Genomic DNA, 57671 nt, shown 5'->3' with positions numbered 1-57671 from the left:
CCAGTCCGCCTTCAGTGCCGCCAGCTCCAGAACCGCCAGATGGCGGGGGGCCTCTTGTAACAAGGAGCGACGGAAGGCCACCGGGTCCTGCCTGGCGTCTGAAGCCATCTCGTCCACGAAACTTTCCGAAAAGAACGCGTTGTGTGAGTGCCCGACCGATCGCCAATAGCCGACCGGCACGCCCGATCGTGTGGCCACGTGCGACATTGCCTGGCTCGCGAATTCGTAGGGGAGGTCAAACAAGCCTTCTGCGGCACTCTTATCGGGGGTTTCGAACGAGCTCGCGAGATTCGGCAGGTTGCGCTCCAGCCATCGGGGGGTAATGGCATCACCGGCGGACTTGATCGACAAACAAGTGACGCCCCCTTTGTCGTCCAGGCAAGCCCTCAACCGGGCCACTTGCATGGGCCGGTAGAAATCATGTGTGGTGTCTTCTTCCCGGGACCAGATGAGCTGCACAGGCCGGCCACCACATTCCAGGGCAATGCGCACGGCCTGAGCCACGCAGTCGACCTCCAGCCGGCGGCCAAAGCCACCGCCCAGCAAGGTTACGGTGATACTGACATCTTCCTCGGCCACCCCCGCCACACGCGCAGCCACGGCCACCGCCATCTGCGGCACCTGCGTTGGCGCCCACAGCCAGACCTTGCCATCCCTGACCTGCGCGGTGCAGTTCATGGGCTCAAGCGTGGCATGGGCCAGATAAGGGGCGTGGTACAGCGCTTCAATCTTGCGCGCAGCGGATGCCTCCGCCTGGGCGGGATCGCCTTTCTCGTAAAACATATGACCCTCCTGGCGCGCCAGGGCGGTTTCGAGCGACTTTTCAATCGCCCGGCTGTCCAGCGCACCGGCTGGGCGCTGTTGCCAGTCAACGCCAACCGTCAAGGCGGCTTGCTGGGCTTGCCACCAGGTTTTGCCCACAACGGCGAATCCGGCGGTCGATCCTGCATAGGCGGGCAGCCGCACCAGGCGCTCTACACCGGGCAAGGTCAGCCCCGCATTGACCTGAATGGCGCCCGCCGAGCCGCCCAGCATGGGGCAAAGGCGAACCGCCGCATACAACATGCCCGGCAGCCGGACATCCAGGCCAAAAACCGCCGTGCCATTGACTTTGGCGGGCACATCCAGGCGCAGCGCGCTGCGACCTATCAATTTCCAGTCGGCACGGCTTTTGAGCACCACATCGCCCGGCGGGGTCGCCGCGGCAAATTTCGCGAGTTCACCGTAATGCGCCTGCGGCCCGGAAGGGTGCGAGATTACCCCGTTGCGGATACTGAGCTCATCTACCGGCAGCTTCCAGTCCAGCGACGCCGCCCCCAGAAGGGAGGCCCGGGCGGTTGCAGCCGCCATACGCACCACCACCCACGCATCCGCCAGGCTGGAAGAGCCCCCCGTTGCATTGATGCCCAGTTCGCGGGCGATCTTGCCCACCAGCCATTCACCGATGCGGACCTTGGCGGGACGGACCCGGGGTGCGCCTTCTGCGGAATAGTCATCCGTTTCCAGCGGATGAAACGGCAGGCTCCCCACCAGCATGGCGACATTGCCGTAGATCGCGTCGGCGCCCGCTTGCTCGACGCTGACCCGCTGCAAGGGCAGGTCCAGCTCTTCAGCCACGAGCATGGCCAGTGCCGTGTGTACGCCCTGACCCATCTCACTGCGCGGCATGGCCACCACCACGCGGCCGTCCGCCTGAATCTTGATCCAGCCATTGAGCACCACACCTTCCACCGGGGGCGTGCTGACCGGCCAGGGGTTTGCCGCGCTGCCCAGCCGTGACCGGGGCGGCGAAAAGCTCCAGGCCACCAGCAGGGCGCCGGCCATACCGCTTGCGCTGAGCAGCCATGCCCTTCTTTTCATGCCCGGACCTTGTGCGCCGCGCCGCCCGTCGCCATGCCGGCCGCCCGCTTGATGGCCAGGCGAATCCGCTGGTATGTGCCGCAGCGGCAAATATTGGTCATCACGGCATCAATATCCAGGTCAGTGGGCCTCGGCGTTTTGTCGAGCAGCGCCGCAGCCGCCATCAACATGCCCGATTGGCAGTAGCCGCACTGGGGCACCTGCTCTGCAATCCAGGCCAGCTGCAGGGCGTGGGGTTTGTCGGGCGAGCCCAGGGCCTCGATCGTCTGGATGCGCTTGCCGGCCATCGCGGAAACCGGCACCACGCAGGAGCGCACGGCCTGGCCGTCCACCCGCACGGTGCAGGCACCGCAGGCAGCCACTCCGCAGCCGAACTTGGTGCCCGTCATATTCAGCACATCGCGCAACACCCACAACAACGGCATGCCGGGGTCGGCATCAACCTGCACGGTCCGGCCATTGAGGTCCAGCTTGATCGGTGACTCCACGCAACGCTCCCTGAAGGCCAAAGGAGAGGTCACTATAGCGATTTGGCGCTGCTTCAACCCCAAAACCGCGCGGCGCCAACCCGGTAAACCGTGGGGCCGCTGCGGCCACGGGATAATCAGTCACTTATATGGCACTTATTACCTTACTGGACGCCCAACTCGCTTTTGGGCACGTCGCACTGCTGGACCACGCAGATTTTTCCCTTGAAACCAACCAGCGCATCGGCCTGATCGGGCGCAACGGCACGGGCAAGTCGTCCTTGCTGAAAATCCTCGCCGGCCTGGAAAAGCCCGACGACGGCACGCTGCAACTGCAGAACAACCTGCGCATCGCCTACGTGCCGCAGGAGCCTAGCCTGGACCCTCATGCTACTGTTTTTATAGCTGCCAGCGCAGGACTGGCGAGGACCAGGCACGTAGTTGAACAATATCTGGCGGCCGACGAGAACACCGACCTGGACGCGCTTCAATCGGAAATCGAGGCGCTGGACGGCTGGACCTGGGAGCAACGCGTCGAAGAAACCCTGCACCGCCTGCACCTGGACAAGGACGCCATCGTCGGTTCGCTCTCGGGCGGCACCAAGAAGCGCGTGGCGCTGGCCCAGGCACTGGTCGCCAAGCCCGACGTGCTGCTGCTCGACGAGCCGACCAACCACCTGGACCTGGACTCGATTGCCTGGCTGGAGGAATTGCTGGTCAATTTCAACGGCAGCATCATCACCATCACCCACGACCGGGCCTTCCTCGACCAAGTCGCTACCGTGATCGTTGAGCTGGATCGCGGCAAGCTCAACAGCTACCCCGGCAACTTCGCCCAGTACCTGGTGCAAAAAGAAGAGCAGATGGCACAGGAAGCCGTCATCAACGCCAAGGCCGACAAGCTGCTGGCGCAAGAGGAAGTCTGGATCCGCAAGGGCGTGGAAGCGCGCCGCACCCGCAGCGTGGCCCGTATCGGCCGGCTTGAAGTGCTGCGCGACAACCGCTCGGCCCGGCGTGACGCCGTCGGCCGCGTCAATCTGGACATCTCGAGCGGCGAGAAAAGCGGCAAGATCGTCGCCGAACTCACCGACGTGAGCAAAAGCTTCGGCCACCCAGGCAGCGAAAAGCTCATCGTCAACAAATTCACCGGCACCTTGCTGCGCGGCGACAAGATCGGCCTGCTGGGCCCCAACGGCGCCGGCAAGACCACGCTGCTCAAGCTGATCCTGGGCGAGTTGCAGCCCGATGTGACCACGCCGCCCGGCAAGATCCGCCAGGGCGCCAACCTGCAGGTGGCCTACTTCGACCAGATGCGCGACAGCCTGGACCTGGACGCCACGCTGGAAGACTTCATCAGCCCCGGCAGCGAGTGGGTCGAAATCAACGGCCAGAAAAAGCACGTCAAGAGCTACCTGACCGACTTTCTGTTCTCGCCTGCACGCGCCAATTCACCCGTGCGAACGCTTTCGGGCGGCGAGCGCAACCGGCTGCTGCTGGCGCGCCTGTTTGCCCGCCCCGCCAACGTGCTGGTGCTGGACGAGCCGACCAACGACCTGGACATCGACACGCTCGAGTTGCTGGAAGACCTGCTGCAAAACTACGAAGGCACGGTTTTCCTGGTCAGCCACGACAGGCGCTTCCTCGACAACGTGGTCACCAGCACCATCGCCTACGAAGGCACACCCGAGAACCCAGGCTTCTGGCGCGAGTACGAAGGCGGCGTGACAGACTGGATCACCCAGTCCAAGCGCGCAGCGCAAATCACCGGCGCGAACAAACCCGCCGGCAATACGCCCAGCACCAAGAATTCAAGTAAAACAAGCCCGCAGCCCAATAAGGACGAGCGCGAGCAGCTATCAAAAAAGAAGCTAAGCTACAAAGAGCAACGCGAGCTTGAGGGTTTGCCGGCGCTGATCCAGCAGCTCGAATCGCAGCAAAAGGCCATCGAGCAGGAGCTTTATGACGGAACGCTCTACACCACCAATGCCAAACGGGCGGCCGAGCTCAACGCCCGCAACAGCAAGATCGAGGAAGAGCTGATGGCGGCGCTGCAGCGCTGGGAAACCTTGTCCTCGTAAGGCGCCGGCGCCCGCCCGGCGCGATGCAGCGCAGTCAAGCCGGGCGCCTACAAAAAGAATCGGCGCCAGCGCAGGGGGTTGTGACATCCCATACATCTCCTTACGCTACAGTGGCTGGCACCATGCAGACCACCTCCCGCGTACCTCCTGAAACTGGTTTTCTCCCGCCTGCGGGCTGGCGCACGCTGCAGCGGCTGGCCATTGCAGCCGTGGGTCTCTGGATGGCCGGCTGCGCCTCGCTGCCCAGCGAGGTTGACCGCCCGGTGTCCACAGCGCTGGCCAACCCGGCGGAAACGCGACTGGGCAGCCTGGTTGCCGCCCGTGCCGCCAAGGCGGGAACCCGCAACGACTCGGGTTTTGCACTGGTAGGTGACGCGGAGCTGGCCTTTACCAGCCGGATGACCTTGATCAAGGCGGCGCAAAAGACGCTGGACATCCAGTACTACGCCATCTTTGCCGACGAAACCACCGAACGCATGTTTGACGCGCTGCGCGAGGCAGCCGATCGCGGGGTGCGCATCCGCATCCTGCTCGACGACTTCAACACCTCTGGCAAGAACGCGCAGGTGCTGAAGCTGGCTTTTGAGAAAAACATCGAACTGCGGCTTTTCAACCCGCTGCCGGGTGGGCGTGGCTCGCTGATGTTCCGCATCCTCGGCAATCTCAAGGACGTGGCGCGCATGCAGCGGCGCATGCACAACAAGATTTTTGTGGCGGACAACGCCGTGGCGATTACAGGCGGGCGCAACCTGGGCGAGACCTACTTCGGCCAAAGCACGGGCACCAATTTCGTGGACATCGACGTGCTGGCGGCCGGCCGCATTGCGCAAGACCTGTCACGCAGCTTTGACCAGTACTGGAACAATCCGCTGGCCTATCCGGTTCAATCGCTGATGACCGAAAAGGAAATCGACGCACTCAAGCCCAAGCCAGCCCCCGCTGGCAGCCCGGCCGCACCCAAGGACATGGCACTGGCCGTGAATCTTCCGGCCGGTGACGGCGCCGCGCCCTCCTCCCCCAAGCCGGAGCGGCCCGGCCCCGCAGTGCCAACGCTGCCGGATTCAACCGACCTGCGGCTTTTGACCTGGACCTGGGCGCCTTCGGTGCTGCTGGTGGACAAGGCCTCCAAGATCGCGGCCGACGCCGACACGACCGAAGAATCTCAAGACACCACCGTCGACGGCCTGCTGCAGCTGATGTCGCAGGCAAAAAGCAACCTCCTGATCGTCTCGCCCTATTTCGTGCCCGGCGAACGCATGATGAAGCAGTTTGCCGATCTCCGCCAACGCGGCGTTCGTGTGCGCGTGCTGACCAACTCGCTGGCGTCCAATGACGCACCGGCCGCCCACGTCGGCTACGCCCGCTACCGCAAGGCCTTGCTGGCGCTGGGCATTGAGCTGTATGAAATGCGCGCCGAGCAGGAAGGCACTTTCAGCAGCTTTGGCTCAGCGGCCATTTCCGGCGGCTCGATTGGTGGATCGACGGGCGGCTCCACCGGTGGCTCACGTGCCAGCCTGCATTCCAAGGTCGTTGTCATGGACGACCGCCTGCTGGTCGTGGGTTCCATGAACCTTGATTTGCGCTCGCAGCTGCAAAACAGCGAAGTGGCCATCGTTATCCGCAACCGTGCCATCTCGGCCGAAGCCACGCGCCTGATCGAGCCGACGCTGGCTTCGGGCGCCTACCACGTCGAGCTGGAAAACCAGCAGCTCGTCTGGCGCGCGCCGCAGGGCTCACAACTCAAGGATTCCCTGGTTGAGCCGGATGCGGGCCTGGGACTGAAGCTGATGCTCAAGCTGATCGGGCCCTTCGCGCCCGACGAAATGCTGTAACCCGCCTCACGGGCGCTCAGGCCGCGGCGGCAGCCTTCTGAATGGCGTTGCGGTGATGCACCGCGTCATCGTGCAATCCTGATTGCTGGTTCACATGGCGGCCCTGCCGTTCGGCGCCCTGCCTGCCGGCGCGCAGTGGCGCAACTGACCGGGTTGCGCCCAGTACATCCGCCAGGCAATGCGGCCGGCCGCGTGCGCCGCTGGCCAGGTAATCCGACAGCAGCGCACTGCGCACCTCCGCGTCAGCCAGGCCACGCAAGTTCGTGAGGTGCTCAAACAGCAAGTCGACGAGCTTTTCGGGTGCGAACTCATGGATTTTAGCGGTAGAGGCCCAGAGCCAGTCGCTGAAATGCAGAAAATGACCAAACGCCGAGCCGGGCTCCAGCAGCAACTGCAGGGCTTTGGCAAAGCGCCCTGAATTGGCCAGCATTTCCCAGTACCGTGCAAAGCGGTTGATGCGCTGCATGGTGACGAAGTCAATCGTGGAGTTCTGCAAGATCGTGTACGGGGTCTGCGGGTCATAGGCCATGGCGAATTCCGCCGTATGCCGCGTGATCGGTGTGCCGCGCAGTCGCTTCAAAATACCGAACTGGATTTCGTGCGGCGCAAGCTCATACAGCCGGTCAAAGCCTTCGGCAAAGCTTTCCAGGGTTTCACCGGGCAGGCCGAAAATCAGGTCGGCATGCACATGCGCCTGGCTCTCGTTCACCAGCCAGCGCAGGTTGTCAGCGGTCCGGGCGTTGTCCTGTTTGCGCGAAATACGTTGCTGCACCTCGGGGTTAAAACTTTGAATGCCCACTTCGAACTGCAGCGACCCCGCCGGAAACTGCGCAATCAGCACTTTGAGCCGGTCGGGCAAGCTGTCGGGCACGACTTCAAAGTGAACGAACAGGTCAGGCGCCATCCGGTCCAGGAAAAATTGCAGGATCCGCACCGAATTTTCGACCTTCAGGTTAAACGTGCGGTCCACAAACTTGAAGTTGCGCGCACCGCGCTGATACAAGGTCTCCATCTCGGCCATAAAAACGTCCAGGTCGAAAGCCCAGGCGGTCTTGTCGAGCGAGCTCAGGCAGAACTCGCACTTGAACGGGCAGCCACGCGAGGCCTCGACATAGAGCAGTCGTTTGGCCAGGTCTTCGGCGGCGTATTCGCCGTAAGGCAGCGCCAGCGCTTCAAGCGCCGGCTGCTCACCGGCAATGATTTTCATCAGCGGCTGCGGGCCGTCCAGCAAGGCCCGGCAAAGTTTGGGAAAGCTCACGTCGCCCCAGCCGGTCACCACATGGTCGGCCAGGCGGCAAATCTCCTGCTCGCCGGTTTCAAAGCTCACCTCGGGTCCGCCCAGCACGATCTTGATGCCAGGCCTCAAAGTCTTCAAGAGGCGCACCACCTGGGTGGTTTCCACCACGTTCCAGATATAGATACCCAGGCCGATGACGTCAGGGTTGAGCGCCAAAAGCTCCTCGACGATCTGCATGGGGCGTTGCTGGATCACGAATTCCCGCAGTTGCGTCTGCGCGCGCAGGCCGGGACCGCCGTGCAGGTCCATATTGGCCAGCAGGTAACGAAGACCCAGCGAAGCGTGGATGTACTTCGCGTTGAGGGTAGCGAGGACAATGCGTGGCATGCCCCTATTATCTGGGCTGACTCTGAAAACGGCTGTAATAAGGTAGCGCGTAGAGAGACTAAGCGTCAGGGGCTGTTTTGCACCATAGGCTCCAGGAACTAATCTCTGCGTCACTTGCTCACACTTCCACAATGAATTCCAAACGCTTTCCGTTTGCCGCCCTGGCTGCTACTTTTTTGATAGCTGCTTGCGCAATCTCCATGCCGGCTAGCGCCCAAAAAGCATTTTCCGAGATTCTGGGCAAAGGCAAGCTGGGCACAACCGGGGCGGTTGTCACGACGGAACAGGTCCGTGCCGAGCTGCTGGCCTGGGCTCCGGAAGGGGTGGAGCCCGGCAAGCCAGTGTGGGTGGGCCTGCAGCTCACGCACCAACCCGAGTGGCACACCTACTGGAAAAACTCCGGCGACTCCGGCCTGCCGACGCAGCTTGACTGGCAGTTGCCCAGCGGCATCAGCGCAGGCGATATCGCCTGGCCGACACCCAAAAAAATTCCGATTGGTACGTTGGCCAATTACGGCTATGAAAAGGCCGTGCTGCTGCCTGTGCCCCTGACGGTGGCACCCGGCTTTAACGCCAGCCAACTGGAGGTAAAACTCAAGGCGGCCTGGCTGGTGTGCCGCAAGGAATGCATTCCGCAGGAGGGCGACTTTTCGTTAAGCATCCCTGTGCGAAGCTCGACCGCGGCCAGCGGCCAGCTGTTCCAGGACACATTCGCCGCCACACCCAAAGCCCTGGCGGCCGGGGCCAGCCAGGTGGAAGTCGAAGGCAAGGCCATCAATATCTCCCTGGCTGGCCTGCCCGCCGCCTTGCAAGGTAAAACACTGGCGCTGTACCCCGAAACCGGCAGCGTCATAGAGCCCGCCGCCCCCTGGCAACAGGCCTGGCAAGGCGCCGTGTGGACAGCCAAGGTGCCCTTATCGGGCCAACGCACCGAAAGCCCGGCCAGCATGCCCCTGGTGGTGGCCCTGGAAAACGCCGCCTACCGCATCGATGCGCCAGTCAAAGGCCCGTGGCCCGCGCAGGCAGCGGCCACCGTTGTGCCACCGGCGCTTGAAGCGGCCTTGCGCGCCAATGCGTCGGCCGGTGCGGCGCCCGTGCAAACCAGCACGCCACCAGTCGGCCTCATCGCCGCCCTGCTCGGCGCCTTGCTTGGCGGACTGGTCTTGAACCTTATGCCCTGCGTGTTTCCGGTGCTGGCCATCAAGGTGGTGGGCTTTGTGCATGTGAAGGACCAGGCCACGCGCCTGGCCACCGGCCTGGCCTACGCCGCGGGCGTGGTGATGTCTTTTCTTGCGCTGGGTGCGTTGCTGCTGGGTTTGCGTGCCGCGGGCGAACAACTGGGCTGGGGCTTTCAGCTGCAAAACCCGGCGGTGGTCGCGCTGCTGGCGGCGCTGTTCACCTTGCTGGGCCTGAACCTGGCAGGCCTGTTTGAATTCGGCAACGTCCTGCCAGGCCGGCTCGCGGGCTGGCAAGCGAAAAATCCCACCGTCAACGCATTTTTGTCGGGTGTACTGGCCACCGCCATTGCATCACCCTGCACCGCCCCCTTCATGGGCGCTTCATTAGGTTATGCAGTGGGTCTTCCGGCGCTTGAAGCCTTGTCCGTGTTTGCGGTCATCGGTATCGGCATGGCATTGCCTTATCTGGCGGCGAGCGCCATACCGGCTGTGGCACGGGTGTTGCCGCGTCCTGGCCCCTGGATGGTGACCTTCAGGCAGCTGATGGCATTCCCTATGTTTGCCACTGTGGCCTGGCTGGTCTGGGTATTGGGCCAGCAAAGCGGCATTGACGGCGCGGGCGCGCTGCTGGCGCTGCTGGTGTTGATGGCGTTGGCGATCTGGGCCTTTACCTTGCGCGGCACGGCGCGTACGTTGCTCGTGGCTTTTTCCGTGGCCCTGTGTGCCATCGGTCTGTGGTCCATAGGCCCCAACATCACCCGGCCGATGGCCGTCGCGTCCGCCGCACCGGCAGCGGGCGGCTGGCAGGCCTGGGAACCGGGCCGGGTTGACCAGCTCGCCGCGCAAGGGCAAAGTGTATTTGTGGATTTCACCGCCGCCTGGTGCGTAACCTGCCAGTACAACAAGAAGACCACGCTCGCCAATGCCGCGGTACTGGCCGATATCCAGTCGAAAAATGTGGCACTGCTGCGCGCCGACTGGACTCGGCGCGACCCGGCCGTCACGGCGGCGCTGACCCAGCTGGGCCGCAGCGGCGTGCCGGTATACGTGATCTATAAACCCGGCCGCGCGCCCGTGGTGCTGTCGGAGATTCTGTCGGTTGACGATGTGAGGGCCGAGCTGGCCAAGCTGTGATGTTGCCTGTTTCTTTCTTAAGGGAGTCAAGCCATGAATGATCAAGTACCCGTTGTCCGGCAACTCAACCGCCGCCATTTCTCCGGCGCCCTGGTGGCGGCACCCTGGCTGGCCTCGGCCGCATTTTCGGCACGGGCCGCTGCAGCCGTCGGCCAGGCGGCGCCCGACTTCTCTGCCGTCGACACCAGCGGCAAAACCCGCAACCTGAGTGACTACAAGGGCAAGCTGGTAGTGCTGGAGTGGACCAATCCAGGTTGTCCCTTTGTGCGCAAGCACTACAGCGGCAACATGCAAAGCCTGCAAAAAGAGTTCACCGCCAGGGGCGTGGTGTGGCTGGCCGTCAACTCCACCGAAACGGGCAGCGGCGACTACCTGACGCCGGCCAGGCTGGCCGGCTGGATGACCGAAAAGCAGGGCCAGCCCAGCGCCACGCTGATGGACGAATCGGGCAAGATCGGCCAGCTCTACAGTGCCAAGACCACGCCGCACATGTACATCATCAGCCCGCAAGGCCAGCTGGTCTATGCCGGCGGCATAGACAGCATTCCCTCGGCCCGCGTGGACGACATCAAGACCGCCACCAATTACGTGCGCCAGGGCCTGACAGAAGCGCTGGGCGGCAAGCCACTGAGCGTGGCCAGCAGCCGCGCCTACGGCTGCTCGGTCAAGTACAAGGACGCGGCGTAGATTCCCCGAAAAACACCTGGCCATGATGACCTCCCTGTCCCCCGCCAAGCGCATGCCGCACATCCTGAATCACTGCCGCACCATTGCGGTGGTGGGCTTGTCGCCCAAGCCGCATCGCGCCAGCTTTGATGTGGCGCGCTACATGCAGACCAATGGATACCGCATCGTTCCCGTTAACCCGAACGCCGCCGAGGTGCTCGGTGAAAAGGCGTATTCGACGCTGACGGAAGCCGCGCAGCACGAAAAGATCGACCTGGTGAATTGCTTTCGCAACAGCGAAGACATCCCGCCTGTTGTCGACGAAGCCATTGCCATAGGCGCCAAAGCCGTGTGGATGCAGCTCGGCATTTCCAACGCCGCAGCTGCCGCAAAGGCGGAAGCTGCCGGCTTGCTGGTGGTGCAGGACCACTGCATCAAGATTGACCACCGGGTGCTGCTGTCTCGCGGCCTGGTGCATCCGGCCGCCGACACGGGCGCGGCCTCCGCCTGAGACTTGCCGTTGCGGCCAGCGGTGGTCCGGGAAAGCCATGCTTGCGCGGGGCAGCGCAGCCGCTGAAAATGCCACATGTCCCTGCGCATGGCACTCACTTTCCCTCCCGCACCCGCCGTTCTGTTTTTCCACCTTTCGCCGTTCCATCTTCCCCTGCTGATGACCCTTGCCGTATTGGCCGGCTGCGCCGGCCAGGCACCTACGCACAGGGGCGAAGCGCAGGCCGCTCCCATGGCCGCCAGCGAGGTTGGCCAGTCGGACGTGAACCGCATGGCGACCCTGGGCATGCGCGATAACCTGGAGAGCCTGCTGCGCCTGGCCGACAAACTGTATCGGCGCAACCCGGCCGAGTGGCGAAAAACCAGCACGCTCGGCCGCGATGCGGCCCTGGCCCAGTTGCGCGTGGCCGTCGACACCCGCACGCCCTGGCCCGAGCTGCAGGGCAAGCGCGATATCGCCGCGCTGTCGCTGGCGCTGGGTCCCGACTTCAAGGGCGACCGTGTGGCGGCCTTCATTTATGCCAGTGCCGACATGGTGATCACGGCCCACGGCGGGAAAGCAGCGTATTACCTGACCGATAGCCTGGATCCGCAATACATCTACAACGCCGCCCGCAACATCGAAATTGCCGCATGGATGCTGTCCCACCGGCGCAATGCGGCGGGGCAGCCCCTGCTACTGGCCGACGAAATCACCGAACGCGAGCGCAACCTGAGTTTTGAACGTGAATTTGGCAAGGTCATTGGACGGCTGGATCTGCTGGCTTCGGTATTGACCGAAAAATACCGGCGTGCCGTGATTACCTATGTCCAAAATCTGTTGGGCGGAACCTTCCTGCAATTCCTCCCGGTTAGGTAGGTACACCCCCTTCTCGGCTCACTTCGTGTAGCCGGATCCCCCCTTGCAGGGGGCGACCGCTGTGGTCCGGCAAAGCCGGCCCACGCTGTCACTGGCTGGAACCCTCTTCGCCAATCGGTCTCCGCAGGCTCACTCCCGTGTAGTCGGTTCCGCGCCGTCACTTGGAAAGGCGGAATACTCCGGGCGATGGTGATGCTGCGGGCGGAGACAATAGGCGTTTGCAATTGCCTTTCCGGAAGCTGCCAATGCCCGACAACTACCTGCCCGAAGTCAGAAACCAGTACGAAGCCCTGCCTTACCCCCCCTGCAATCCGCAGGACGACCATCGGCGTCTGGTCAGGACCTGGCTGGAAGATTTGCCCATGATCAACCATTACTGTTTTGCGGGAAAGCAGTCATTCCAGGATGGTTTTCGGGCACTGGTGGCGGGTGGGGGCACCGGAGACGCCACCATTTTCCTGGCGGAGCAGTTGCGCCACACCAATGCACAGATCGTGCACCTTGACATGAGCAGTGCCAGCATTGCCCTGGCCAAAGAGCGCGCGCAGATTCGCGGGTTGGCAAACATCACCTGGGTTCACGATTCATTGCTGAACCTGCCCGCCCGGGCAGCAGAGCTCGGCACCTTCGACTACATCAATTGCAGCGGCGTGCTGCATCACCTGGCCGATCCCGACGCAGGATTCAGGGCGCTGCTCAGCGTGCTCAAGAAGGACGGCGCCATCGGCCTCATGGTGTATGCCACTACGGGCCGTATCGGTGTGTACCAGATGCAGGCGCTGATGCGCCTGGTCAATGGTGACGAAACCGACGCGCAGCGCAAGATTGCCAACACGCGCGATATCCTGGCCAGTCTGCCGCCAGGCAACTGGTTCAAGCGCAGCGAAGACCTGCACCACGACCACAAGATGGGCGACTCTGGCATCTACGACCTGCTGTTGCACTCGCAGGACCGCGCCTATAGCGTGGGCGAGCTGTTTGACTGGCTTGGTGACGAAGCGGAGGGTGCAAAGGACGGGCACGGCATGCACCTGGAATTCACCGACGTGCAGCGCGGCCTTTCGCCCTATTTGCCGCATATGGTGCTGGGGAGCAGGCCACCCGCCATGGCCGCAGCATTGCGCAAGCTGCCACGCAGGCAGCAGTATGAAATGGCTGAACTGATGGCTGGCACCCTCATCACCCATTCGCTGTATGTCACCCGAAGCGGCGCATGCAAGGCGCCTTACGGCGACCCCGACTACGTGCCGTTTTTCTACCATGAGCCTTTGACAGGGGAACTTGCCGCGCAGGTTTTCGGCAGTAACCGGGGTCAGCCCTTCGTGCTCAGGCACCAGCACTCGGGTGTCGCGGTCACGGTCAACCCAGGCAGATACGGGGCGAAGCTTTTGTCACTGATTGACGGCGAAAGAAGTTTTGGCGAGATCTTTGATGCGTTTCGCGCCGCGTGGCAAGGCAAGGCCGCAGCTCCCGACAACACCACGCTATTTGCCGACTTCGCCGAATCCTTCGACACGCTGGCCGCCCTCGACCGGGTGCTGCTCAGGCACCCCAGCGCCGACCCGGCACTGGCCGCCGTGTAGCAGGAGGTCTCAAAACGCCGGTCAGTGCCCGGCCATGGCGGCACTGACGGCCCGCTCAGACGAGCCGGGCGCAACCAGGGAGCTGGCGATCTGCAGATCCACCACCACCACGAGCTCCCCGCCGAACCGGCCAATTCCCAATCCACTCATCAGGCGTTGCTCTTCCTCGTCTGAGGCCATGCGCACAAAACACAGCGCCTGCTGCTTTCCGGCATGGGAGGCCGGCAGGACTTTAAGCTGCGCGACCGACCCAAAATGAGAGCACATGTTCCGGAAAACCACTTGCAAGGTGGCAATGTCGGGGCACTGCTGCAGCTGATCGAGTTCAAGAGGAGTCATTTTTTCGCTTCACCAGAAGAGGAGTAGATCGGGCGACAAGGAATACCAAGGCTCGGTCAGCGGTGACAAAAGATAAGAAGGAGGAGGTGGTGCAGCTTGCGGCGAAGTGTTGCCGTGCGCCGTGAGGCATCAACAATGCCTAGCGTAGGACAAATTCGACGCGACTTCAGCAACAGAACGTTTTGCAACGCTTCTCGCCAACGCTTGCAAATCTCCCACGCTCCTGACGTCCATCCGCACCGTGAATGCATCAGCATCAAAGACTCTCGATTTGAAAAGCAGGTGCTGCTCCCCGTGTCCGTTGCTACTGTTGTTCCCACGTCCGCACTTCATGTGTTGCCCCCGCCTGACGAAGAGGCGAGTACCCGCCCGCACGAGGCGGACCGTTTGACCCGTCTGGCCGCGCGCACATGTGCCACGCCCATCGCTATCGTGGTGGCACTGGAAAACGGCCAACCGATTTTCTGGTCGGGCACCGGCTTTGCTCCGCACGAACGCGAAGGCCTCGTCATGCTTTGCGGCGCGACGCTTGACAACCCTCCGCGCCAACCCCTGCTACCGTCGCGTTGCGCCCCCGAAATCTTTTTTTACCGCGGCAGTCCGTTGATCCGTGAAGACGGTGTCCTGATAGGCGTGCTGGCCGTGATGGACAGGGTCGCGCACAAACTTGACGCGGCCCAGGAGGAAGACCAGGACACACTGGCCGGATTGATCGCCTCACAGCTGAACCTGCAGCAGCAACAGGCGCGCCGGACTTTGGAAGCAGGAGGCCATGGAAGCCCCGACGCGGATCAGCAGGAAGAAGACGCCCAGCGCCTGGCCACGCGTTTGGGCATCACACTGGAGAGCATCACCGAAGGGTTTTACACCCTGGACCCGCAATGGCGTTTTACTTACCTCAATCGGGAGGGCGCCCGGTTGCTCCGCAGGCCCAGCAAGGAACTCCTGGGGAAAAGCATCTGGAAGGAATTTCCGGGTGCCATCAACACCTCGTTTTCAGAACAGGTCCGGGCTGCGGTGGCGGGAAATTACCAGGTGGAATTTGAAGCCCTGTATACGCCCCTGGACAAATGGTTCGAGATCCGCGCCTATCCGTTTCCGGACGGGCTGGCCATTTACTTTCGTGATGTCAGTGAGCGACGCAAGGCCAGAGAGCAACTCATGCTGCTGGAAACCAGCATCTCTCGCCTCAACGACATCGTGCTCATCGCCGAGGCGGTTCCCTCGGGCCGGCCCGGGCTGCGCATCATCTTCGCCAACAATGCCTTTGAGCAGCACACGGGTTACAGCCCCGGCGAAGCGCTGGGCCACTCACCGCGCCTGCTGTGCGGACCGTTGACCCAGCGCAGCGAACTCGAACGCATCAGCACGGCCTTCCAGAAAGGCGAGCCCGTCCAGGCCGAACTCATCACCTACAAGAAGAACGGCCGGCACTTCTGGATGGAAGTCGACATCGTGCCGGTGGCCGACGACGCCGGCATTTTTTTCACCCATTGGGTCGCGGTGGGGCGCGACATCACGCGCAGAAAGGTGGCGGAAAGCGAAATCAAGCACCTCGCCTTCTACGACCCGCTGACGCAGCTGCCCAATCGCCAGCTGCTGATGGACCGGCTGCAACAGGCCCTCACCCACAACTACAGGCACCCGAGGGAAGCGGCCCTCATGTTCATTGACCTGGACAACTTCAAGACGCTCAATGACACCATGGGCCACCAGAAGGGAGACTTGTTGCTGCAACAGGTCGCTAAACGCCTGGCCGCCTGCCTGGAGCAGCCCGATACGGTGGCGCGCCTGGGCGGCGACGAATTTGTCGTCATGCTGGAGGACCTGGGCCAGGACCCGCGCGAAGCGACCGCCAAGGCCGAGGCCGTGGGCGCGCGAATTCTTGCCGCTCTGAGCGAGCCTTACAGCCTGGCCGGCTACCAGCACTACAGCACCTGCAGCATCGGCATCACCTCGTTCAACCAGACCTTGGACAACATTGGCGATCTGCTGAAACAGGCTGACCTGGCGATGTACCAGGCCAAGATGTCCGGGCGCAACACCATCTGCTTCTTCAACCCCGCCATGCAGGCCGCGGTGACCGCCAGTGCCGCATTGCAGTCGGACTTGCGCCAGGGCCTGCGCGAGGACCAGTTTCTGCTGTATTACCAGCCTCAGGTGGGCCGCGACGGGCGCATGACGGGCGTGGAGGCGCTGCTGCGCTGGCGCCATGGCAGTCGAGGCATGGTGCAACCGTCCGAGTTCATTCCCGCGGCGGAAGAGGCGGGGCTGATACTGCCGCTGGGTCAGTGGGCACTCGAGACCGCCTGTCGCCAGCTCGCGGCATGGGCCCATCGCCCCGAAACCGCTGCCTTCAGCGTTGCCGTCAATGTGAGCGTGCGGCAGTTTCGGCATCCCGAATTTGTCGACCTCGTCATGGCAGCCCTCAAGGAAACCAAGGTCAGCCCGCACAAGCTCAAGCTGGAGCTGACAGAGAGCCTGCTTGCGGAAGACATGGACATCACCATCACCAAGATGGCCCGGCTCAAGAAAATGGGCGTGACGCTGTCTCTTGACGATTTCGGCATGGGGTATTCGTCGCTATCGTGCCTCAAGCGCCTGCCCCTGGACCAGCTGAAAATTGACAAATCCTTTGTGGAAGACATCCTGCGCGACCCCAACGATGCCGCCATCGCACGCACCATCATCGGCCTGGCACAAAGCCTGGGGCTTGGCGTCGTGGCGGAAGGGGTTGAGACCGAAGCCCAGCGCGACTTTTTGTCACGCCACGGCTGCGACTGCTACCAGGGCTACCTGTTTTGCAAGCCCCTGCCCATCGATGAACTGGAGGCGTTCATCAAGACACTGCGCATGTAGCCAGATGATGTTCGAGCCGGAAGATCACCTCCTTGACGATGCCGTACATCACAGCACGGTCGCGACTGGGGTGCTCCGCGAATTGCACAGTCGTGGCGCCCATGGCCGCGCTGTCAGCACCATAACTCACCGTGATGCCGTAGGCTGTCATCAGGGGGCCGCAGGCACGCCAGTCGCGTGTCCATTGGGGCAAGGCCTGGTTGTTGTCCCATAAGGTCCCCGCGCTTTCATAGCACTCCTCGATGTGTGCATGGCCCAGCAGCTGCGCCAGGTGCCGCTCGCGGGCGACGCAGCTGCGAAAATACTCCTGGTCAGTGATGCGCATGAAACACCCCTTTCGGGCCAGGCGGGGCCCGTACGGCCATGGTAAATCCGAACCCGCGCAAGTGCCAGCGGCCTCGGCCTCACACCTGAGACAATTGCCGCATGTTCGCACCCCTTCAAAACGACACTTTTTTGCGCGCCTGCCTGCGCCAGGCCACTGACCACACCCCCGTCTGGCTGATGCGCCAGGCCGGCCGCTATTTACCCGAGTACCGCGCCACGCGTGCCCAGGCCGGCAGCTTCATGGGCCTGGCGACCAACACCGACTACGCCACCGAAGTCACACTGCAGCCGCTGGAGCGCTATCCGCTGGATGCCGCCATTCTGTTCAGTGACATCCTGACCGTGCCCGACGCCATGGGCCTGGGCCTCTCGTTCGCACTGGGCGAAGGCCCACGCTTTGCCACACCGGTGCGCGACGAGGCCGCGGTAGCGCGCCTGGCGGTGCCCGACATGAACAAGCTGCGTTACGTGTTTGACGCCGTGACCTCCATCCGCAAGGCCCTGAATGGCCGCGTGCCGCTGATCGGGTTTTCAGGCAGCCCCTGGACGTTGGCCTGCTACATGGTTGAAGGGGCGGGCTCAGACGACTACCGCCTGGTCAAAACCATGCTGTACCAGCGCCCCGACCTGATGCACAAAATGTTGTCTATCAACGCCGACGCGGTGGCCGCATACCTGAATGCGCAGATCGAAGCCGGCGCCCAGGCCGTGATGATTTTTGACAGTTGGGGCGGCGTGCTGGCTGATGCGGCCTTCAAGACCTTCAGCCTGGCCTACACGGCACGTGTTCTGGCCCAACTCAAGCGCGAGCATGAGGGCGTCAAGATTCCCCGCCTGGTCTTCACAAAAGGCGGCGGGCAGTGGCTGGAAGCCATGGCGCAGCTTGACTGCGAGGTGCTCGGCCTGGACTGGACGGTCAACCTGGCCCGCGCACGCGCCCTGGTGGGTGAAACGGGACCGCAGGCCAAGGCGCTGCAAGGCAACCTCGACCCCAACGTGCTTTTTGCAAATGCGGCGCAGATTGAAGCCGAAGTGGCTGGGGTCCTGGACAGCTTTGGTGCGCCCCATACCGACGCCAGCCGGACCGGCCCTACCCATATTTTCAACCTCGGCCACGGCATCAGCCAGCACACACCACCCGAAAGTGTTGAGGTACTGGTCAGCGCAGTGCACGCTCACTCTCGAAGAATGCGCACTGCGGTGGGCTGAAGCTTTTGAGGTACCGCTTGATCACGCGGCCCGACTCATTTCAATCCATGGCTAGCACAAAATCGGGTACCGCCAACCGGACTTATGCACAAAATGCGTGTTGCGGTGCCGCATTGCCAAGCGCTGGCCGCATGCTTCGCTATCAAAGCAATAGCGCCCGTAAGTCGTTGATTTATATAGAGTCTTTAAACTGCTTTTTTTGCGGGCAGTTTAAGCAAAGCCTTGATTTACAAGGCTCTGCGGCGCACAGTGGCAAGCTATCAACAAAGTTATCCACAGAAAATCTGGAAATCTGTAAAGCGGTGGTAAATCAACGACTTAGCGCATTATCTGGATGTACTCCTCCAGAAGTAAACACATTTAGTTACTCCAAATGAGCTATTGGCTTCAGGTCGTTGTTGCCGTCCCTGCGCACAGTTCCATCGCCGGGCCTTTGACTTATAAAAGTGAGTTGCCGCTGACTGTTGGCTCGCTGGTACGCGTGCCGCTGGGCAAACGCGAGGTGCTGGGTGTGGTGTGGGAGATTCTGCCGGACAGCGGCGCCTTGCTTGAAATGCAGACGCGCCATGTCGCAGGCGTGCTGGAGGGGTTGCCCCCGCTCTCGGCAACCTGGCGAAAGCTGGTTCAGTTCACGGCAGGCTATTACCAGCGCTCACTGGGAGAGGTGGCGCTGGCGGCGCTGCCGCCGCAACTGCGCGACCTCAGCAGCGTGCAGCTGGCGCGGCGCCTGAAACGCCCGGTGGCGGATACCAGCCACACCCCGACCACTACGAATTTGATAGCACTAAGCCAAGAGCAGACGCTGGCTATAGCCCAATTTGATGCAGATTCCCGGCCCGCGCTGCTGTTTGGCGCCACCGGCAGCGGCAAAACCGAGGTCTATCTGCGCGCCGCGGCCCGCGTGCTGGAGCAAGACCCGACGGCGCAGGTGCTGGTGATGGTGCCCGAGATCAACCTCACGCCGCAGCTGCAGTCGCGCTTTGAAGAGCGCTTTGCCCACCTGGGCAAAGAGCGCGTGGTAGCCCTGCACAGTGGCCTGACCCCTGCCCAGCGCCTGAAAAGCTGGCTGGCAGCCCACGCCGGCCATGCCCGCCTGGTGCTGGGCACGCGCATGGCCGTGTTCGCCTCCATGCCCAACCTGCGCCTGCTGGTGGTCGACGAAGAACACGACCCGAGCTACAAGCAGCAGGAAGGCGCGCGCTATTCGGCGCGCGACCTGGCGGTGTACCGCGCCAAGATTGAAACCGAAGACACCACGCATGACCATGGACCCTGCCGCGTGCTGCTGGGCTCGGCCACGCCGTCACTGGAAAGCTGGCAGGCGACTCTGGCCGGCCGCTACCAACGCCTGACCATGAGTGAACGTGTAGCGGCCAATGACGGCGAACGGGGAAGCCTGCCCACAGTCCGGCGCGTGGACATGAACCACCAGCCCAAGCACAGCGTGATTGCACCGCCGCTGCTGGACGCGATCGCGCAACGCGTGGCGCGCGGCGAGCAGTCGCTGATCTTCCTGAACCGGCGCGGCTATGCGCCCGTGCTGGCCTGCCACGACTGCGGCTGGAAAAGCGAGTGCCCGCACTGCAGCGCCTACCGCGTCTTCCACAAGATAGACCGCACGCTGCGCTGCCACCACTGCGGCTTCACCGAACGCGTGCCGCGCGCCTGCCCGGCCTGCGGCAACATTGACATCGCACCCGTGGGGCGCGGCACCGAACGGCTGGAGGAACATCTGGCCGAGTTGCTGGCCGGTGTGAAACGGCCCGACGGCGAGCCGCCGCGCATTGCCCGCATCGACGCCGACACCACGCGGCTCAAAGGCGCACTCGAATCACAACTGGCCAGCGTGCACGCCGGCGAGGTCGACGTGCTGGTCGGCACGCAGATGATCGCCAAGGGCCACGACTTCCGGCACATCACGCTGGTCGCAGCTATCAACCCCGACGGGGCGCTGTTCTCCAGCGACTTCCGCGCACCCGAGCGGCTCTTCAGCCTCTTGATGCAGGCGGGAGGCCGCGCAGGCCGTGACGCCCGCCACAGCGGGGTTAGCGAGATGTGGGTGCAAACCTTTCACCCCACCCATCCGCTTTTTGAAGCCCTGAAGAAGCACGACTACCCGGGTTTTGCAGCGCAGCAGTTGGCCGAACGTGAAGCGGCAGGCATGTCGCCCTTCGGCTTTTCAGCGCTGGTACGCGCCGAAGCGCGCGCGCAAGACGTGGCGCAAGGATTCCTCAACGCGGCAGCAGCCCAGGCCGAGGCGCAGCAACTCACGGGGCACGGGCAAGTCACTGCCTACCCGGCGGTGCCGATGACGATACAGCGCGTAGCCAATATCGAGCGCGCGCAGATGCTGGTGGAGAGCCCTTCGCGCGCGGCGCTGCAACGCTTCCTGGCAGCCTGGCAGCCAACGCTGTTTGAAACGCGTCAGCAGGCTGAATTCAAAAGCCTGATTCGATGGGCGATTGATGTGGATCCGATTGCGATTTGAGCCTGGATCGCAGCTGCTAACTCGGGTTCTCTGCTTTACCCGTCCGAATCAAGAGCCCATTGTTACGTTGCGGTTCAGCCGCCGGTTCATTTCGACACGGGAACGGAACCTGAGAAGGGCTTCTTGTCCTCAGTTGCTTCTAACCAATCAGCGTGCTTTCCCTCTGCCACTTCAGCCAAAAATGCAGCCATAGGCTGTGCAAGATTGACAGCAATGTATGGCTCCATGGGGAATCGGGGACTTTGTGCGCTCTGGATTCCGTGCAGCCAGTACTTGTAGCGTCCGTTCACATACTTCATGGCGAAAACCGGGCCGCCACTCATGCCTTCAAGAGATTTGATTTGGTCAGTTGGGACTACTTTCCCATACCAACGCAACACAACGTGATTGAAGCAGGGCGGGCACTCCGGAACATGTTGAACAAGGGCAGACACAGCCTTGAGATGAGCGCGTTCCAAAGTAACAGTTGACCCAACGCCGAGTATCCCCGTCACAAAATACAGTTCGGGTTCGCCCATATCGCACTCCCACGCCGCTTCACTTATCGGAAGAACCTGATTCGCCAGCAAGGCCGCTGCGGTGAGATCCGACAAAATCAACAAGCCATAGTCGTTTTCGTCTTGTTTCAGGGGCCGACACGGCATGGACAGGTGGTAGTCGAAGGGGATCGGATCAAGGAATTTGGCGTCGAAACTCAGAGCATCCATCAGTCTTGCTTTGGTAATTTTCCAACCCTTGCGTTCCATCGTTTCAACGTCATCTAAACAGTGACCGGCAGTAGCCAGCAGATAGTTACCTCGCACTCGCAGCAGAAAAGCGGTGAACCACACGGGATGTTTGGGTTCACCGTCTTTTTCAAGCAGCAAATAGATCGGAACTATGTGCCGTGAAAACGTGTCGATGATTGGTCGCTCGGTGCCATTCATCTAGTCAGCATAGCCGAAGTAGTAGTGACTGGGGACTGATGGAACTCGCATCTAGGCCATGCGTAACGCGGTCCCTGCCCGCGCAGGAAAGGCATCCCCTTCGGTCACCTGCCGCCAATCCTCCTGCCCCATCCAGTCACGCAGCGCCACCACGCCTTTGGGTGTGATCTCGAGCGCACGCATGCCCTGGCGGCGCAGCAGCCAGCCGCGCTCCAGGCTGTGTGTGCAGATCAGCGTGCCCAGCTGCCCAGCCACATGGAAGCGGCGTTCACTCCAGTCGAGGCACGGCCGGCAATAAGGACGCTTGGTGTTGGTGCCAGGCAGCGAAGCCGTGAGGTCGATGCCCAGGCGCGCCAGCACGGCGCCGGCCTTGGCGGTGACATGGCCGGCTTCTCCGTCAAAGGTGATGGCGCCGTCGGCCAGCAGGTGGTGGGCAATGGCCACGCCGAGGCGGCCGGCGATGTGGTCGTAGCAGCTGCGGGCCATGCGCATGGCGGCGTCTTTGGAGCCGGGCACCACGGCGCGGCGCGGCGCGGGGGCGTTTTGTGAGGCGAGTTGCGTGATGCCTTCGAGCACACGCGCCACATCCACCGAGGCCAGGCGGTGGTAACGGTGGCGGCCATGTTGTTCCACGCACAGCAAGCCGCCTTCGACCAGCAGGGCCAGGTGGCGGCTGGCGGTTTGCGGCGTCACGTTGCCCACCCCGGCCAGCTCATGCGCAGTGAGGGAGCGGCCGTCCAGCAGCTCCATCAGCATGGCGGTGCGGGCCGGCTCGCCGACCAGTGAGGCGATGTGGGCAATTTGGTTGGTATTCATCATGGTGTTTGACGCCTTGTGGGGTCAACCTTAGCAGCATCGCGCTGCCCATGCTTCGCTCTGTGACGAAGCGTTGAGCGCTCTCTTCGCCGCACCATGAAGGCCATGCAACAACCGTTGCCTTCTCACAAGGAGAACCTCATGGAACTGCCAATGAACCCAACCCTGCAACCGCCGACGCCACGCGCCTTTTACGGAACCACCGTGGTGCGGGCCGCCTTTGTGCTGGCCATCTTTGGCTGGGGTGTGGGCTTTTACAGCCCGGCCATTTTTCTGCATGCGGTGCTGGCGCGCACCGGCTGGGCGCTGCCGCTGGTGTCGGCCGCCGTCACATTTCATTTCCTGTTCGGCGCGGGCGTAGTGGCTTGCCTGCCGCGTATTCATGCCCGGTTGGGTGTTGCGGCCACGACCTCCGCAGGGTGCGCAGCGCTGGCCACCGGCCTGCTGGGCTGGGCTTTAGCCGCACAACCCTGGCAGCTGTTTGTGGCCGCCGTATTGACCGGCGGCGGCTGGGTCACCATGGCCGCTGCGGGCATCAACGCCATCATCTCGCCCTGGTTTGTGCGCAGCCGGCCCATGGCGCTGGCCAAGGCCTATAACGGCGCCAGCCTGGGCGGCGTGATTTTCTCGCCGCTGTGGGGTGCTTTGATTGGCGCGATGGGCTTTACCGCCGCCGCCCTGCTGGTGGGTGCGGCCATGCTGGTCATCGTGGCTTGCCTCTGCTTTTTGGTGGTGACGCAAACGCCCGAGCGCTTGGGCCAGCGTCCCGACGGTGACGCACCGGGCGCGCCAGCGCGCGGCATCACGTCGGCGCATGCCAAACCGCTGCCGGGCCGCCAGCTGTGGAGCGACCGCGGCTTTCGCACGCTGGCCGCGGCGATGGCGCTGAGCTTGTTCGCCCAGGCTGGCCTGATCACGCATTTGTATTCGCTGCTGGTGTCGGCGCTCAGCGCCCAGGGCGCGGGCCTGGCGATGGCGCTGGCCACGGCCTGCGCCATAGGCGGCCGAACAGCGGTCGGCAAATTCATGCCTGCCGATGCCGAGCGCCGCGTGGTGGCGAGCGTCAGCTACGCGGTGCAGATCGCCGGGTCGCTGCTGCTGGCCTGTGCAGCGGAACACCAGACCGCGCTGATCCTGCTGGGCGTGGTGCTGTTCGGCGTGGGCATCGGTAACGCGACTTCGCTGCCGCCGCTGGTGGCGCAGGTGGAGTTCGTCAAGGAAGATGTGCCGCACGTGGTGGCGCTGATCGTGGCCATGTCGCAAGGCCTGTGGGCACTGGCGCCGGCGACTTTTGCGCTGCTGCTGGTCACTGGCGATGGAGGCCCTGCACACCTCGGCGCCGGCACAGGCCTCTACTTCGGCGCGACGGTGCTGCTGCAATTGGCGGCTATTGCCTGCATGCTGGGCGGCCGCAAGCCCGCAGATTGAAGCGCTTCAGGAAAGGCGCGGCGTCGCGTCCGGCGTGCAGGCCGCAGCACGCGCCAACAGCAGTTCGCGCTCACGCAGATTACGGGTGAGCGAGGCGGCGCGCTCGAACTCCGCATGCGCTTCCTCCAGCCGGCCGAGCTTGAACAAAAAGTCGCCGCGCACGCTGGGCAGCAGGTGGTAATTTTTCATCAAGGGCTCGGCCAGCAATGCATCGACCACCTCCAGCCCCGTCGCAGGGCCGAAAGCCATGGCCAGCGCCACGGCGCGGTTGAGCTCCACCACCGGCGAGGGCATCAGCTGCGCCAGCGCGTCGTACAGCGCGGCAATGCGCTGCCAGTCGGTGTCGGCGCCGGTGGGGGCGCGCGCATGGCAGGCGGCAATGGCGGCCTGCAGTGCATACGGCCCCAGCGCGCCACCCAGCGCCTCGGCGCGCGCCAGTGCAGCAAAGCCGCGGCGTATCAGGATGTGGTCCCAGCGGGCACGGTTCTGTTCCAGCAGCAGAATGGGCTCGCCCGAAGGCCCGGTGCGCGCCTTGGCGCGCGAGGCCTGGATTTCCATGAGCGCGACCAGGCCGTGAACCTCGGGCTCTTGCGTTGCAAGCTCGGCCAGCACACGCCCCAGCCGCAAGGCTTCGTCGCAAAGCGCGGGCCGCATCCAGTCGCCGCCCGAGGTGGCGGAGTAGCCCTCGTTGAAGATCAGGTAGATGACTTCCAGCACCGAGGCCAGCCGGGCACCGCGCTCATCAGGGCCCGGCACTTCAAAGGGCACGCGCGCCTCAGCCAGCGTGCGCTTGGCGCGCACGATGCGCTGGGCCACCGTGGGCTCGGGCACCAGGAAGGCACGTGCGATTTCGTCGGTGCTGAGGCCGCCCAACAGCCGCAGCGTGAGTGCAATACGCGCTTCGGTAGAGAGCACCGGGTGGCACGCAGTGAAGATCAGGCGCAGCAGGTCGTCGCCGTAGTCGTCGGCGCCGTCGTCCCCGGACCCGGCTTCGTCTACGTCGGCAAAAGCCATGTCCTGCTCCATCTCGAGCTCGCGGCCCAGCTCTTCGTGCTTGAGCGCGAGCAGCTTGCGCCGCCGCAGGTAGTCAATGGCGCGGTGCTTGGCCACAGCCATGAGCCAGGCACCCGGGTTGTCCGGCACGCCGGTCTTGGGCCAGCGCTCCAGCGCGGTGACCAGTGCGTCCTGCGCGATCTCTTCGGCCAGGCCCACCTCTTGCACCATGCGTGCAACCTTGGCGATGACCTTGGCCGACTCGATGCGCCAGACGGCGTCGATGGCACGATGGGTTTCATTGAACGCCATGCGGCTTCAGGCGCCCTTGCCCTTGCTTGCGCTTTGCTGCATTTCGGTGAAACCGGCGGCGGCTTTCTGCACGTCGGCCGGGAAGTCGCTCATCTCCTGCACCTGGCGCACTTCGATGATTTCGTTTTCACCGCCGGGGCAGCGCGAAGCCCACTCGATAGCCTCGGCACGCGAAGCCACGTTGATCATCCAGTAGCCGCCCAGCACTTCGCGGGCTTCGGCAAAAGGGCCGTCGCTGACGCGGGCCTTGCCGCCGGGGAAGGTCACGCGGGCGCCCATGGAAGGCGGGTGCAGGCCGTCCAGCGCGATCAGCACACCGGCTTTTTGCAGCTCTTCGTTGTATTTCATCATCGCGGCCACAGCGTCGGCACCGGGCAGGGTACCTGCAGCGGCGGTTTCGTAGCCTTTGGGGATCATCAGCATCATGAATCGCATTTTTAATACTCCTTGAGTGTGGATTGGGGGTTGGCGAGCCGGGCCTTGAAGCACTTCGCCTTTTAAAGGCTGGCTCTCACTGTATGACGAACGGGTTTTGCGGAATCGACAGGTTTTCTGAAAAAAACCTGCCGGGACCGTGGCTTATTTTTCGGCAATCGCCTTCAGGTCGGCCAGGCCGGCTTCAAAGTCATTGCCCACCATCTTGTCGATGTTGAAGAAGACATGCATGACCCTGGATATGAGGGGCGCGGGGCCTGCCATCTCCCAGCTCACGACGCTGCCGCCGGCCTGCGGCTGAATGCTGAAGACCACCTTGTTGTGGGACTCAAAGGGCTTGCTGAAATTCAGGTCTATCTTGATGAGGGATGCCGGCACGGACTCGGTGATCAGCATGTCGCCCGTGCCGACCTCCTTGCCTTCCCAGGCGTAGGCCGCACCTTTGCCGGCGGCCGGGCCGCTGAAGCTGCGCTTCATCGCCGGGTCTTTCTTTTCATAGGGAGACCACGCGCCCCACTGTTTGTAGTCGTTGATCAGCGGGAAGATTTTTTCGGGCGGCGCCTGGATGGTGGTCTGGCGCTGGACACGGAAGATGTCGGGCTTGTTGGAGGCAAGCACCAGCACGGCAGCGATGAAAACCACAATGGCGACGGCCGCAACGATGGCAATGGTCTTGAACATATAAATCCCCTTTTTGGTGTTCGTTCATTTGATGAATGGTCGAGCGCCGAATTCATCGGGGGCTTTGCGCCCTCCAAAAAACGTCTGCTCAGCTGTACGACGAACGAAAAACCCGAAATCGACATGTCTGGCCAAAATATTTCGAAATATTTTTGACCACCCCCTCATTCCCCTCAGCACTAGGCCAGGGCGAAGTCCGCAGCCTCGTACAACAGCCGAATTTCGACCTCAACCTCTTCCGTATCGCGAAACGGGAAGGGGTAGGCCAGCGCCCAGTCCACCGCGGCCTGCAGCGACCGCGCCTGGATGATCCAGAAACCGGCCAGCAGTTCTTTGGCTTCAGCGAAGGGCCCATCCATTACGCTGGGTTTGCCGCGGGTGAATTTCATACGGGAAGCACTGGCGCTGGGCTTGAGGCCTTCGCCCATCAGCAGCACGCCAGCCTTGACGGCTTCGTCATTGTGTTGGGCCATGCGCCCCAGCCACTGGCTGTCGGGCACGATACCGGCTTCAGTACGGTCATTGGCCTTCAGCAGAATCATGAAGCGCCTGAATCCGTCGGGCAAGGGCGGTGCGTCTTCTCCACCCACACCGCGCAGGCCGCCGGGGCAGCCGCCTTCGCGGATTTCCAGCGAGGTATTGCCGTCAGCGTCTTCCTGCGGCCAGCGTTTGAGCCATTCGATGACCTCTTCCCGCGAAGCTGCTTCCATCATGGTGAAGCCGGCGATCAGCTCTTTGGCTTCGGTGAAGGGGCCGTCGGTCACCGTGGGCTTGCCGCCGGAAAACCGGATGAGCGCGCCTTTGGAACTCGCCTGAAGGCCCTCGCCACCTAACAGCATGCCAGCCTTCGCCAGTGCCTCGTTGTAGGCGCCCATGGCCGCCAGCAGCGCGGGGCTGGGCAACTCGCCGGCCTCGGTGCTCGCGTCGGATTTTCGCAGGATCATGTATTGCATGCGTGGAATCTCCTCAGGATGGCGGCCCATGCCGCCGTCCCCGGTTTTTACCTCAAACACGGCCACGGCAGCCGAACGCCTGTTTTCAGGACTGCGCGCCGGAGCGGGCCTCGACCTCCTGGCGCAAGCGGTCTTCGGCTTCGCGAAGCTCAGGCGTGAACTCGGCGCCGAAGTCTTCGGCCGAAAACACCTGGCGGATTTCGATTTCGGCTTCGCTCTCAGGTGGGAAGGGGCAGCGCTTGACCCATTCAATCGCTTCTTCTTTTGACGAGACCTGCAACATCCAGAAGCCACAGACCAGCTCCCTGGTTTCGGGGAAAGGCCCGTCAATCACGGTGCGCTTGTTGCCGGAAAACTTCACGCGCGCGCCCTTGGCGCTGGGGTGCAGCCCCTCTCCCGCCAGCATCACGCCGGCCTTGACCAGCGATTCGTTGAACTTGCCCATGTCGGCCAGCAGTTGCTCACTGGGCATTTCGCCGGCTTCGCTGTGTTTGTCGGCTTTGATCAAGACCATGAATTTCATTTCGGACTCCTTTGGGGTTGCATTGAGAGCGGAGAGCCCGGACAACCCAGGCAAAAACATCCTGCTCTTAGGGATACGACGAATGGGATGGGGGAAATCGACAGCGCGAGACCGTCTTTTTTTCAGCTTTTTTGTAACAGCGGCCGAAAAGACCGGGTACCAGGCTCAAGTCAGCAAGGCCACCGCTGCGGAGAAGCTGAAGAACGCCAGCACCGTCGACAGCAGGATGATGCGAGCGATACGACCGTTGTCGGCGCCGAAACGCTCTGCCAACAGCGCCACATTGCTGGCGCTCGGCAAGGCCGCGACCAGCACGATCACCGTGAGTGCAAAAGGCTGCAGGGGCACGCCCACTGCGATGGCCCCTAGCCCCACCAGGCCCACAAGCATCGGGTGCAGCACCAGTTTGATGAGCGCAACCGGCACGTACTCCTTGAAAGGCGTGGCTGCCGTGCTATTCATTTGAGAGCGAGCCAGCACTGCGCCAATGGTGAAAAGCGCCACCGGCGAGGCAGCATCAGCCAGCAGTCCCACGGTCTGCATCACGGGCGCCCACAGCACCACGCCCAGTCCGGACGACAGCGCACCCAGCACGATGGCCCACGGCATGGGATTGAGCGCGACGCCCTTGAGCGCCTTTTGCGCCGCAACCTCGGCGCCGTGGATGTCGGCCGAGTCCAGCCGCGACAGCGCGATGCACAGCGAGCTTGTCACCAGCAAATCGACCAGGATGGTGACGATGGCCGGGCCGGCGGCCTGCGCGCCCAGCAGCGCCACCAGCAGAGGCACGCCCATGAAACCGGTGTTGGGAAAGGCCGCCACCAGTGCGCCAAAAGATGCATCGTTCCAGGCAATGCGTCCCTTGCGCGTGACCATCACGGTGAAGGCCACCATCAGCAGCGCGCACACCAGGTACACCGCCACCAGGCTGCCATCCAGCAACTGCGCAATCGGCGTGCCGGCGCCAAAGCGGTACAGCATGCAAGGCAGCGCGAAATACAGCACAAAGGTGTTGAGCCCAGGAATGGCCAGCTGCGGAAGCAGGCCTTTGCGCGCGGCGACATAGCCGCACAGAACCAGGGCGAAAAAAGGGAAAGTGATGAAAAGAATGCTGAGCACGGCGCCGATTGTCGCCCACGCCCGCACGGCTGGAGAAGAAGTATCCAGTCTTCGTCCGCACCGGGAAGGTCCCAGCGATTAAGGAAGAAGGAAATGCAGAAGCAGCGGGGAAATTTGCCCGATTATGCAAAAAAATAGCTGCGGCCCAGGCAGATCCTGCGCAAGCAGCTATTTATTTGATAGCAAAAGACGGCTGGATGACTGGCGCAAATCAGGGTGTTGATTTGCTCCCCGCAAGCCAGTCGGCCAGCCACGGGGTGCCTAAACACGCCCCGCGACGTGGCTGGCGCCTTTAAAAGCTATGCGCAATGCCCGCATAAACGGTTCTTTGCGACTGGTTGGCCGCCGGATTGCCCGAGATCCCTGTGTCCACCCCGAAATTGGCGCCGCTGGAGTTTCTGACGCCGCCGAATGACGCGTACAGCAAGGTGCGCTTGGACATGCTGTAGTCCGCGCCCACCATGGCCAGGGTGGCCTTGCCGGCCACGCGGTCGGCCTTGACGTGAAACACCGAGCCGATCAGCGTGAGAGCCGGCGTTACATCGTAGCGAACGCCGACCCAGCCATGCTTGAGCTTGGACGGGGCGGTGAGGAGCGCGTTAGGCGCGGTGATGTAGTCGTACGCGGCAAACAGCTTGGCCGGTCCGATCTTGTAGGTGCCGCCAATAATGGTTTCCTTGGAAGTGTTGTAAACATCGGTGAAGGTGCCGGCGACATCATGGCGCCGGCTGTAAATGGCGCGGAGCATCAGGTCCTGGTTCGCGTAGGTCATCGATATGCCTTCGCCGCGGTTGGCCTTGCTGTTGCCGGCCTGTTCGCCGAACGAGATTTGGCCGGTGGCGCTAAAGCCGCCCATATTAGGCGTTGAATACTCGACGACGTTGTTTGCACCAACCCAGCTACGGCCTCTGACCAGCGTGGCGCTGCCCACCCACTGCTGGCCGGTGGGGTCCAGATCCCACACATCATTGCTGATGAACAGGTTCTTGCCGAGGCGAAAGCTGCCCCAGCTGGCGTTGGACAAACCGACATAGGCGCGGCGGTTGAACAATCCCGCGCCAGCACCCCCGTTTTTAAGTTCAAACCCGCCTTCGAGAACGAAGTTGGCCGCAAGTCCACCTCCCAGGTCTTCATTGCCCTTGAGGCCCCACATGCTGGTGCCCCACTGGTTGCTGGCCACCATGGTTTTGGAGAAGCTGGCATTGGCCACTGGGTCGTACACCTTGTCGATATAGGCCAGGCCCGATACGACACGTCCGTATAAGGTCACTGTGGATTGGGCCGAGGCCATCTGCGGAGCCAGCGCAGCCACGCAGGCAGCGCCCAGATACATATTACGGAAAGCAGCTTTCATGATTTGTCTCTTTTCTAGGGTGGTTTGAGTTAAAGAAGTCCGGATATGCCCATTCGCCGGCATGGCTGCCCAGAGCGAACCCGGTTCGGGCGGGGAAATCTTGGCTGCCAGCTTTCACGGTGCTTTACAGCCCCGGTTAGCGGGCAGCCGCGCATGGCGTTTCGGCCGTGTAGGTGTCTGTTCATGGCGGTCAGCGGGCGGGTAAAGCGCGGTCCAGATGGACATAGCCGCCATCGGGATGTATCCACTGGCCGGTGGTATGCGAGGCGCGGTCGGACAGCAGGAACACCACCGTGTCGGCAATTTCGCGGTCGGTCGTCATGCGCTGGCCCAGGGGAATCCGGGTCGTGATGTCTTTCAGCGTCGCCGCCGGATCGGCAAAGGTCTTGAGCCACGTTTCATAGAGCGGCGTCATGACCTCGGCCGGCAGCACCGCATTGACCCGCACGCCGTACGGCGCCAGGGCGGCAGCCCATTCACGTGTCAGCCCCAGCTGGGCTGCTTTGGCCGCGACGTAGCCGCTGGTGTTGCCCTGGCCAGTCAGCGCCGTCTTGGAGGAAATATTGACGATGGCGCCGCGCCTGGCCTTGAGCTGGTCCAGGCACAGGTGCGCCATCAGGTAGCAATGCGTCAGGTTGGACTCCAGCGACTGCACGAACGCATCGCGGCCGGCCTCCAGGCCGACGCTGTCGTTAACGCCGGCGTTGTTGACCAGCGCATCAATGCCGCCGAATTCGGCTATGGTGCCCTGCACCGCGGCCCGGCAGGCCGTTTCGTTTTCAAGGTTGAGCTGAAAAAACCCGTGACGGGCACCCATCTCCCGCAAGGCCCCGGAAAATTCAGGCAGCAAGGGGCTGCGGCCGAAGATCACCGGCACAGCGCCCTCCCGCGCCAGCTGCAGGCTGATGGCCCCGCCAATTCCGGCGCCGCCGCCGGTCACAATGACAATCTTGTTTTGAAGGTGCAAATCCATCAAGGGGCTCCGGTTTCGGGTATTGGTTTGGCAGTTGTTATGAGGAAGCAGGGCGGGTCTTCAGCCCTTAAAGGCGTACTGCGCCAGCGATTCGGGCTTCATCTCAATCGAATAACCCGGCCGCTGCGGCGGCATGTAGGCGGCATTGCGGATCACGCAGGGGTCCACGAAATGCTCATGCAGGTGGTCCACGTATTCGATGACCCGGCCTTCCTTGGTCCCGGCGATGCAGAGGTAGTCGATCATCGACAGGTGCTGCACGTATTCACACAGGCCGACACCGCCGGCATGCGGACACACCTTGAGGCCATACTTGGCCGCCATCAGCATCACGGCCAGCACTTCGTTGACGCCGCCCAGGCGGCAGGCGTCAATCTGCACCACGTCGATCGCGCCCCGCATGATGAGCTGCTTGAACATCACGCGGTTCTGGCACATCTCGCCGGTGGCGACCTGCATGTCACCCTTCACCGCCTCGCGGATGCGGCGGTGACCCTCGATGTCGTCGGGACTGGTCGGCTCCTCGATGAACCAGGGCTTCGCAAAGCCCAGGTGGCCCAGCCAGTCAATCGCCTCGTTCACATCCCACACCTGGTTGGCATCGATCATCAGGGTGCGGTCGGGGCCGAGCACCTCGCGGGCGACGCGCACCCGACGGATGTCGTCCTGCAGGTCACGGCCCACCTTGAGTTTGATGTGCGAAAAGCCGGCATCCACCGCCTCCTGGGCCAGGCGCCTGAGCTTTTCATCGTCATAGCCCAGCCAACCCGCAGAGGTGGTGTAGCAGGCGTAGCCTTCCTGCTCAAGGGTCTTCAGCCGCGCGTCTTTGCCGACAGCCTGGCGCGTCAGCAGCGCCAGCGCCTCGGCCGGGGTGATGCAATCAGTGATGTAGCGAAAGTCGATCAACCTGACAATTTCTTCAGGGCTCATGCGGGCCACCAGCTTCCACACCGGCACGCCTTCCTGCTTGGCCCACAGGTCCCACACGGCATTGACCACGGCGGCAGTTGCCAGGTGGATCGCTCCCTTGTCCGGGCCAATCCACCGCAACTGACTGTCCGAGGTGATGAAACGCCAGAAGCGGCCCATGTCCTCGGTCACCCAGTCCATGTCCAGGCCAACCACCAGATGACGCATGGCTTCGATCGCAGCGCAGCAGATTTCATTGCCGCGGCCGATGGTGAAGGTCAGGCCGTGGCCTTCGAGCCCCGGCAGGCCGGTTTCCAGCACGACATAGGCGGCCGAATAATCCGGGTCCGGATTCATCGCATCCGAGCCGTCAAGGTGCTTCGACGTGGGGAAACGCACGTCGATGACACGCATGGATTGGATAACGCTCATAAGAGATTGCCTGTTTGCCCGTTGAAAAAAAGTGCTGCCAGAGGAAGGCGCCGGCCGCTTGCGGCCAGCCCTTCAGCGCAGGGCAGCCCTGAGGCCGCCCAAGCCATCAGTCGTACAGGACCGCAGCGATTTTTGGATCGTTGATGGTGGTCTTGTCGTAGTAGTAAAAACCGGTGTCGATGACCTTGGGCAGCTTCTCGCCCTTGAGGGCCTTGACCGCCGCCTCGACGGTCTTGTAGCCGATGCCCACCGGGTTCTGGGTGATGGCGCCCGCCATCGAGCCATCGAGAATGGCGGCTTTTTGCTGCTTGCCGGAGTCGTAACCAATGATCACCACCTTGCGCTTCATCTCCCTGGCGCCGTTCAGTGCGCCGATGGCCGAGCCTTCGTTGGCGCCAAAAATCCCCTTGAGCTTGGGGTTGGCCTGCAGGATGGACTTGGTGATTTCGGTCGATTTGAGCTGGTCGCCGCCGCCGTATTGCACGCTGACGATCTTGATGTTGGGATAGGTCGATTTGATGCGGTTGACGAACCCGTCGGTGCGGTCGATGCCGGTGCGGCTGGTCTGGTCGTGCACCACCAGGGCCACATCGCCGCTTTTGCCGATCAGCTCGGCCATCTTGTCGGCAGCCAGGGCGGCGGCGGCCACGTTGTTGGTGGTGGTCGTGGTCACCGGAATGTCGCTGTCCACGCCCGAGTCAAAGGCGATGACCGGAATCTTGGCGGCCTGGGCTTTTTTCAGCAGCGGAATGGACGCTTTGCTGTCCAGCGCGGCAAAGCCGATGGCTGAAGGCTTCTTGGCCAGCGCCGCGGCGAACATGTCGATCTGCTTGTCGACCATGCTTTCGCTCTCGGGGCCTTCGAAGGTCACCTTGACTTTGTAATCCTTGCCGGCCTGCTCGGCGCCGGACTTGACGGCCTGCCAGAACTGGTGCTGAAAGCCCTTGGAGATCATCGGGATGTAGATCTCGTCGGCGGCCAGGGCCGTTGTGCTCAAGGTAGAGGCCAGGCCGAGGCCCAGTGCGAGGCTCAAAAGTGTGCGTTTCAAAATCATGTTGTCTCCGGATCGTTATGGGGTGCTGCAATGAAAATCAAAAATCAACCGTTGGCAGAGGCTCTTAGTTGGGATTGGGGGTGGGGTCTCCTTGATAGGAACTGCACGCGGGCGCGTGGCGACTGAAACCGCGCTTGCTTGCATTTATTTGCGCTTTCTCAAGATGTCGGCGTACACCGCCACGATGATGATCAGACCGGTCACCACGGTCTGCCACTCCTGGGCCACCGACATGATGCGCAGTCCGTTGGTCAGCACGCTGATGATGAAGGCGCCGATGATGGTGCCCAGGATCGTGCCGGCGCCGCCGCTGAGCGACGTGCCCCCGATCACGACGGCGGCAATCGCGTCCAGCTCATAGCCCTGGCCCAACGCCGGCTGCGCGGAATTCAGGCGCGAGGCGATGAGCAGGCCGGCCACGCCGCAAATCGCGCCGCTGAGCGTATAGACAATGATCTTCCAGCGGTCCACATTCACGCCCGACAGGCGCACCGCCTCTTCGTTGCTGCCCAGCGCGAAGGTGTAGGTTCCCAGCACCGTCTTGTTCAGGATGAGGCTGGATACCACCGCCAACACGAACAGGATCAGCACCGCATTGGGGATGGGCAGGTCTGGCAGGAAGTAGCCGATCAATGAGTCCTGGGCAATGAGCGAGAAGTCAGGTGTGTCGTTGAAATAAATGGGCTTGGAATGGGTGATAACCAGCGACAGGCCCTTGAGCATGAGCATCATGCCCAGCGTGGCTATGAAGGGCGGAATCTTCAGCTTCGCGATCAGCACGCCCGAGGTGAAGCCCGACAACGCACCAAAGAAAATAGCCGCCAGAACCCCCAGGTAGAACGGCAGGCCCCAGTAAGTCAGCACCACCCCGGCCATGACGGCGCAAAACGTCATCAAGGTGCCTACCGACAGGTCTATGCCCGAGGTGATGATGACAAAGGTGCAAGCAATAGCCAGCACGCCATTGACTGCCGTGGCCTGCAAAATGCCCACCATGTTGTCGGTCTGCATGAAACTGGGCGAGGCCACACTGAAGAAAATCAGCAATCCCAGCAAGCTGGCAAACGCCAACAGCTTTTGACGGGTGTTGCTGCTAAAAGCCGCAGTTTTGAAACCCTGCAGCAGCTTGGAGACGGTCATGGATGGTGGTTCCGGAATCATGTTTAAAAAGCGGCGGCAGTAGCGGCAGTGCGGGAAGCGCCAGCCGGGGCTTCGCGCTGCGTGGCCAGCTGCATGATTTTTTCCTGGGTCGCATCCCGGGCCGCCAGCTCGCCGGTGATGCGGCCCTCGCACATCACCACGATGCGGTGACTCAGGCGCAGCACCTCGGGCAATTCCGAAGAGATCATCACGATGGCGCGGCCCTGCGCCGCCAGCGCATTGAGCAGCTTGTAGATTTCGCTCTTGGCGCCCACGTCAATACCGCGCGTGGGTTCGTCAAAAAACAGAATTTCGCAGTCGCGCACCAGCCATTTGGCAATCACGATTTTTTGCTGGTTGCCGCCCGACAGCAGCGCTACTTTCTGCAGCGCGCTCGGTGTCTTGATGCCCAGTTGCGTGATCAGCTTCGCCGCCGCGGCCTGTATGGCGGGAGGTTTGAGAAGAAACCCGAAGCTTAAAAACTGCCGCAAGTTCGCCAGCACGATGTTGGTTTGAACATCCATGCCGGTGGCCAGGCCAAAATGCTTGCGGTCTTCCGACAAGTAACCGATGCCGTGCGCCACCGCATCGGCCGGGCTGTGCACCCCGATCCTGCGTCCCTTGACCCAGATCTCCCCCGAATCCCTTTTGTCGGCGCCGAACACAGCCCGCGCCACTTCGGTCCGGCCGGCACCCATCAGGCCGGCAAACCCCAGGATCTCGCCCTTGCGCACGGTGAAGCTCACATCCTTGACCATGCGGCCGCGATTGAGGCCACGCACCTCCAGCACGGTCTCCTGACCTTGATCGGTTGCCGGCGGCCTCTCGTCTTCGAGCAGCGCGCGCCCGACCATCATGCCGATGATGGTGTCCATGCTGGTGGTAGCGGTAGGCACGGTGCCGATGTACTGGCCGTCACGCATCACCGTCACGCGGTCAGAGATGCGCTTGAGCTCGTCCATCTTGTGCGAGATGTAGACCATGCCGACGCCCTGGCGCTTGAGCTGGCCGATGATACGGAACAAGTCGTCGATTTCGGCATTGTTCAGCGCAGCGGTGGGTTCGTCCAGGATCAGCACGCGCGAGTCGAAAGACAGCGCCTTGGCGATCTCAACCATCTGCTGGCGCGCCACCGTCAGGTCGCAGACCAGCGTGTGCGGCTCCAGGTTCAGGTTCAGGCGGTCGAAAATCGCTTTCGTATCGCGGGCCATCTTCTCGGTGTCGATGAACAGGCCCAGCCGCCCCCGCGGCTCGCGACCGATGAAGATGTTCTGCGCCACGCTCAGGTGGCTCATCAGGTTGAGTTCCTGGTGGATGATGCCGATGCCCAGCGCCTGCGCAGCGCGCGGGCTGGCAATCTCGACAGCCTGGCCGTCGACGGTGATCTCGCCCGAGTCTTTCTGATAGACGCCGGCCAGTATCTTCATCAGGGTCGATTTGCCGGCGCCGTTCTCTCCCATCAGGGCATGCACTTCGCCGGCCACAACTTCAAGCTGGGCATTGTGCAGCGCCCGCACCCCCGGAAAGGATTTGCACAGATTGCTGATGGCCACCAGAGCGGTCATGGGCGGCCCAACGCCCTACGCGCTTGGAGGTTGTTTTCGGCCGGCATGTTGGCCGCTGGCTTCTCAGGCGCACTCACGCAATGGCCGCCGCCTCGTGCGGCCGCACTGACCAATACTGTTTTTAGCGTCAATTCGTCAAGACACATAACAAAAAACCTTTTCTGGACCCACAAAACCATTCAAATAAGGCGAAGGCACCAGCCGCGAAGAAACGTATTGTTACAAATAGTTCATTGATGAACAAACTATTTACTTATGGATTGAATGATAGAAATCGGCGCATCTTTTCACGCCCCGTACTTTCCCTAGTTAAGGATTTAATTTATTGATGAACATTTGATGCAAAAGTAAACAAAATAGGATTCTGGAGGCGAAAATCACCGCGAATGCCTCAACACATATCAAAATAACGGCGTTGCATATCAAAATTGCAATAACTCTTCGGCCTTTATCACCCTGCCGCCATGAAACAAAACCATTCTTTTTCTGCGACTGCCGACCAGGATCCGACCGACGCTGGCGCCATTGCGCCCCAGCCTCTGGCCGACGACCGCTACCGCGCACCGGCTCTTGACAAGGGGCTGGACATTCTTGAGTTGCTGGCCCGCCAGCCGCAGGGCCTGACACGCGCGGAGATCGTCAAGGAAATGGACCGCAACGCGAGCGAGATCTATCGCATGCTGGAGCGGTTGGTGGCGCGGCAATATGTCATGCGCTCGCTCTCGGGCGACCGCTATTCGCTGAGCCTGAAGCTCTTTACGCTGGCGCATATGCATCCGCCGCTCAACCGGCTGGTGACCCAGGCCATTCCCGTCATGGAGGCTTTTGCGCACAAGGCGGAGCAGGCCTGCCACATGGGCATCTACGACGAGGGCAATGTGCTGATTACCGCGCAGGTCAACGGCCCCGGCACCTGGAGCATGACGGTCCGCGTGGGGGTGCATGTCGGGCTGGTCGATACCGCCTCGGGCCAGGTGCTGCTGGCGTTTGCGGATGCCAGCCGGGCGCAGCAAATGCGGGCCCAGCACACCGCCCTTGAAGGCGAGGTACCGATCGAGTCCGGTGCCTTGGCCGCGGCCCTGAGCGTCATCCGCAAGCAAGGCTACTTCGAGCGCGACAGCCTGCAATCTTTCGGCGTGGCCGATATTTCCTACCCCGTCTTTGGGCCCGACAACAGCGCACTGGCCGCGCTAACCTGCCCTTACGTCCGGCGCATAGACCGCCACGTCGGCCCTGACCAGACAACCGTGCGCCTGCTGCTGCAGCAAGCGGCCCAGGCCCTGTCGTTAACACAGGGCGGGTGGGCCCCGGTGAGCCGGCAAGCCTGAGGCCATTGTCGAACCACTGCTATTGATTTGATAGCTGCTTGCGCAGGTACACATTGCGCTGCAGGCCCTAATTGCTTGAACAAGGGGCTTCGGGTGCATCCGCCCGGCCCCAGGTCCTTTTCCCCCGGCTAAAGCGCCGGGCGTGAAACCGGCGGCGCAGGCCAGGCTGTCTTGCAAGCCCCAAAGGGGCAGCCGGTATGATTTGCCGTTCACCGGCAGCTTTGACAGGGCTCGCCGCGCGCACTTTTCCCTTTGGAACCGATTCTTTTTCATGACCCACGGCCTGAACCTCGCCCAACAAGAAGCCGTGAACTACCTGCATGGCCCCTGCCTGGTGCTGGCCGGTGCCGGATCGGGCAAGACGCGGGTGATCACGCACAAGATAGGCCGTTTGATCCAGTCGGGGCTCAAGCCCGAACAAATCGCCGCGATCACCTTCACCAACAAGGCCGCCGCCGAGATGCGTGAGCGGGCCAAGACGCTGATCGGCAAAAGCGCCAAGGGCGTGCTGATCTGCACCTTCCATGCGCTGGGCGTGCGCATGCTGCGCCAGGACGGCGCGGCGCTGGGCCTCAAGCCCCAGTTCTCCATCCTCGACAGCGATGACGTGACCAGCATCATCAAGGACGCGGGCGGCAGCACCGATGCGGCCACGGCGCGGCAATGGCAATGGACCATCAGCCTGTGGAAAAACATGGGCCTCAATGCGGCCGAAGCCCTGACACAAGCGAACGGCGACGAGGAACGGGCTATCGCCCGCGTGATGGCGCACTACGAAGAGCGCCTGACGGCCTACCAGAGCGTGGACTTCGACGACCTGGTCGGCCTGCCGCTCAAGCTGCTGCGCGAGCACGAAAGTGTGCGCAGCAAATGGCAGGAGTCGCTGGGCCATGTGCTGGTCGACGAGTACCAGGACACCAACGCCACGCAGTACGAAATGCTCAAGCTGCTGGTGGGCCCGCGCGGCCGCTTCACCGCGGTGGGCGACGACGACCAGTCGATCTACGGCTGGCGCGGCGCGACGCTGGACAACCTGAAGAAACTGCCGCAGGACTATCCCAACCTCAAGGTCGTGAAGCTTGAGCAGAACTACCGCTCCACCAGCGCCATCCTGCGCGCGGCCAACAACGTGATCGGGCCCAATCCCAAGCTTTTTCCCAAGACGCTGTTCAGCGAACTCGGCGAAGGCGAGCCGGTGCGCGTGGTGGACTGCGACAGCGAGGAACACGAGGCCGAGCGCGTGGTGGCGCGCATCCAGAGCCTGCGCGCCGAAGGCAGCCTGCAGGCCGAGGGCGGGCAGTACAAGGAGTGGAAAGACTTTTGCGTGCTGTACCGCGCCAACCACCTGGCCAAGCCTTTCGAGAAAGCCTTTCGCAGGGCCAACATTCCCTACAAGGTCTCAGGCGGACAAAGCTTTTTCGACCGCGCCGAGATCAAGGACCTGTGCTGCTGGATGCGGCTTTTGGTGAACAACAACGACGACCCGGCGTTTATGCGCGCCGTGACCACGCCCAAGCGCGGCATCGGCCACACCACGCTGGGCGCGCTGGGCACCTTTGCCAGCCAGTCCAAACAAAGCCTCTTCGAAGCGCTGTTCAGCAACTCACTGGGATCGGTGCTGCCCGCCAAGGCGGTGGGTTCGCTGCATGAGTTCGGCCGCTACCTGAATGACCTGGAGTACCGCGCGAAGCGCACCGTGGGCGCGGAGGACGCGCGCGTTTTCCTGAACGACTGGCTCAAGGAAATCGATTACGAGAAGCACCTGTACGACGGCGAGGACAGCGAGAAACTGGCCGCCGCGCGCTGGACCAACGTCATGGATTTTTGCGACTGGGTGGCGCAGCGCTGCGGCGGCCAGATCGACGACGCTTCGGGCGCGGTGGTGGCCGCCGAAACCAAGACCATGCTCGAAGTGGTGCAGACGATCGCGCTGCTCTCCACCATCAGCGAACGCGAAGGCGACCAGAACGTGGTGACGCTTTCCACGCTGCATGCCGCCAAGGGCCTGGAGTGGCCGCACGTGGTGCTGGCCGGCGTGAACGAAGGCTTGCTGCCCTTCAAGATGGAAGACGACAACGGCACCAATACGGAAAACATCGCGCTGCGCCTGCAGGAAGAGCGCCGCCTGATGTATGTGGGTATCACACGCGCGCAACGCACGCTGGCAGTGAACTGGCTGCGCAAACGAAAAAAAGGCCGCGACATGATTCCCGGTGCACCCAGCCGCTTCATCGCAGAGATGGCGCTGGACAAGGCCACGGTGAAAGAAGACCCGCGCGAAAAGCTCAAGGCCTTGCGCGCGGAGTTTGCGAAAAAGTCAGCCGATGGGATCGCCGCAGCGGCGGCCGCATCGGAAGCTCATTCACGGCAAACACCGGCGGAACTCGGAAAAATTTGAAGGAGATTTCAGCGCCACGATGACGAATCGTTTCAAGCTGCGGGTTTTTGCCGGTGTTTGCGTGGAGATCAAGGGTATTCGTGAGATAGTGCGCAAGCCCCCCGCGACGCGCGTTGCGAACCGTGCACCGCGCGCCCGCATTCCGTTTCACCCCTGCATCGCAGCCGTTCCTGCTTCATAGGTTGCCTGCGTTGCGACCGTTTGTTTGCCGCCTGTTTGCAATTGCACGGCCCACCGTGTGTCACCTGCCCATGACCTTGTATTTTTTTCGCTCTGCTCTTTTTTTGATAGCTGCCTGCGCATCATGCGTGGGGGCCACAGCCCAAACCAGCCCTGACAACAAATGCCCCAATAGCGCGGAGGTAAAAGCGGAGCAGCTGCACGGGCTGTGGGCCGCGCGCTTTGACCGCCCGCCGGCGGGCTTGCCGGCGCGCGCCACCATGCTGCTGGAGCGGCATGCCGAATTTTCTGAGAGCCTGGCCGGCATCGTAAGCCGCGATCTGGGCACCGCCGCCGGGTCAAAAGCCATTGCCGGGCACGCCGCCCGGGCGGCACTGGCCGGCGACCTGGAGGGCGGTATGTTGCTGCTCGACGAGTCGTCCGACAATGTCAGCATCACGGGAACCTGGAATGGTGAAATGATCGAAGGCTCCTGTGGAAAGGCCTTCAAGGGCACCTGGAAAGACACCAGCAGCAGCGCCCCTGACAATGCCCCTGACGTGCCTTTTACGCTGACCCGGTTGCCCTGACCGCACAACCTCCAGAATCCGCCATGCCACTGATATCCCGCACCCCTTCCGCCGCGCCGTTGCCGTTGCGCGCAGTTTTCCTGAGCCTTCTCAGTCTGTTCGCCACAGCGGGCGCACATGCGCAAGCCACGCCGGCCGCCGCACTGCCCATCTCGGTCAAGCCGGATGCAGCCCTTACCGCAAACCGCCCATCCAGCCTAGGCTGGCAAACCTGCCAGGCTCTGAAAGGCAACCCTGCAGCGCAGCTCAGCTGCTTTCAGCAATGGGCCGACACGCAGACGCCCCCTGCCTCGCCCGGCCCCAGCGTAACAACAGCCCCTGCCAACGACCAAACCGGGCAGCCCGCCACGCCCGTTCTGCTGTTGCCTTCGCTGAACACCGAAGCGCCTGACGGCAAACCCATCGGTTGCAAAAATACCAAATACTCGGAGCTCTCCCGCTTCTGGGAACTGCAGCGCGGCACGGACTGCGACACCTTCTCGCTGCGCGGCTACCGGCCGATCTCGCTGGCGGTTGTCACGTCTGACAGCGTGAACACGCAGCCCTCTTCGCCTTCCGCGGGCCACACCGCGTTGACGTCGCAGCCCTACATGCGCACAGAGAACAAGATCCAGCTGTCGGTGCGCACGAAGATCGCCAAAGGCCTGCTGAAAAATGGCGACAACGACGATGACGACCATGACTCGGTGTGGTTTGGCTACACGCAGCAAAGCTACTGGCAGCTGTTCAACGGCAGCATCTCGCGACCTTTCCGCACCACCGACCACGAGCCCGAGGTCATCTACATCTACCCGCACCAGATTCCTCTGCCGGGCGGCTGGAACTACCGGCTCTCAGGCTTGGGGCTGGTGCACCAGTCCAACGGGCAATCGCTGCCGCTGTCGCGCAGCTGGAACCGCCTCTACCTGATGGGCGCTGCTGAAAAGACCTTGGGCCCGGACTCGGGCCTGATCCTGCAGGGGCGAATCTGGGACCGCATGAAAGAGTCCTCCGGCAATGACGACAACCCAGGCATCGAGAACTACGTGGGCCGCGCCGAAGTCACGGGCAGCTGGCAGATCAACAAGGCGAATACGGTCGGAGTCACGGTGCGCCATTCGCTGCGCAAGGAAGCCCGCGGCTCGGCACGTTTTGACTGGATGATGGCGCCCGCCTCGTCGCCGAACTACACCGGCCTGCGCTACCACGTGCAGCTTTTCAGCGGCTACGGCGACAGCCTGGTGGACTACAACCGAAAGCGCAATGTTCTGAGCATCGGCCTGAGCCTGGTTGACTGGTAGTTTCACAACCGGTGCGCCGGCGACAGGAACTGGATTGCTATATTTTTTATAGCTGCTCGTGCTCGTCCTGATTGGGCTTGAAGGCTTTTTTTGTTTATAGCGTGAAGTGCAGCGCGCACTGCAAGCCGCCGTGGGCAGGCTCTGGCCACGATCCCACTCCCGCGCCCGCCTTGCTTTAAGCTGTGCGGATGCATTTTTTGCCACCCCCGCCGCGCCATGAGTGAACCCACCACCTTCACGTTGGCCTGCATCGTTGCCGGCGCGCTGCTGATCGCGATGACGCTGGGCGGCTCGTTCATCGCGCGCCTGCCGCTGAGCGCTGCCATGCTCTACCTCGGCGTGGGCGTGGCCATCAGCCCCGTCGGGCTGGGGCTGCTCAAGCTGGATGCCCTCAAAAATACGGTGCTGCTGGAGCGCCTCACCGAAGTCGCCGTGTTGATTTCGCTGTTCACCGCCGGCATGAAGCTGGAATTTCGCGTGCGGGACGGCCGTTGGCGTATTCCGGTACAACTCGCAACGGTGTCGATGGTGGTCACCGTCGGCGCCATCACCGCGCTGGGCGTTTATGTGATGAAGCTGCCCGTGGGCGCCGCGTTGCTGCTGGGCGCCATCCTCGCGCCGACCGACCCCGTCCTGGCCTCGGACGTGCAGGTGGCCAACCCGGGTGACCGCGATCGTTTGCGCTTTGGGCTGACCGGTGAAGGCGGGCTGAATGACGGCACCGCTTTTCCGTTTGTGATGCTCGGCCTTGGCCTGTTGGGGCTGCACGAACTCGGCGACGGCGGCTGGCGCTGGTGGGCCGTTGACGTGTTGTGGTCGGTGGCCGGCGGCCTCGCCCTGGGCTGGCTGCTTGGCACCCTGGTGGGCCGGGCCATCCTCTACCTGCGCATGCGCCACCGCGAAGCGCTGGGTTCGGATGAGTTCATCGCCCTGGGCCTGATCGGGCTGACCTACGGCCTGGCGCTGCTTTGCCACACCTACGGTTTTCTGGCGGTGTTTGCCGCGGGGCTGGCGCTGCGGCGTATCGACGAACCGACTGCACGCCCCCTGCCGCAACCACTTCCCAACCCCGACGAAACGCTAAGCCCCGCCGAGCAGGAAGCGTCAGGCGCGCAAGCCCCCGCCCACATGATGCGCGCGGTGCAGCGTTTTAACAGTCAGCTGGAGAGCTTTGTGGAAGTCGCCATTGTGCTGGCCGTGGGGGTGCTGGTGGCGACCACGCGCTTTCGCACGGAGGTGCTCTGGTTCATTCCAGCGCTGTTTCTGGTGATTCGTCCGGTCGCGGTGGTTGTCGGATTGCTGGGAACGCCGGTCAAGGGATCGCAGCGCCGCTTGATGGCCTGGTTCGGTATTCGCGGCATCGGTTCGCTCTACTACCTGCTCTACGCAATCAACCATGACATCCAGCCCGCGCTGGCCCAGCGGCTGCTGTCCATCACGCTCGCGGTGGTTGTCGCGTCAGTCATTGCCCACGGTATTTCGGTCACGCCGCTCATGAAGCGCTATGAGGCGCGAAAGTCCGGCAGGCAGCGCCGGCCCTGACTGAGTCGCTCCGGGCTCATCTGCCGGAGCCGAAATTCCGCACACGGCGTCAGGCGAAACGGCACGCTGCCATTCACTACAGCTGCGATCATGTCTTCTCGCCTCCCGGGACGATTTTAATAAAAAGTTCCTGCAGACCAATCTGGGCCAGCGCAACCAGCTATTGTTTTTGTAGCAGCTCGCTGCACCGCGAGGGTCGCCGTCTTCAGCGGTTCATAATTTTTTCCACAGCACACCATCCGTGGAGCGGTAGGTACCGCCGGTGGCACAGCAGCCTCCCGCACCAAAGGCCATGCGCCCAAGGGTGACGGTGACTGCGCCTTCTTCTGCCTGCAGGCTCTGCCGGTCGCAAACGGTGTAGAACGGATACATGTCCGGCTCCAGCACTTTTTCCCAGGCGTCCTTGCCGGGCAAAGCGCGGTAGACCTTGCAGTCATGCACCGCGAGGCGCGCGGGCGTGCCGCCCAACAAACCATCGAAAACACGCTCCGGCGGCACAGCAGCAAGTGCCTGCTCCTGCTCAGTCAGCGTCGAAACCGGGGTATCGCCGCCGCCTGCAAGTCCAAGCGCAAGTCCGAGACCGAACCCAACCGCAACAGCCAGCAGGATCAGGCCTCGCAACATGTTCCACCCGGGCCCCGCCACAGTCGCAAACGCCTGCCACGCCAGCATGGCCGCAGCAGCGGCCGATAGTGCCGTAAGAGCCCAGATCACCACCTCCGCGACGTCGGTGGCGGGGTTGAGCATCCAGGCAACAACCAGCACGGCCACGTTGACCAACACCAGCACGAGGCAAGCCCATGGCCGCACCGAGGAGAACAAGCCTGCAATCAGCAAGGTCACTGCGCACAGCACCGTCACCGGCAGCAGCACCACGCCGGAAAACAGCAGCTCAAACGCCCCCTGGAGCCAGCCGCCACTGCCCGTCACTTTGCCGAGGACGTACAGGAAAAGCGCCATGCCAAAGCCCGGCAGAGCCAATAGCAGTGCACCGGCAAAAGCGAAGGCGTGGCGCGCGCGAGAAGTCATCGGGGTGCCTCCATGATGAAAGAGCCCGGCAGGAATTGTTTTTTCAGCGTCATGAATTTCATAGTGTAGTTAGGGGCTTGGATTTGCCCATAGTCAGGCTTGGGTTGCTAGACATGGCGGGCCCCTTGGACCCGGCATCCGGCACCTGCCAGCGGATTTTTTGCAAAAACGGCTGCCGCCCAGGTAGAACTTGCGCAAGCAGCTATTCTTTTTATAGCAAGACGGTGCTTCGTTCCCGGGTTGCCGGCGGGCGCTACATCGGGGAATTGGGTAAATCGGGAGAAGTGAGCGCCTTGTACATGATGGTGGTCGAGTCGAGGCGCCCGCCGTCGAACGTGTCGCGGCAGTACCCGGGGATGACGCCCGCGATCAGGTAACCCAGCGACGCATACAGCGGCTCGGCCTTGTCACCGGTGCGCGTGTCCAGCGTGAGCAAGCTGCGGCCACGCTGGCTTGCAAGCCCTTCGAGTTCGGTCATCAGGGTTTTGGCGATGCCCCGGCGGCGAAAGCCGGGGTGCACCATGACTTTGCGCACTTCTGCGCGATGCGGCTGGTTGGCCGGCGTGTTGCAGTCCAGCTGGCCGGCGCCGGCGATGCGGCCGTGCTGCCAGGCCACCACCAGCAGCAAGCCGCCATCACGCACTGCCGGCAACACCTTGCCCTGCCAGAAAGCCTGGCAGTCGTCCATGGCGCACGGCAGCACAAAGCCGATGCTGGCCCCGGCGTGAACACAGTCGTGCAGCAGCGCACTGAGTTCATGGAGATGGCTCGCGATATCGCCGGCCGAGAAAATTGAAAGAGTGCAGGTGGGTTCGTCGGCCATGGTGCCTCACACCACAAAAAGAACGTAGCGCGCCGGGCTGGTCTCAGGCGTGGCGAACACGCTGGGACCGAACAGCTGGTAGCGCAGGCAATCACCGGGCTGCAAGGTGTGGGTTTGCCCGTCGACGGTGATGTCCAGCTGGCCTTCGACCAGGATCAGATGATGCTCCAGGCCCGGCCGGGGCGGATGCTCATAGCGGATGTGCGTGCCGGGTTCGAGCTCGCATTCGAGGGCTTCACCTGCCAGCGTCTGGGCCGGTGGCGACACCGACCGCCGCCGGAAGCCGGTTTCCGGATCGGTCCAGACGACCTGTGCGCTTCGGTGAACCAGCGGCACAAAGCCGTCTTCCACCATGCGGATAAGGCGCGACATGGTCAAGCCATAGACAGGACATAACTTGCCCAGCACACTGGCAGTCGGGCTCACTTCAGCGTTCTCAAGCCGCGACAGCGTGGCGCGGCTGACCGTGCTCCGCCGGGCCAGCTCGTCCAGGGACCAGCCGTGCTCGGCACGCAAATCTTTCAGTCGCTGGGCAATGCGCTGGTCAAAACGGTTGTCTGTGGTTTCGTCTTTTTCCATATATGGGAATTTATCCCATTAATGAGAACACGGCAACAACACGATGTTTATCCCGTACGCACCAATGCAATCGCCCCGGCAACCCTTTCAGGTCGCCGGGGCGATTGCATCGAAACCGGCCGGGGCCGGCGCTTTTTCAAGCTTATTGCTGGCTGGTCTTCACGGCTTCAGCTGCAGCCTGGGGTGCGGTGCCGGTCTTTTCAGCACGGGGAGCGCTCAGGTTTTGCTGGGCGGTGGCACCGTTGTAGCTCGAAGCAGAGGTGGCATTTTGGGCCTGCACAACTTCGCTTTTGACTTCAGCGCGGGTTTTGGTGGCTGGCGCCTGCATCTGGTCAAACAGGTAAGAGTTGAAGGTTTCGGCAGAAGCAGCGACAGAAGTCAGGGCAGCAACGGCAACAACGGTAGCGGCGATAAAGTTCGATTTCATGATGAATATCCTCTCAAAGTTAAGTGACGTTCCGGGCATGGCGGGCTCATCTTTTCCCGTCTGTCCAGCCTCGGTGAGTCGCCTTGTAGTGGGCTTCGGCTCATCGATGTATGAACTTTATTCCATTCAAATCAATCAAAAAATAGCAGTTTCAACAATGCATTACTGTTAAATTAGCAACAATATCTGGGATATATAGGGGTAAACCATGGACCGGCTTCAATCAATGCGCGTTTTTCAGCAGGTGGTGGACGATGGCAGTTTTGCCGCAGCAGCGCGCAAATTCGACATGTCGGCCGCAGTGGTGACCCGGCTTGTGGGCGACCTGGAAGACCATCTCGGCGTTCGGTTGCTGCAACGCACCACCCGCCGCCTGGCCCTGACGGATGCAGGCGAAACCTATCTGTCACGCGTACGGCACATCCTGAGCGACATCGACGAAGCCCACGCCGCCGCCCAAGCCCATGCGCAGGAAATGTCCGGCACCATCCGCATCATGACGCCGCCGGTCTTTGCCGTGCATGTTCTGGCGCCATTGGTCGCCGAGTTCGGACGGCGCTATCCCAAGGTCGTGCTAGACATCCACGTTGACTCGCCGCTGGTGCCGCCCGTGGAAGACTACGACCTCACTTTGCTAGGCGCTGCCGACACTTTCGACGCCAACATCATTGCGCGGCCGATTGCGTCGTCCGACGGCATTCTCTGCGCTTCGCCCGATTACCTGCGCCGCAACGGCACGCCGGCGCAACCTGAAGACCTCCCTCAACACCACTGCCTGCGCGTAAAACAAACTGCCAACCGGCACCGGGTCTGGCGGCTGACCAACCCCAAGGAGGACAAGCGGGTCGTCGAAGTGCAGATCGAGCCCAGCATGCTGGTGAACCACTCGGACACACTGATACGCGCCTGCGTGGAGGGCGCGGGCATCATGAGCCAGTCGATCGACCTGGTGGGCAAGCAGCTGGGCAGCGGTGCGTTGCAGCGCATCCTCTCCCCCTGGATCACCGGCACCAATACCTTGTATGCGGCATTGCCCAGCCGCAAATTCATTCCCGTGCGCACCAGCGTGTTCCTTGAGTTCATGACCGAGTACACGCGCCAGGTTGTCAAAAAAATGGAACCGCGGCAGGACTGAGCCAGCAGCCGGTACACGGCAAAAACAAACCGGGCTACCGGTGGAAGAACGGCCCGGCATCCTCATATACCCACGGCAACCGTTGCCCGTTGCGCATGCCCTGGCACTTTGCATTCGCCAGACACACAAGGCGATCAGGAAAATCAGGGCGAAACTTTTTGCACGAAAAAAAGTTCCAGGACTTCGCGCCTTTATTGTTCAGGTTTCGACAATTGAATGTTCCGGCAATACGCACTTGTGTATCTGCGCGGCGGAACAAGGTTTGGTACATCGGTGAGCTACCTGTTCAAAGCGACTCAGCGATGAAGGCCTCACGGGCCGAATGCCCGTCCCGCCTGTTTTCTCAATTGTTCTTAAAGGAAATCACCATGAAATCGACCCAACTTGTTTCCGCATCCGTTCTTGCCCTCGCCGCGCTCGCCTCCGCCAGCAGCTTTGCCCAGGACAGCAACTACCCCGGCAATGAAGTCAGCGCCACCAGCACCTTGAGCCGCGCCGATGTTCGCGCAGAGTTGCTGCAGTCACCGCGCGCCTCGTACCAGGTCAATGGCGACAGCAACTACCCCGCAACCAATGCAGCACCCGTTGCAGGCACCAAGAGCCGTGCCGAAGTCCGCGCCGAACTTGAGCAGGCACAGCACGAAGGCTACAAGCTGAGCATTGATAACACCTATCCCGCCAACACGAACGTGCCCGGGGCAATCAGCAGGATTCACTCCGCAGGTTAAGCAAGGCAAGCGCCCCACTTTTAGCTACCCCGCTTGAATCCAGCTCCACCCTGAGTGGCGGCTCGGGTTATGCAGCCGCCCATGCAGACGCACGGGTGGCGGTTTCACTTTCTATGGCTGAAAGTGGGGCACCAAGCTGTCATATACCGCTGCCAGCCGCGCCGCGCGGTTCTGCATGCGGCTGCGCTCGGCCGTTCGCGCCTCGAATGCGTCAATCACCTCCGGTGCGCGAAATATTTCCGCCGCCTCACCCGGATCGCAGGCCAGCCAGGCCAGCCGAGCCGCACCCAGCGAAGGGCCGACCTCGGCATCCGCATGCCGGACCACTTGCAGGCCTGTGGCGTCGGCCAGCATTTGCGCCCAATAGGCATTGCGTGAACCGCCGCCGATCAGGCTGACGCGCGCCAGGCCAGGCTGAACCGACTGCAGCGCAGCGATCCCCTGCGCCATGCCCAGGCACACGCCCTCGAGCGTGGCGTTCACGATGTCTTCGCGCTGCGTGCCTGCGTGCATGCCGAAGAACACGGCTTTGGCATGTGGGTTGTTGTGCGGTGTGCGTTCGCCGTTCAGATAGGGCAGGAACAGTGGCGTGTCTTCGCGCAGGCCACGTTGCTCGGCCTGCGCAAGCAGCGCGGCCACGTCGCGCTCGCCAAGCAACCCCGCGGTAAATTCCAGGCAAGAGGCCGCCGAGAGCATCACCGACATCAGATGCCAGGACTGCGGCAACGCATGGCAGAAGCTGTGCACAGCCTGCTGCGGATTGGCGACGAAAGAGCCGGTGGCCACAAACACCACGCCGGAGGTTCCAAGGGACAGCATCGCGTCGCCCGGGTTCACCACACCGGCGCCCAGGGCGCCAGCCGCGTTGTCGCTGGCGCCGGCAACCACCGGCACTTCGCGCAAGCCCCACTGCTGCGCTACCTCGGGCAGCAAGGTGCCGGTAACCTCCGGGCCCTCGTGCAAGCTGGGCATATGCGCAACAGACAGGCCGCAGGCAGCCAGGAGCTCATGGCTCCATTCGCGCCTTCCCACATCCAGCCACAGCGTGCCGGATGCGTCGGACAGGTCGGTCGCGTAATCACCCGTCAGGCGCCAGCGCAGCCAGTCTTTGGGCAACAGCACACACCGGACCCGCTCGAATACGCCGGGCTCGTGCCTGGCCACCCAAAGCAGCTTGGGCGCCGTGAAGCCCGGCATCATCAGGTTGCCGGTGATCTGCCGCGATTGCGGCACCGCTCGCTCCAGGTCCGCGCATTCCGCCGCAGCCCGGCCGTCATTCCAGAGAATGGCCGGCCGCAGGACCTCATCGCGCCCATCCAGCAGGGTGGCGCCGTGCATCTGGCCGGTCAGGCCGATGGCCACAATTTCACCGCTGGTGCGGCCGCCGCGCCGCAGTTCCTGCAACGCAGAGCCCACGGCGGCATCGCACGCCCGCCACCATTCGGCGGGATGCTGCTCGCGCCACAAAGGCTGGGGCGCATCCACCGACAGCGGCGCGGAGCCGCTGGCCACCAGGCGGTGGCCACGGTCCAGCACCACCGCTTTGACACTGGACGTGCCGAGATCGATGCCCATGAACATCGGTCAGCCCTCGAGCGGCGTCCACTTGGCCGTGCTGACCGCGGACTGCACTACCTTCTCGATGAACCGCACGCCGCGGGCGCCGTCTTCGAGGCGGGGATAGTCGGCGTCCAGCGGATCCGGCGCGGTGCCGGCCTGCAGCGCGCGGATGTGCGCGGCCACCCCAAGGTAAACGTTGGCGAAGGCCTCAATGAAGGCCTCGGGATGCCCCGTGGGCAGGCGTGTCGCGCGGCGAGCGGCCTCCCCAAGCCACGGCGAGCCCCGCGTCAACACGCGGGCCGGGCCATCGATGGGGGCGTGCAACAGCCGGTTGGGCTCCTCCTGGTGCCAAGCCAGCGTGCCGGTGGTGCCGAACACGCGCAGCCGCAAGTCGTTCTCGCAGCCCACTTCGATCTGGGACGCGATCAGCACGCCCCTGGCGCCGTTCTTGAATCGCAGCAGGACATTGCCATCGTCGTCAAGGCGCCGACCCGGGACAAAGATGGTGAGGTCTGCGCAGATGCTTTCAAGCTCAAGACCCGTCACCGTCGCCACGAGGTTCTCCGCATGCGAGCCGATGTCGCCCATAGCGCCGGCCACACCGCTGCGCGCCGGATCGGTCCGCCAGTCGGCCTGCTTCTGCCCGCTTGCCTCCAGGTGGGTGGCAAGCCAGCCCTGGTTGTATTCAACGATGACCTTGCGCACCACGCCGATCGCGCCGCGCGCAACCATGTCACGCGCCTCGCGCACCATGGGATAGCCCGTGTAGTTGTACGTCACGCCGAAGACGGAGCCGCTGCGCTTGACGATCCGCATGAGCTCGGCTGCCTCCTCGCTGGAGTGGACCAGTGGCTTGTCGCACACCACAGGAATGCCCGCCTCGGCGAATGCGCGGGCGACCGGAAAATGCACGTGGTTGGGCGTGACGATGGAGACGAAATCGATGCGCTCGTCCGCACTGCGGCGCAGTTCGCCTTCCAGCAGGTCCTCCCACCGGCCATGGTTGCGGTCGTCCCGCAGGCCAAGATCGCGGCCGGACGCGCGCGCGCGCTCGGCATCGGACGAGAGGGCGCCCGCCACAAGCTCCATCTGCCCGTCCAGCGCCATGGCCTTGCGGTGCACGGCGCCGATGAAAGCGCCCTGCCCCCCGCCCACCATTGCATAGCGCAGCTTTCTCATGGGACGTCCTTCGTGCTGCGCACTTTGATATTTGCCTTGGGAACGGTCCGGCGACTCATCATGATCCGGCCATCCCACCTTGTTTGGCCTTGTCGAATACTGCGTCGAACGCGCCCACCGCTGGCTTGAAGTCCAGCCGCTTGCTGTAGGCAGCGCTCTCGGTGGCCCCGTGTACCCGGTCCATGCGGCTGTCTTCCCACTCGACGCTCAAGGGCCCTTTGTAGCCCACATCGTTGAGTGCGACGATGATGGACTCGAAATCGATAAGCCCTCGTCCCACGCTCCGAAAATCCCAGTAGCGGCGCGCATCGCCAAAGCTGGTATGCCCGCCGAAGACCCCCGCGGTGCCGTCACCCCGGCCCCACCACACGTCTTTCATGTGCACGTGGTAGATGCGGTCGCTGAAGGTCCGGATGAACTTGACGTAGTCCACGCCCTGGTAGCCCAGGTGGCTGGGATCGAAGTTGAAGCCGAAGCGCCTGTGCCCGCCCACCGCCGCGACGGCCCGTTGCGCCGAGGCGGTGTCGAAAGCGATCTCCGTCGGATGCACTTCCAGGCCGAAGTTCACGTCGTGCTCGTCGAACACGTCAAGGATGGGTTTCCACCGCTGGGCGAAATCGGCAAAGCCTTTGTCCCAATACGCCTGCGAGGTGGGCGGGAACGCGTAGAGCGAATGCCAGATGGACGAGCCGGTAAAGCCCGTGACCACCTTCACGCCAAGCCTGGCGGCCGCCCGCGCGGTGTCCTGCATCTCCCGCGCGGCCCGCTGGCGTACCCCTTCCGGCTCGCCGTCGCCCCAGACGTGCGCCGGAAGAATCGCCTTGTGGCGCTCATCAATGAGGTCGCAGACCGCCTGCCCCACAAGGTGGCTGCCAATGGCATGACAGCGCAACCCATGCTGCTCCAGCAGGTCGCGCCGGTCCTGCACATAGCGCTCGTTCGCCAGGGCCTCCTGCACATCGAAATGGTCGCCCCAGCATGCCAGCTCCAGGCCGTCATAGCCCATGCTGCGTGCCAGCGGCGCCAGCTCCTTGAGCGGCAGGTCCGCCCATTGCCCGGTAAAAAGCGTGACTGGTCTTGCCATGGTTGCCTCAGAACGGCGAATCGGGGAAGTAGTACTGCTTGGCATTGTCCTTGGTCACCAACACCGAGGGAATGATGGTGGTGGCCTGGAGCTTCTCACCCTTCACCCGCGCGGCGGCCGTGAGCTTCATCGCGTCGGCGATCATGGCCGGCGAATAGGTGACATCGGCCGTGACGACCTTATCGCCATCCATGACTTTCTTGATGTAGTCCTTGGAACCGGCGCCGCCCAGCACGAGCTTGACGTCGCCTCGCTTCGCCTGCGCGATGGCCTTTTGCACGCCGACGGCCATGTCGTCGTCGGACGCCCAGACCGCGTCGATCTGCTTGAAGCGGGTCAGGTAGTCCTGCATCACCTTGAACGCGTCGTCGCGGTTCCAGTTGCCGTGCTTGGCATCCAGGATTTTGATGTCGGGATAGCTCTTCATCACCGCCGTGAACGCATCCACGCGCTGGTTGTCGATGACGGTGGGAATGCCGCGCAGCACGACAACGTTACCCTTGCCGCCCAGGGCTTTTGCCATGTATTCGGCCGATACCTTGCCGAAGCCGGGGTTGTCTCCCGCGACGTAGGCGTCCTGCGCATTCACATCCGTCAGGCCGCGGTCAACGACCGTGACGTACACGCCCTTGCTCTTGACCTGCGCGACAGGCTGCGTGAGCGGCGCCGACTCAAAGGGCAGGATCACCAGGGTGTCGATCTTGTTGGCCGTGTGCAGGTCCTGCACCTGGTTCGCCTGCTCTGATGCCGACCCGGCCGTCTTGATCGTGACCTTCAGGCCCGGGTACTGCTTTTCCAGCTCCGACTTGGTCCGGTTGGCCCAGTACACGACCCCGCCTGTCCAGCCGTGCGTGGCGGCCGGTATCGAAACACCCATGTGGGGCTTGCCCTGCGCAAGAGCGGAGGGTGCCGCACCCAGCGCCGCGAGAGCGGTGGCCCCGGCGGCCATCAGATTTATCAGTGATTTCATGGTTTGTCTCCTTGATGTTGTGAAAAACGGCAGCTTGGCCACCTGTGGGGAACCGGTTACTTTCGCCCGCGCTGGAAGAACGCGACGGCGATGATCACGAAGCCCTGCACCGCCGCGTTCAGGTACACGCTGATGATGCTGGTCAGATTGAGAATGTTGCCGATCACCGAGAGCAGCACGGCGCCGATCACCGTGCCGGTAATGCCGCCGGCGCCGCCACGCAAGGCAGTGCCGCCGACGATGACTGCTGCGATGGCTTCCAGCTCCCACAGCAGCCCGGTGCTCGGCGAGGCCGACCCCAGGCGCGGCACATAGAGCACGGTGGCGATGCCCACGCATATTCCCAGCAGCATGTATGTGAGCACCTTGACCCGGTCCACCTCGACGGCCGCGTAGCGCGCAACCTGTTCGTTCGAGCCGATGGCCTGGACATACCGGCCGAAGGCCGTGCGGTTGAGAACAAGGCCGCCCAGCAACGCGACCGCGGCGAACACCCACACCGGCACCGGCACGCCGAGCCAGCTGCCGTAGTACACAGGGCTGTAGACATCGACCAGCGCGCTATCGAGCGTGATGGCGCCGCCGTTGGAGAAGTAGGTCAGGTACGCGCGAAAGATACCCAGTGTTCCGAGCGTCACAATGAAAGGCTCGATCCGTCCCTTGGTGATGAGCAGCCCGTGGCCCAACCCGAACAGTGCGCCAAGCACGACGGCGAAGCCCATGCCCGCCACCACCGCCGCCGCGGGGTTCCAGCCGGCGCCTGCTGCGGCGTTCATCAGCAGGATCGTGCTGCCTGCAATCAGCGCGGCCATGGATCCCACCGAGAGGTCGATGCCACCGGAGATGATGACGAAGCACATGCCTACCGCAATGATCCCGATGAAAGCGGTGCGGGTGAGCACGTTCATCGCGTTGTCGAGGCTGGCAAAGTTCTCGTTAAGCATCGCACCCACGATGCACACAAGCACCAACCCGGCAATCGGCCCGGCACCCGCAAAGGAGGGCCATTTGCGCAGGACCGGCCTCGCGGCGGGTATCTGGGCGGCGGTATCAGTGGGTTCCAGTTGCATGGGCAATCAACAGTTCTTCTGAAAGGTGGTCGTGGGGGAGCTCCGCAACGAGCCTGCCTTGCCGCATCACGAGGACGCGGTGGCACAGCCCTATCAGCTCGAGCAATTCGGAGGACACGACGATGATCCCGCGCCCTTCGCTGGCCAGCCGCTGGATCAGGAAATAGATGTCGCGCTTGGCGCCAACGTCGACGCCTCGCGTCGGCTCGTCCAGCACAAGGACTTGGGGATCCGGCTGCAGCACCCGCGCGAGCGCCAGCTTCTGCTGGTTGCCGCCGGACAGAGCAGACGTCGGCACATCGGTGCGTTGCGTGCGGATGCCGAATGCCGCGGTCGCCGCCGCAAGAGCGGCGCGCTCCCGCTGCGGATCGAGCAGCGGCTTCGTATAACGCTCCAGCGCCATCAGCGTGAGGTTCTGTGCCAGCCCCATGCGCAGGTGCAGTCCACGCGTCTTGCGGTCCTCGCTGAGGTAGGTGAGGCCCAGCCGCGCGGCCGAACGCGGATTGCGCCGCGTCCAGGCTTTGCCCGCAACCTGCACTGATCGCACGCTGGAAGGGCGCAAGCCCAAAAGCCCCTCGAACAACTCGGTACGGCCGGCCCCGACCAGCCCCGCGAAGCCGAGGATCTCCCCGGCGCGCACGTGGAAGCTTGAATCATGGCACCACCCGGGGACGGCCAGTCCTTCCACATTCAGCAGCACGGGCGCATCGGCCGCCACGGCAAGCCTGTGCGGGTAAAGATCGGCGAGTTCGCGTCCCACCATCAGGCTGGCCATCTGCTGGCGCGTCACGCTCCCGGTCGATCGGCGAGCCACGAAGCGGCCGTCGCGCATAACAACCACTTCGTCGGTGATGCGCTCAACCTCATCGAGCTTGTGCGAAATATAGACAATGGTGGAGCCTGCCGCCTTCAGCTGGCCGATGAGGGTAAACAGGCGCTCTGTCTCGGACGGCGTCAATGTCGCGGTGGGCTCGTCCATCACCAGCACGCGTGCGTGCCGGCTGAGCGCACGCGCGATCTCCACCAGTTGCTTCTCCGCCACGATGAGGTCGCCCACGCGGCGCGCAGGGCTGCAGTTCAAGCCGACCTGGCGCAATGCCGCGGCGGCCTCTCTGGCCATTAATTCTTCGTCCAGCAGCCCGTAGCGCTTGCGCTCGTGGCCAAGGAAGATGTTCTGCGCAATGGTCAGGTCGTCCGCCAGATTGAATTCCTGATGGATCATCACCACACCGGCGGTTTCGGCCTCGCGCGGCCCTTTGAAGCGCACGGCATGCCCGCCCAACTCCACCACGCCTTCGCTGGCCGCCTCGTAGCCGGCCAGAATTTTCATCAGCGTCGACTTGCCGGCTCCGTTCTCCCCAAGCACACCGTACACCCGGCCAGGCGCGAGTTCGAAGCTGACGCCGTGCAGAACCTGCACGGGGCCAAAGCTCTTGCTCACGTCCTTGAAGCCGACCGTCAAGCTCACAAATTGCTCCTGCCTTCGGTCTTCAGGCCGCGCCGGCGAAGATCGCGGCATTAACCCGGTTCTCCAGCCACTCCTGGCGGCCGCTGGCCGGCGTGGGCCGAAAGTCATTGACGAACGCATGTTCGGCAAGCTGGCTGAGGTTCATGTCGCCCGCGAGGATGCGCCGCCCCAACTCGCCGTCCCAGTTCGCGTAGCGCTGCTGGACGAATTTCTCGAGCTCGCGGGACTCAATCAATCGCGCAGCGCTTTTGAGCGCCAACGCCAGCGCATCGATCGCACCCACGTGGCCGTGCAGAATGTCGACCGGATCCATGCTTTGGCGCCGCACCTTCGCGTCGAAGTTGAAGCCGCCGCTGCCGATTCCGCCGGCGCGCAGGATTTCGTACATCGCCAGCGTGAGGTCTTCCACGCTGTTGGGGAATTGGTCGGTGTCCCAGCCGTTTTGCGGATCGCCGCGGTTGGCGTCGACGCTGCCGAAGATGCCCAGCGAGGCGGCCGTGGCGAGCTCATGCTGGAAGCTGTGGCCTGCCAGCGTGGCGTGATTGGCCTCGATGTTCAGCTTGATCTCGTGCTCAAGGCCAAAGTCCTTGAGGAAACCGTAGACCGTGGCGCTGTCGTAGTCGTACTGGTGCTTGGTCGGCTCAAGCGGCTTGGGCTCAATCAGCAGCTGGCCCTGAAAGCCGATCTTGTGCTTTTGCTCCACCACCATCTGCATGAAACGGCCGAGCTGGCGCCGCTCGCGGCGCAGGTCGGTGTTGAGCAGTGTGTCGTAGCCTTCCCGTCCGCCCCACATCACGTAATTGGCGCCGCCCAGGCGGTGTGTGGCATTGAGCGCGCTGAAGACCTGCGTCGCGGCGTAGGCAAAGACTTCGGGGTCGGGGTTGCTCGCGGCCCCGGCGGCGTAGCGCGGATGGCTGAAGAGGTTGGCCGTTCCCCACAGCAGCGCGATGCCGGTCTCCTGCTGCTTCTGCGCCAGCACGTCCACCATGGCCGACAGGTTGCTGCGGTAATCCGCCAGACTTGCGCCCTCCGGCGCCACGTCGGTGTCATGAAAGGTGTAGAAGGGAACGCCCAGCCGCGAGATCAGGCTGAACGCGGCGTCGGCCTTCCTGCGCGCCAGCGTCAGCTCGTCGCCGGGCACATGCCAGGGCCGCGCGAAGGTCGGCTGCCCGAACACGTCGCTGCCGGGCCACACAAAAGTGTGCCAATAGCAGACGGCCAGCCGCAGGTGCTGCTCCAGCGTCTTGCCCATCACACGTTCCTTGGCGTCGTAATGGCGGTACGCCAGCGGATTCGTGGACTGCGGGCCCTCATAGCGGACCTGGGGAAGGGATTCGAAGGAAGTCATGTCTGTATCGGAGTAAGCAAAACCCGATGCTAGGGGGTGTTTCGCCGCACCAGCTTGCGAATTTGGCGAGGGCGGGTTGTGATATTTCTTTCTGCATCGCAGCAATCGGCGCGGTGCGCCAGGATCGGTGTCGGCATGGCCAGCAGCTCGACCAAAAAAAAGCGGCTCCGCCGTCCCGCTAGCTGGCCTGCAGCGCGTGGGCTCCGGCACCGGAGGTTGCGAGATAACAGGAATACAGCGAGGTTGTGGCGGTAATGAATAGCCGGTTGCCTCTGGGACCGCCAAACTCGAGATTGGCCACCGGCTCCGGAATGAGTATCTTGCCAAGCAGTTCGCCTTGCGGCGTGA

48 protein-coding genes and 1 pseudogene (1 of these 49 running past the window's edge) are annotated in these 57671 nt (G+C 62.9%); 18 read left to right on the top strand and 31 right to left on the bottom strand.

Annotated features, from left to right (window positions below; translation table 11 throughout):
- Window positions 1–1860, bottom strand: partial view of a molybdopterin cofactor-binding domain-containing protein gene (locus ABI546_RS00245; protein WP_348042904.1) — the 5' portion only. It extends 447 nt beyond the left edge of the window; only the first 1860 of its 2307 coding nucleotides appear in the window; it begins with the start codon at window positions 1858–1860; its stop codon lies off the left edge, out of view.
- On the bottom strand, window positions 1857–2336 hold the full coding sequence (locus ABI546_RS00240; RefSeq protein WP_348042916.1) for a (2Fe-2S)-binding protein: 480 nt from the start codon (window positions 2334–2336) through the stop codon (window positions 1857–1859). Before ABI546_RS00240 ends, ABI546_RS00245 begins: the two co-directional genes overlap by 4 nt.
- A gap of 140 nt (window positions 2337–2476) precedes the next feature.
- Here ABI546_RS00240 and ABI546_RS00235 point away from each other — a divergent pair, with 140 nt between their 5' ends.
- Together ABI546_RS00235 and ABI546_RS00230 are read left to right on the top strand one after the other, a co-directional pair.
- Entirely contained in the window at window positions 2477–4405 is a 1929-nt protein-coding gene (locus ABI546_RS00235; protein WP_348042902.1) for an ATP-binding cassette domain-containing protein, read from the top strand.
- 122 nt (window positions 4406–4527) lie between these two features.
- Entirely contained in the window at window positions 4528–6237 is a 1710-nt protein-coding gene (locus ABI546_RS00230) for a phospholipase D family protein (RefSeq protein WP_348042900.1), read from the top strand.
- A gap of 16 nt (window positions 6238–6253) precedes the next feature.
- Here the strand turns inward: ABI546_RS00230 and ABI546_RS00225 are convergent, their stop codons facing one another.
- Window positions 6254–7861 (bottom strand): radical SAM protein, encoded by a 1608-nt coding sequence (locus tag ABI546_RS00225; RefSeq protein WP_348042898.1) that lies wholly within the window; start codon window positions 7859–7861, stop codon window positions 6254–6256.
- A gap of 131 nt (window positions 7862–7992) precedes the next feature.
- Here ABI546_RS00225 and ABI546_RS00220 point away from each other — a divergent pair, with 131 nt between their 5' ends.
- The 5 genes from ABI546_RS00220 (at window position 7993) to ABI546_RS00200 (ending at window position 13791) form a co-directional block, all read left to right on the top strand.
- Window positions 7993–10173 carry a thioredoxin family protein gene (locus ABI546_RS00220; RefSeq protein ID WP_348042896.1) on the top strand — a complete coding sequence of 727 codons (2181 nt, stop codon included), beginning with the start codon at window positions 7993–7995 and terminating at the stop codon, window positions 10171–10173.
- A 33-nt stretch (window positions 10174–10206) separates the two neighbouring features.
- Window positions 10207–10860 carry a thioredoxin family protein gene (locus tag ABI546_RS00215; RefSeq protein WP_348042894.1) on the top strand — a complete coding sequence of 218 codons (654 nt, stop codon included), beginning with the start codon at window positions 10207–10209 and terminating at the stop codon, window positions 10858–10860.
- A 25-nt stretch (window positions 10861–10885) separates the two neighbouring features.
- Window positions 10886–11350 (top strand): CoA-binding protein, encoded by a 465-nt coding sequence (locus tag ABI546_RS00210; RefSeq protein ID WP_348042914.1) that lies wholly within the window; start codon window positions 10886–10888, stop codon window positions 11348–11350.
- Window positions 11351–11509: 159 nt separating this feature from the next.
- Window positions 11510–12208 (top strand): hypothetical protein, encoded by a 699-nt coding sequence (locus ABI546_RS00205; RefSeq protein ID WP_348042912.1) that lies wholly within the window; start codon window positions 11510–11512, stop codon window positions 12206–12208.
- A gap of 245 nt (window positions 12209–12453) precedes the next feature.
- Window positions 12454–13791, top strand: a complete 1338-nt coding sequence (locus ABI546_RS00200; RefSeq protein WP_348042892.1) for a class I SAM-dependent methyltransferase — start codon at window positions 12454–12456, stop codon at window positions 13789–13791.
- 21 nt (window positions 13792–13812) lie between these two features.
- Here ABI546_RS00200 and ABI546_RS00195 read toward each other — a convergent pair whose 3' ends face one another.
- Entirely contained in the window at window positions 13813–14130 is a 318-nt protein-coding gene (locus ABI546_RS00195) for a hypothetical protein (RefSeq protein ID WP_348042890.1), read from the bottom strand.
- A 333-nt stretch (window positions 14131–14463) separates the two neighbouring features.
- Between ABI546_RS00195 and ABI546_RS00190 the strand changes: the two genes are divergently transcribed.
- Window positions 14464–16989, top strand: a complete 2526-nt coding sequence (locus ABI546_RS00190) for an EAL domain-containing protein (protein WP_348042910.1) — start codon at window positions 14464–14466, stop codon at window positions 16987–16989.
- Here ABI546_RS00190 and ABI546_RS00185 read toward each other — a convergent pair.
- The gene (locus ABI546_RS00185; protein ID WP_348042888.1) at window positions 16970–17314 is read right to left on the bottom strand and encodes an aminoacyl-tRNA synthetase; all 345 of its coding nucleotides are present in this window, start codon (window positions 17312–17314) and stop codon (window positions 16970–16972) included. The genes ABI546_RS00190 and ABI546_RS00185 overlap by 20 nt on opposite strands.
- 101 nt (window positions 17315–17415) lie before the next feature.
- Between ABI546_RS00185 and hemE the strand changes: the two genes are divergently transcribed.
- Window positions 17416–18525: a uroporphyrinogen decarboxylase gene (gene hemE / locus ABI546_RS00180; protein ID WP_348042886.1), complete on the top strand. Its 1110-nt coding sequence runs from the start codon at window positions 17416–17418 to the stop codon at window positions 18523–18525.
- Window positions 18526–18898: 373 nt separating this feature from the next.
- Window positions 18899–21013, top strand: a complete 2115-nt coding sequence (gene priA, locus ABI546_RS00175) for a primosomal protein N' (RefSeq protein WP_348042884.1) — start codon at window positions 18899–18901, stop codon at window positions 21011–21013.
- Window positions 21014–21099: 86 nt separating this feature from the next.
- On the opposite strand, the gene ABI546_RS00170 is transcribed toward priA, so the two are convergent.
- Window positions 21100–21939 carry a hypothetical protein gene (locus tag ABI546_RS00170; RefSeq protein WP_348042882.1) on the bottom strand — a complete coding sequence of 280 codons (840 nt, stop codon included), beginning with the start codon at window positions 21937–21939 and terminating at the stop codon, window positions 21100–21102.
- Between the two features lie 51 nt (window positions 21940–21990).
- The gene (locus ABI546_RS00165) at window positions 21991–22755 is read right to left on the bottom strand and encodes a helix-turn-helix transcriptional regulator (protein ID WP_348042908.1); all 765 of its coding nucleotides are present in this window, start codon (window positions 22753–22755) and stop codon (window positions 21991–21993) included.
- 141 nt (window positions 22756–22896) lie between these two features.
- Between ABI546_RS00165 and ABI546_RS00160 the strand changes: the two genes are divergently transcribed.
- Window positions 22897–24183, top strand: coding sequence for an MFS transporter (locus ABI546_RS00160; protein ID WP_348042880.1), 1287 nt, complete (start codon window positions 22897–22899; stop codon window positions 24181–24183).
- A 6-nt stretch (window positions 24184–24189) separates the two neighbouring features.
- On the opposite strand, the gene ABI546_RS00155 is transcribed toward ABI546_RS00160, so the two are convergent.
- From ABI546_RS00155 to ABI546_RS00100, 12 genes are all read right to left on the bottom strand, one after another.
- Window positions 24190–25488: an RNA polymerase sigma factor gene (locus tag ABI546_RS00155; RefSeq protein ID WP_348042878.1), complete on the bottom strand. Its 1299-nt coding sequence runs from the start codon at window positions 25486–25488 to the stop codon at window positions 24190–24192.
- A 6-nt stretch (window positions 25489–25494) separates the two neighbouring features.
- A complete protein-coding gene (locus tag ABI546_RS00150; protein WP_348042876.1) occupies window positions 25495–25923 on the bottom strand; it encodes a YciI family protein in 429 nt (142 codons plus the stop codon).
- Between the two features lie 144 nt (window positions 25924–26067).
- Window positions 26068–26604 (bottom strand): SRPBCC family protein, encoded by a 537-nt coding sequence (locus ABI546_RS00145; RefSeq protein ID WP_348042874.1) that lies wholly within the window; start codon window positions 26602–26604, stop codon window positions 26068–26070.
- 179 nt (window positions 26605–26783) lie between these two features.
- Window positions 26784–27557, bottom strand: a complete 774-nt coding sequence (locus ABI546_RS00140; RefSeq protein WP_348042872.1) for a YciI family protein — start codon at window positions 27555–27557, stop codon at window positions 26784–26786.
- Between the two features lie 85 nt (window positions 27558–27642).
- Window positions 27643–28080, bottom strand: a complete 438-nt coding sequence (locus tag ABI546_RS00135; protein WP_348042868.1) for a YciI family protein — start codon at window positions 28078–28080, stop codon at window positions 27643–27645.
- 165 nt (window positions 28081–28245) lie between these two features.
- Window positions 28246–29199 carry an AEC family transporter gene (locus tag ABI546_RS00130; RefSeq protein WP_348042866.1) on the bottom strand — a complete coding sequence of 318 codons (954 nt, stop codon included), beginning with the start codon at window positions 29197–29199 and terminating at the stop codon, window positions 28246–28248.
- Between the two features lie 292 nt (window positions 29200–29491).
- Window positions 29492–30553, bottom strand: coding sequence for a porin (locus tag ABI546_RS00125; protein WP_348042864.1), 1062 nt, complete (start codon window positions 30551–30553; stop codon window positions 29492–29494).
- A gap of 190 nt (window positions 30554–30743) precedes the next feature.
- Complete coding sequence (locus ABI546_RS00120) at window positions 30744–31526, bottom strand: SDR family oxidoreductase (protein ID WP_348042862.1); 783 nt, start codon at window positions 31524–31526, stop codon at window positions 30744–30746.
- A gap of 60 nt (window positions 31527–31586) precedes the next feature.
- A complete protein-coding gene (locus ABI546_RS00115) occupies window positions 31587–32867 on the bottom strand; it encodes an L-fuconate dehydratase (RefSeq protein ID WP_348042860.1) in 1281 nt (426 codons plus the stop codon).
- A gap of 106 nt (window positions 32868–32973) precedes the next feature.
- Entirely contained in the window at window positions 32974–33918 is a 945-nt protein-coding gene (locus tag ABI546_RS00110) for an ABC transporter substrate-binding protein (RefSeq protein WP_348042906.1), read from the bottom strand.
- A gap of 147 nt (window positions 33919–34065) precedes the next feature.
- Window positions 34066–35061 (bottom strand): ABC transporter permease, encoded by a 996-nt coding sequence (locus ABI546_RS00105; protein WP_348042858.1) that lies wholly within the window; start codon window positions 35059–35061, stop codon window positions 34066–34068.
- A 23-nt stretch (window positions 35062–35084) separates the two neighbouring features.
- Entirely contained in the window at window positions 35085–36626 is a 1542-nt protein-coding gene (locus ABI546_RS00100) for a sugar ABC transporter ATP-binding protein (protein WP_348042856.1), read from the bottom strand.
- A gap of 464 nt (window positions 36627–37090) precedes the next feature.
- On the opposite strand from ABI546_RS00100, the gene ABI546_RS00095 reads away from it, so the two are divergent.
- The 5 genes from ABI546_RS00095 (at window position 37091) to ABI546_RS00075 (ending at window position 43923) form a co-directional block, all read left to right on the top strand.
- Complete coding sequence (locus ABI546_RS00095; RefSeq protein WP_348042854.1) at window positions 37091–37954, top strand: IclR family transcriptional regulator; 864 nt, start codon at window positions 37091–37093, stop codon at window positions 37952–37954.
- Window positions 37955–38225: 271 nt separating this feature from the next.
- On the top strand, window positions 38226–40352 hold the full coding sequence (locus ABI546_RS00090) for a UvrD-helicase domain-containing protein (RefSeq protein ID WP_348042852.1): 2127 nt from the start codon (window positions 38226–38228) through the stop codon (window positions 40350–40352).
- 251 nt (window positions 40353–40603) lie between these two features.
- Window positions 40604–41101 carry a hypothetical protein gene (locus ABI546_RS00085; RefSeq protein WP_348042850.1) on the top strand — a complete coding sequence of 166 codons (498 nt, stop codon included), beginning with the start codon at window positions 40604–40606 and terminating at the stop codon, window positions 41099–41101.
- Between the two features lie 23 nt (window positions 41102–41124).
- On the top strand, window positions 41125–42381 hold the full coding sequence (locus ABI546_RS00080; protein ID WP_348042848.1) for a phospholipase A: 1257 nt from the start codon (window positions 41125–41127) through the stop codon (window positions 42379–42381).
- A 216-nt stretch (window positions 42382–42597) separates the two neighbouring features.
- Window positions 42598–43923, top strand: coding sequence for a cation:proton antiporter (locus tag ABI546_RS00075; RefSeq protein WP_348042846.1), 1326 nt, complete (start codon window positions 42598–42600; stop codon window positions 43921–43923).
- Window positions 43924–44136: 213 nt separating this feature from the next.
- On the opposite strand, the gene ABI546_RS00070 is transcribed toward ABI546_RS00075, so the two are convergent.
- From ABI546_RS00070 to ABI546_RS00055, 4 genes are all read right to left on the bottom strand, one after another.
- On the bottom strand, window positions 44137–44952 hold the full coding sequence (locus ABI546_RS00070; protein WP_348042844.1) for a hypothetical protein: 816 nt from the start codon (window positions 44950–44952) through the stop codon (window positions 44137–44139).
- A gap of 253 nt (window positions 44953–45205) precedes the next feature.
- A complete protein-coding gene (locus tag ABI546_RS00065) occupies window positions 45206–45775 on the bottom strand; it encodes a GNAT family N-acetyltransferase (RefSeq protein ID WP_348042842.1) in 570 nt (189 codons plus the stop codon).
- A 6-nt stretch (window positions 45776–45781) separates the two neighbouring features.
- Complete coding sequence (locus ABI546_RS00060; RefSeq protein WP_348042840.1) at window positions 45782–46354, bottom strand: XRE family transcriptional regulator; 573 nt, start codon at window positions 46352–46354, stop codon at window positions 45782–45784.
- Between the two features lie 142 nt (window positions 46355–46496).
- Window positions 46497–46781, bottom strand: coding sequence for a DUF4148 domain-containing protein (locus tag ABI546_RS00055; protein WP_348042838.1), 285 nt, complete (start codon window positions 46779–46781; stop codon window positions 46497–46499).
- Between the two features lie 208 nt (window positions 46782–46989).
- Here ABI546_RS00055 and ABI546_RS00050 point away from each other — a divergent pair, with 208 nt between their 5' ends.
- Window positions 46990–47916, top strand: a complete 927-nt coding sequence (locus ABI546_RS00050) for a LysR family transcriptional regulator (protein ID WP_348042836.1) — start codon at window positions 46990–46992, stop codon at window positions 47914–47916.
- 368 nt (window positions 47917–48284) lie between these two features.
- Window positions 48285–48644: a DUF4148 domain-containing protein gene (locus ABI546_RS00045; RefSeq protein WP_348042834.1), complete on the top strand. Its 360-nt coding sequence runs from the start codon at window positions 48285–48287 to the stop codon at window positions 48642–48644.
- Between the two features lie 111 nt (window positions 48645–48755).
- On the opposite strand, the gene xylB is transcribed toward ABI546_RS00045, so the two are convergent.
- The 8 genes and pseudogenes from xylB to ABI546_RS00005 all read right to left on the bottom strand — a co-directional run.
- Window positions 48756–50225 carry a xylulokinase gene (gene xylB / locus ABI546_RS00040; RefSeq protein WP_348042832.1) on the bottom strand — a complete coding sequence of 490 codons (1470 nt, stop codon included), beginning with the start codon at window positions 50223–50225 and terminating at the stop codon, window positions 48756–48758.
- A gap of 3 nt (window positions 50226–50228) precedes the next feature.
- Complete coding sequence (locus tag ABI546_RS00035) at window positions 50229–51383, bottom strand: Gfo/Idh/MocA family oxidoreductase (protein WP_348042830.1); 1155 nt, start codon at window positions 51381–51383, stop codon at window positions 50229–50231.
- Between the two features lie 58 nt (window positions 51384–51441).
- Window positions 51442–52467: a sugar phosphate isomerase/epimerase family protein gene (locus ABI546_RS00030; protein ID WP_348042828.1), complete on the bottom strand. Its 1026-nt coding sequence runs from the start codon at window positions 52465–52467 to the stop codon at window positions 51442–51444.
- A 7-nt stretch (window positions 52468–52474) separates the two neighbouring features.
- Window positions 52475–53437, bottom strand: a complete 963-nt coding sequence (locus tag ABI546_RS00025) for an ABC transporter substrate-binding protein (RefSeq protein WP_348042826.1) — start codon at window positions 53435–53437, stop codon at window positions 52475–52477.
- Between the two features lie 56 nt (window positions 53438–53493).
- The gene (locus ABI546_RS00020; protein WP_348042824.1) at window positions 53494–54507 is read right to left on the bottom strand and encodes an ABC transporter permease; all 1014 of its coding nucleotides are present in this window, start codon (window positions 54505–54507) and stop codon (window positions 53494–53496) included.
- Entirely contained in the window at window positions 54488–55975 is a 1488-nt protein-coding gene (locus ABI546_RS00015) for a sugar ABC transporter ATP-binding protein (RefSeq protein ID WP_348042822.1), read from the bottom strand. Before ABI546_RS00015 ends, ABI546_RS00020 begins: the two co-directional genes overlap by 20 nt.
- Before the next feature lie 22 nt (window positions 55976–55997).
- The gene (xylA, locus tag ABI546_RS00010) at window positions 55998–57323 is read right to left on the bottom strand and encodes a xylose isomerase (protein ID WP_348042820.1); all 1326 of its coding nucleotides are present in this window, start codon (window positions 57321–57323) and stop codon (window positions 55998–56000) included.
- 178 nt (window positions 57324–57501) lie between these two features.
- Window positions 57502–57671: pseudogene (locus tag ABI546_RS00005) on the bottom strand (SMP-30/gluconolactonase/LRE family protein); the annotation flags it as partial.

Source organism: Polaromonas sp. (genome assembly GCF_039932935.1).
Lineage (GTDB): Bacteria > Pseudomonadota > Gammaproteobacteria > Burkholderiales > Burkholderiaceae_C > Polaromonas.
Note: the sequence above shows the minus strand (reverse complement) of the source record. Positions and strands in the feature narration are given on the sequence as shown.

Coding starts and splice junctions, on each gene's coding strand:
- ABI546_RS00070 (WP_348042844.1), bottom strand. CDS start 44,952: ATGACTTCTCGCGCGCGCCACGCCTTCGCTTTTGCCGGTGCACTGCTA.
- ABI546_RS00120 (WP_348042862.1), bottom strand. CDS start 31,526: ATGGATTTGCACCTTCAAAACAAGATTGTCATTGTGACCGGCGGCGGC.
- ABI546_RS00170 (WP_348042882.1), bottom strand. CDS start 21,939: ATGAATGGCACCGAGCGACCAATCATCGACACGTTTTCACGGCACATA.
- ABI546_RS00200 (WP_348042892.1), top strand. CDS start 12,454: ATGCCCGACAACTACCTGCCCGAAGTCAGAAACCAGTACGAAGCCCTG.
- ABI546_RS00235 (WP_348042902.1), top strand. CDS start 2,477: ATGGCACTTATTACCTTACTGGACGCCCAACTCGCTTTTGGGCACGTC.
- ABI546_RS00150 (WP_348042876.1), bottom strand. CDS start 25,923: ATGCGATTCATGATGCTGATGATCCCCAAAGGCTACGAAACCGCCGCT.
- ABI546_RS00045 (WP_348042834.1), top strand. CDS start 48,285: ATGAAATCGACCCAACTTGTTTCCGCATCCGTTCTTGCCCTCGCCGCG.
- ABI546_RS00210 (WP_348042914.1), top strand. CDS start 10,886: ATGACCTCCCTGTCCCCCGCCAAGCGCATGCCGCACATCCTGAATCAC.
- ABI546_RS00065 (WP_348042842.1), bottom strand. CDS start 45,775: ATGGCCGACGAACCCACCTGCACTCTTTCAATTTTCTCGGCCGGCGAT.
- ABI546_RS00055 (WP_348042838.1), bottom strand. CDS start 46,781: ATGAAATCGAACTTTATCGCCGCTACCGTTGTTGCCGTTGCTGCCCTG.
- ABI546_RS00105 (WP_348042858.1), bottom strand. CDS start 35,061: ATGACCGTCTCCAAGCTGCTGCAGGGTTTCAAAACTGCGGCTTTTAGC.
- ABI546_RS00030 (WP_348042828.1), bottom strand. CDS start 52,467: ATGGCAAGACCAGTCACGCTTTTTACCGGGCAATGGGCGGACCTGCCG.
- ABI546_RS00100 (WP_348042856.1), bottom strand. CDS start 36,626: ATGACCGCTCTGGTGGCCATCAGCAATCTGTGCAAATCCTTTCCGGGG.
- xylB (WP_348042832.1), bottom strand. CDS start 50,225: ATGTTCATGGGCATCGATCTCGGCACGTCCAGTGTCAAAGCGGTGGTG.
- priA (WP_348042884.1), top strand. CDS start 18,899: ATGAGCTATTGGCTTCAGGTCGTTGTTGCCGTCCCTGCGCACAGTTCC.
- ABI546_RS00160 (WP_348042880.1), top strand. CDS start 22,897: ATGGAACTGCCAATGAACCCAACCCTGCAACCGCCGACGCCACGCGCC.
- ABI546_RS00145 (WP_348042874.1), bottom strand. CDS start 26,604: ATGTTCAAGACCATTGCCATCGTTGCGGCCGTCGCCATTGTGGTTTTC.
- ABI546_RS00140 (WP_348042872.1), bottom strand. CDS start 27,557: ATGCAATACATGATCCTGCGAAAATCCGACGCGAGCACCGAGGCCGGC.
- hemE (WP_348042886.1), top strand. CDS start 17,416: ATGTTCGCACCCCTTCAAAACGACACTTTTTTGCGCGCCTGCCTGCGC.
- ABI546_RS00075 (WP_348042846.1), top strand. CDS start 42,598: ATGAGTGAACCCACCACCTTCACGTTGGCCTGCATCGTTGCCGGCGCG.
- ABI546_RS00080 (WP_348042848.1), top strand. CDS start 41,125: ATGCCACTGATATCCCGCACCCCTTCCGCCGCGCCGTTGCCGTTGCGC.
- ABI546_RS00025 (WP_348042826.1), bottom strand. CDS start 53,437: ATGAAATCACTGATAAATCTGATGGCCGCCGGGGCCACCGCTCTCGCG.
- ABI546_RS00205 (WP_348042912.1), top strand. CDS start 11,510: ATGACCCTTGCCGTATTGGCCGGCTGCGCCGGCCAGGCACCTACGCAC.
- ABI546_RS00060 (WP_348042840.1), bottom strand. CDS start 46,354: ATGGAAAAAGACGAAACCACAGACAACCGTTTTGACCAGCGCATTGCC.
- ABI546_RS00230 (WP_348042900.1), top strand. CDS start 4,528: ATGCAGACCACCTCCCGCGTACCTCCTGAAACTGGTTTTCTCCCGCCT.
- ABI546_RS00185 (WP_348042888.1), bottom strand. CDS start 17,314: ATGCGCATCACTGACCAGGAGTATTTTCGCAGCTGCGTCGCCCGCGAG.
- ABI546_RS00050 (WP_348042836.1), top strand. CDS start 46,990: ATGGACCGGCTTCAATCAATGCGCGTTTTTCAGCAGGTGGTGGACGAT.
- ABI546_RS00220 (WP_348042896.1), top strand. CDS start 7,993: ATGAATTCCAAACGCTTTCCGTTTGCCGCCCTGGCTGCTACTTTTTTG.
- ABI546_RS00085 (WP_348042850.1), top strand. CDS start 40,604: ATGACCTTGTATTTTTTTCGCTCTGCTCTTTTTTTGATAGCTGCCTGC.
- ABI546_RS00165 (WP_348042908.1), bottom strand. CDS start 22,755: ATGAATACCAACCAAATTGCCCACATCGCCTCACTGGTCGGCGAGCCG.
- ABI546_RS00155 (WP_348042878.1), bottom strand. CDS start 25,488: ATGGCGTTCAATGAAACCCATCGTGCCATCGACGCCGTCTGGCGCATC.
- ABI546_RS00195 (WP_348042890.1), bottom strand. CDS start 14,130: ATGACTCCTCTTGAACTCGATCAGCTGCAGCAGTGCCCCGACATTGCC.
- xylA (WP_348042820.1), bottom strand. CDS start 57,323: ATGACTTCCTTCGAATCCCTTCCCCAGGTCCGCTATGAGGGCCCGCAG.
- ABI546_RS00135 (WP_348042868.1), bottom strand. CDS start 28,080: ATGAAATTCATGGTCTTGATCAAAGCCGACAAACACAGCGAAGCCGGC.
- ABI546_RS00215 (WP_348042894.1), top strand. CDS start 10,207: ATGAATGATCAAGTACCCGTTGTCCGGCAACTCAACCGCCGCCATTTC.
- ABI546_RS00020 (WP_348042824.1), bottom strand. CDS start 54,507: ATGCAACTGGAACCCACTGATACCGCCGCCCAGATACCCGCCGCGAGG.
- ABI546_RS00225 (WP_348042898.1), bottom strand. CDS start 7,861: ATGCCACGCATTGTCCTCGCTACCCTCAACGCGAAGTACATCCACGCT.
- ABI546_RS00125 (WP_348042864.1), bottom strand. CDS start 30,553: ATGAAAGCTGCTTTCCGTAATATGTATCTGGGCGCTGCCTGCGTGGCT.
- ABI546_RS00095 (WP_348042854.1), top strand. CDS start 37,091: ATGAAACAAAACCATTCTTTTTCTGCGACTGCCGACCAGGATCCGACC.
- ABI546_RS00090 (WP_348042852.1), top strand. CDS start 38,226: ATGACCCACGGCCTGAACCTCGCCCAACAAGAAGCCGTGAACTACCTG.
- ABI546_RS00035 (WP_348042830.1), bottom strand. CDS start 51,383: ATGAGAAAGCTGCGCTATGCAATGGTGGGCGGGGGGCAGGGCGCTTTC.
- ABI546_RS00115 (WP_348042860.1), bottom strand. CDS start 32,867: ATGAGCGTTATCCAATCCATGCGTGTCATCGACGTGCGTTTCCCCACG.